General features: G+C 64.1%; 57 protein-coding genes and 1 pseudogene. 28 read left to right on the top strand and 30 right to left on the bottom strand.

The annotated features are described in order from the left end of the window. Positions 1–183: 183 nt before the first annotated feature. The 6 genes from AC0L30_RS11450 to AC0L30_RS11475 all read right to left on the bottom strand — a co-directional run bounded on the left by AC0L30_RS11450 (position 184) and on the right by AC0L30_RS11475 (position 5,014). Entirely contained in the window at positions 184–888 is a 705-nt protein-coding gene (locus AC0L30_RS11450; protein WP_219683546.1) for a hypothetical protein, read from the bottom strand. Positions 889–1,169: 281 nt separating this feature from the next. Then, positions 1,170–1,319, bottom strand: a complete 150-nt coding sequence (locus AC0L30_RS11455) for a hypothetical protein (protein WP_007591825.1) — start codon at positions 1,317–1,319, stop codon at positions 1,170–1,172. A gap of 208 nt (positions 1,320–1,527) precedes the next feature. Then, positions 1,528–2,349, bottom strand: coding sequence for a tetratricopeptide repeat protein (locus tag AC0L30_RS11460; protein ID WP_007591830.1), 822 nt, complete (start codon positions 2,347–2,349; stop codon positions 1,528–1,530). Positions 2,350–2,381: 32 nt separating this feature from the next. Further along, entirely contained in the window at positions 2,382–3,065 is a 684-nt protein-coding gene (locus tag AC0L30_RS11465) for a substrate-binding domain-containing protein (RefSeq protein WP_219683545.1), read from the bottom strand. A gap of 18 nt (positions 3,066–3,083) precedes the next feature. Continuing rightward, on the bottom strand, positions 3,084–3,785 hold the full coding sequence (locus AC0L30_RS11470; RefSeq protein WP_473404321.1) for a GrlR family regulatory protein: 702 nt from the start codon (positions 3,783–3,785) through the stop codon (positions 3,084–3,086). Positions 3,786–3,979: 194 nt separating this feature from the next. Continuing rightward, positions 3,980–5,014 (bottom strand): glutamine synthetase beta-grasp domain-containing protein, encoded by a 1,035-nt coding sequence (locus AC0L30_RS11475; RefSeq protein WP_007591833.1) that lies wholly within the window; start codon positions 5,012–5,014, stop codon positions 3,980–3,982. A 541-nt stretch (positions 5,015–5,555) separates the two neighbouring features. On the opposite strand from AC0L30_RS11475, the gene AC0L30_RS11480 reads away from it, so the two are divergent. The 7 genes from AC0L30_RS11480 to AC0L30_RS11510 all read left to right on the top strand — a co-directional run bounded on the left by AC0L30_RS11480 (position 5,556) and on the right by AC0L30_RS11510 (position 9,148). Further along, positions 5,556–5,756 (top strand): DUF2735 domain-containing protein, encoded by a 201-nt coding sequence (locus tag AC0L30_RS11480; protein ID WP_371261365.1) that lies wholly within the window; start codon positions 5,556–5,558, stop codon positions 5,754–5,756. 168 nt (positions 5,757–5,924) lie between these two features. Beyond that, positions 5,925–6,668, top strand: a complete 744-nt coding sequence (locus AC0L30_RS11485) for a tyrosine-protein phosphatase (protein ID WP_219683544.1) — start codon at positions 5,925–5,927, stop codon at positions 6,666–6,668. A gap of 40 nt (positions 6,669–6,708) precedes the next feature. Next, positions 6,709–7,389, top strand: coding sequence for an SDR family oxidoreductase (locus AC0L30_RS11490; RefSeq protein WP_219683543.1), 681 nt, complete (start codon positions 6,709–6,711; stop codon positions 7,387–7,389). A gap of 39 nt (positions 7,390–7,428) precedes the next feature. Beyond that, positions 7,429–7,626, top strand: a complete 198-nt coding sequence (locus tag AC0L30_RS11495) for a hypothetical protein (protein ID WP_007591840.1) — start codon at positions 7,429–7,431, stop codon at positions 7,624–7,626. After that, positions 7,623–7,877 (top strand): ParE family toxin-like protein, encoded by a 255-nt coding sequence (locus AC0L30_RS11500; protein ID WP_007591841.1) that lies wholly within the window; start codon positions 7,623–7,625, stop codon positions 7,875–7,877. The genes AC0L30_RS11495 and AC0L30_RS11500 overlap by 4 nt, the downstream gene beginning before the upstream one ends. A 183-nt stretch (positions 7,878–8,060) precedes the next feature. Continuing rightward, complete coding sequence (locus AC0L30_RS11505; protein WP_219683542.1) at positions 8,061–8,747, top strand: DUF2161 domain-containing phosphodiesterase; 687 nt, start codon at positions 8,061–8,063, stop codon at positions 8,745–8,747. Positions 8,748–8,842: 95 nt separating this feature from the next. Beyond that, complete coding sequence (locus tag AC0L30_RS11510) at positions 8,843–9,148, top strand: hypothetical protein (RefSeq protein WP_219683541.1); 306 nt, start codon at positions 8,843–8,845, stop codon at positions 9,146–9,148. Positions 9,149–9,229: 81 nt separating this feature from the next. Here the strand turns inward: AC0L30_RS11510 and AC0L30_RS11515 are convergent, their stop codons facing one another. From AC0L30_RS11515 to AC0L30_RS11545, 7 genes are all read right to left on the bottom strand, one after another. Beyond that, positions 9,230–9,859 carry a GNAT family N-acetyltransferase gene (locus AC0L30_RS11515; protein ID WP_007591845.1) on the bottom strand — a complete coding sequence of 210 codons (630 nt, stop codon included), beginning with the start codon at positions 9,857–9,859 and terminating at the stop codon, positions 9,230–9,232. 150 nt (positions 9,860–10,009) lie between these two features. After that, the gene (locus AC0L30_RS11520) at positions 10,010–10,411 is read right to left on the bottom strand and encodes a PaaI family thioesterase (protein ID WP_007591846.1); all 402 of its coding nucleotides are present in this window, start codon (positions 10,409–10,411) and stop codon (positions 10,010–10,012) included. Positions 10,412–10,582: 171 nt separating this feature from the next. Beyond that, a complete protein-coding gene (kynU, locus tag AC0L30_RS11525; protein ID WP_219683540.1) occupies positions 10,583–11,785 on the bottom strand; it encodes a kynureninase in 1,203 nt (400 codons plus the stop codon). A gap of 8 nt (positions 11,786–11,793) precedes the next feature. Beyond that, positions 11,794–12,633, bottom strand: coding sequence for a tryptophan 2,3-dioxygenase (gene kynA, locus AC0L30_RS11530; RefSeq protein WP_219683539.1), 840 nt, complete (start codon positions 12,631–12,633; stop codon positions 11,794–11,796). Between the two features lie 33 nt (positions 12,634–12,666). Next, the gene (locus AC0L30_RS11535) at positions 12,667–13,476 is read right to left on the bottom strand and encodes an alpha/beta hydrolase (protein WP_219683538.1); all 810 of its coding nucleotides are present in this window, start codon (positions 13,474–13,476) and stop codon (positions 12,667–12,669) included. A gap of 250 nt (positions 13,477–13,726) precedes the next feature. After that, on the bottom strand, positions 13,727–15,004 hold the full coding sequence (locus tag AC0L30_RS11540; RefSeq protein WP_219684783.1) for an ArgE/DapE family deacylase: 1,278 nt from the start codon (positions 15,002–15,004) through the stop codon (positions 13,727–13,729). 54 nt (positions 15,005–15,058) lie between these two features. Then, positions 15,059–15,784: a pyridoxamine 5'-phosphate oxidase family protein gene (locus tag AC0L30_RS11545; RefSeq protein ID WP_473404322.1), complete on the bottom strand. Its 726-nt coding sequence runs from the start codon at positions 15,782–15,784 to the stop codon at positions 15,059–15,061. 74 nt (positions 15,785–15,858) lie between these two features. On the opposite strand from AC0L30_RS11545, the gene pdxR reads away from it, so the two are divergent. Together pdxR and AC0L30_RS11555 are read left to right on the top strand one after the other, a co-directional pair. Continuing rightward, a complete protein-coding gene (gene pdxR / locus AC0L30_RS11550; protein ID WP_007591864.1) occupies positions 15,859–17,331 on the top strand; it encodes a MocR-like pyridoxine biosynthesis transcription factor PdxR in 1,473 nt (490 codons plus the stop codon). A gap of 67 nt (positions 17,332–17,398) precedes the next feature. Beyond that, a pseudogene (locus tag AC0L30_RS11555) lies at positions 17,399–17,647 on the top strand (DUF6719 family protein). Between the two features lie 3 nt (positions 17,648–17,650). On the opposite strand, the gene AC0L30_RS11560 reads toward AC0L30_RS11555, so the two are convergent. After that, the gene (locus AC0L30_RS11560; protein ID WP_219684781.1) at positions 17,651–18,013 is read right to left on the bottom strand and encodes a hypothetical protein; all 363 of its coding nucleotides are present in this window, start codon (positions 18,011–18,013) and stop codon (positions 17,651–17,653) included. A 35-nt stretch (positions 18,014–18,048) separates the two neighbouring features. After that, on the bottom strand, positions 18,049–18,213 hold the full coding sequence (locus AC0L30_RS11565; protein WP_007591870.1) for a hypothetical protein: 165 nt from the start codon (positions 18,211–18,213) through the stop codon (positions 18,049–18,051). Between the two features lie 418 nt (positions 18,214–18,631). Here AC0L30_RS11565 and AC0L30_RS11570 point away from each other — a divergent pair, with 418 nt between their 5' ends. After that, positions 18,632–18,841, top strand: coding sequence for a hypothetical protein (locus AC0L30_RS11570; RefSeq protein ID WP_219684780.1), 210 nt, complete (start codon positions 18,632–18,634; stop codon positions 18,839–18,841). A 53-nt stretch (positions 18,842–18,894) separates the two neighbouring features. On the opposite strand, the gene AC0L30_RS11575 is transcribed toward AC0L30_RS11570, so the two are convergent. Further along, positions 18,895–19,443: a CreA family protein gene (locus AC0L30_RS11575; protein ID WP_007591873.1), complete on the bottom strand. Its 549-nt coding sequence runs from the start codon at positions 19,441–19,443 to the stop codon at positions 18,895–18,897. A 208-nt stretch (positions 19,444–19,651) separates the two neighbouring features. Here AC0L30_RS11575 and AC0L30_RS11580 point away from each other — a divergent pair, with 208 nt between their 5' ends. From AC0L30_RS11580 to AC0L30_RS11595, 4 genes are all read left to right on the top strand, one after another. Beyond that, positions 19,652–21,265 carry a L,D-transpeptidase family protein gene (locus tag AC0L30_RS11580; RefSeq protein WP_219684779.1) on the top strand — a complete coding sequence of 538 codons (1,614 nt, stop codon included), beginning with the start codon at positions 19,652–19,654 and terminating at the stop codon, positions 21,263–21,265. Positions 21,266–21,355: 90 nt separating this feature from the next. Continuing rightward, positions 21,356–21,925, top strand: coding sequence for a glutathione peroxidase (locus AC0L30_RS11585; RefSeq protein ID WP_219684778.1), 570 nt, complete (start codon positions 21,356–21,358; stop codon positions 21,923–21,925). A 165-nt stretch (positions 21,926–22,090) separates the two neighbouring features. Next, a complete protein-coding gene (locus tag AC0L30_RS11590; protein WP_007591880.1) occupies positions 22,091–23,116 on the top strand; it encodes a polysaccharide deacetylase family protein in 1,026 nt (341 codons plus the stop codon). Between the two features lie 8 nt (positions 23,117–23,124). Continuing rightward, positions 23,125–23,676: a dihydrofolate reductase family protein gene (locus AC0L30_RS11595; RefSeq protein ID WP_219684777.1), complete on the top strand. Its 552-nt coding sequence runs from the start codon at positions 23,125–23,127 to the stop codon at positions 23,674–23,676. Between the two features lie 11 nt (positions 23,677–23,687). On the opposite strand, the gene AC0L30_RS11600 is transcribed toward AC0L30_RS11595, so the two are convergent. Together AC0L30_RS11600 and AC0L30_RS11605 are read right to left on the bottom strand one after the other, a co-directional pair. After that, entirely contained in the window at positions 23,688–24,140 is a 453-nt protein-coding gene (locus tag AC0L30_RS11600; RefSeq protein ID WP_219684776.1) for a DoxX family protein, read from the bottom strand. A gap of 321 nt (positions 24,141–24,461) precedes the next feature. Then, complete coding sequence (locus tag AC0L30_RS11605) at positions 24,462–26,771, bottom strand: NADP-dependent malic enzyme (RefSeq protein WP_007591886.1); 2,310 nt, start codon at positions 26,769–26,771, stop codon at positions 24,462–24,464. Between the two features lie 245 nt (positions 26,772–27,016). Here AC0L30_RS11605 and AC0L30_RS11610 point away from each other — a divergent pair, with 245 nt between their 5' ends. Next, complete coding sequence (locus tag AC0L30_RS11610; RefSeq protein WP_473404323.1) at positions 27,017–28,987, top strand: hypothetical protein; 1,971 nt, start codon at positions 27,017–27,019, stop codon at positions 28,985–28,987. 157 nt (positions 28,988–29,144) lie between these two features. On the opposite strand, the gene aspS is transcribed toward AC0L30_RS11610, so the two are convergent. Beyond that, complete coding sequence (gene aspS / locus AC0L30_RS11615) at positions 29,145–30,917, bottom strand: aspartate--tRNA ligase (RefSeq protein WP_354163435.1); 1,773 nt, start codon at positions 30,915–30,917, stop codon at positions 29,145–29,147. A gap of 194 nt (positions 30,918–31,111) precedes the next feature. Between aspS and AC0L30_RS11620 the strand changes: the two genes are divergently transcribed. From AC0L30_RS11620 to AC0L30_RS11640, 5 genes are all read left to right on the top strand, one after another. Next, the gene (locus tag AC0L30_RS11620; protein ID WP_473404324.1) at positions 31,112–32,590 is read left to right on the top strand and encodes a protein adenylyltransferase SelO; all 1,479 of its coding nucleotides are present in this window, start codon (positions 31,112–31,114) and stop codon (positions 32,588–32,590) included. 169 nt (positions 32,591–32,759) lie between these two features. Next, entirely contained in the window at positions 32,760–33,611 is an 852-nt protein-coding gene (locus AC0L30_RS11625; protein WP_007591896.1) for a phosphodiesterase, read from the top strand. Between the two features lies 1 nt (position 33,612). Then, complete coding sequence (locus AC0L30_RS11630) at positions 33,613–34,563, top strand: carbohydrate ABC transporter permease (protein WP_035992818.1); 951 nt, start codon at positions 33,613–33,615, stop codon at positions 34,561–34,563. Next, positions 34,560–35,429 carry a carbohydrate ABC transporter permease gene (locus AC0L30_RS11635; protein WP_473404325.1) on the top strand — a complete coding sequence of 290 codons (870 nt, stop codon included), beginning with the start codon at positions 34,560–34,562 and terminating at the stop codon, positions 35,427–35,429. The genes AC0L30_RS11630 and AC0L30_RS11635 overlap by 4 nt, the downstream gene beginning before the upstream one ends. 11 nt (positions 35,430–35,440) lie before the next feature. Beyond that, positions 35,441–36,772, top strand: coding sequence for an ABC transporter substrate-binding protein (locus AC0L30_RS11640; RefSeq protein WP_473404326.1), 1,332 nt, complete (start codon positions 35,441–35,443; stop codon positions 36,770–36,772). Between the two features lie 101 nt (positions 36,773–36,873). Here the strand turns inward: AC0L30_RS11640 and AC0L30_RS11645 are convergent, their stop codons facing one another. Then, the gene (locus AC0L30_RS11645) at positions 36,874–37,872 is read right to left on the bottom strand and encodes a zinc-dependent alcohol dehydrogenase family protein (protein WP_007591905.1); all 999 of its coding nucleotides are present in this window, start codon (positions 37,870–37,872) and stop codon (positions 36,874–36,876) included. Between the two features lie 103 nt (positions 37,873–37,975). Between AC0L30_RS11645 and AC0L30_RS11650 the strand changes: the two genes are divergently transcribed. Further along, on the top strand, positions 37,976–38,875 hold the full coding sequence (locus AC0L30_RS11650; RefSeq protein ID WP_473404327.1) for a LysR family transcriptional regulator: 900 nt from the start codon (positions 37,976–37,978) through the stop codon (positions 38,873–38,875). 373 nt (positions 38,876–39,248) lie between these two features. Next, the gene (rnd, locus tag AC0L30_RS11655) at positions 39,249–40,400 is read left to right on the top strand and encodes a ribonuclease D (RefSeq protein WP_007591909.1); all 1,152 of its coding nucleotides are present in this window, start codon (positions 39,249–39,251) and stop codon (positions 40,398–40,400) included. Between the two features lie 188 nt (positions 40,401–40,588). Here the strand turns inward: rnd and AC0L30_RS11660 are convergent, their stop codons facing one another. The 5 genes from AC0L30_RS11660 to AC0L30_RS11680 form a co-directional block, all read right to left on the bottom strand. Next, positions 40,589–41,971 carry an aspartate aminotransferase family protein gene (locus AC0L30_RS11660; protein ID WP_007591914.1) on the bottom strand — a complete coding sequence of 461 codons (1,383 nt, stop codon included), beginning with the start codon at positions 41,969–41,971 and terminating at the stop codon, positions 40,589–40,591. A 158-nt stretch (positions 41,972–42,129) separates the two neighbouring features. Next, entirely contained in the window at positions 42,130–42,300 is a 171-nt protein-coding gene (locus AC0L30_RS11665; RefSeq protein WP_007591915.1) for a hypothetical protein, read from the bottom strand. Positions 42,301–42,330: 30 nt separating this feature from the next. Next, the gene (locus AC0L30_RS11670) at positions 42,331–42,894 is read right to left on the bottom strand and encodes an isochorismatase family protein (RefSeq protein WP_473404328.1); all 564 of its coding nucleotides are present in this window, start codon (positions 42,892–42,894) and stop codon (positions 42,331–42,333) included. Between the two features lie 25 nt (positions 42,895–42,919). After that, on the bottom strand, positions 42,920–43,540 hold the full coding sequence (locus AC0L30_RS11675) for a GNAT family N-acetyltransferase (RefSeq protein WP_007591919.1): 621 nt from the start codon (positions 43,538–43,540) through the stop codon (positions 42,920–42,922). Then, positions 43,527–44,144: a hypothetical protein gene (locus AC0L30_RS11680; protein ID WP_219683172.1), complete on the bottom strand. Its 618-nt coding sequence runs from the start codon at positions 44,142–44,144 to the stop codon at positions 43,527–43,529. The genes AC0L30_RS11675 and AC0L30_RS11680 overlap by 14 nt, the downstream gene beginning before the upstream one ends. Positions 44,145–44,215: 71 nt before the next feature. On the opposite strand from AC0L30_RS11680, the gene AC0L30_RS11685 reads away from it, so the two are divergent. Next, a complete protein-coding gene (locus AC0L30_RS11685) occupies positions 44,216–45,256 on the top strand; it encodes a LysR family transcriptional regulator (protein ID WP_219683173.1) in 1,041 nt (346 codons plus the stop codon). A 79-nt stretch (positions 45,257–45,335) separates the two neighbouring features. Here the strand turns inward: AC0L30_RS11685 and AC0L30_RS11690 are convergent, their stop codons facing one another. Continuing rightward, the gene (locus AC0L30_RS11690) at positions 45,336–46,502 is read right to left on the bottom strand and encodes an autotransporter outer membrane beta-barrel domain-containing protein (protein ID WP_473404329.1); all 1,167 of its coding nucleotides are present in this window, start codon (positions 46,500–46,502) and stop codon (positions 45,336–45,338) included. Positions 46,503–46,880: 378 nt separating this feature from the next. Here AC0L30_RS11690 and AC0L30_RS11695 point away from each other — a divergent pair, with 378 nt between their 5' ends. Next, positions 46,881–47,087, top strand: coding sequence for a cold-shock protein (locus tag AC0L30_RS11695; RefSeq protein WP_007591938.1), 207 nt, complete (start codon positions 46,881–46,883; stop codon positions 47,085–47,087). 95 nt (positions 47,088–47,182) lie between these two features. Here the strand turns inward: AC0L30_RS11695 and purN are convergent, their stop codons facing one another. Both purN and purM read right to left on the bottom strand, forming a co-directional pair. Next, a complete protein-coding gene (gene purN / locus AC0L30_RS11700) occupies positions 47,183–47,836 on the bottom strand; it encodes a phosphoribosylglycinamide formyltransferase (protein WP_219683175.1) in 654 nt (217 codons plus the stop codon). After that, positions 47,836–48,909, bottom strand: a complete 1,074-nt coding sequence (purM, locus tag AC0L30_RS11705; protein ID WP_007591942.1) for a phosphoribosylformylglycinamidine cyclo-ligase — start codon at positions 48,907–48,909, stop codon at positions 47,836–47,838. The genes purN and purM overlap by 1 nt, the downstream gene beginning before the upstream one ends. A 155-nt stretch (positions 48,910–49,064) precedes the next feature. Here purM and AC0L30_RS11710 point away from each other — a divergent pair, with 155 nt between their 5' ends. The 4 genes from AC0L30_RS11710 to ppx all read left to right on the top strand — a co-directional run bounded on the left by AC0L30_RS11710 (position 49,065) and on the right by ppx (position 54,240). Further along, positions 49,065–49,607: a CDP-alcohol phosphatidyltransferase family protein gene (locus AC0L30_RS11710; protein ID WP_027517558.1), complete on the top strand. Its 543-nt coding sequence runs from the start codon at positions 49,065–49,067 to the stop codon at positions 49,605–49,607. 116 nt (positions 49,608–49,723) lie between these two features. Continuing rightward, positions 49,724–50,401: a P-loop NTPase family protein gene (locus tag AC0L30_RS11715; protein WP_354163462.1), complete on the top strand. Its 678-nt coding sequence runs from the start codon at positions 49,724–49,726 to the stop codon at positions 50,399–50,401. Between the two features lie 128 nt (positions 50,402–50,529). Next, the gene (locus tag AC0L30_RS11720; protein WP_007591948.1) at positions 50,530–52,722 is read left to right on the top strand and encodes an RNA degradosome polyphosphate kinase; all 2,193 of its coding nucleotides are present in this window, start codon (positions 50,530–50,532) and stop codon (positions 52,720–52,722) included. 15 nt (positions 52,723–52,737) lie between these two features. After that, complete coding sequence (ppx, locus tag AC0L30_RS11725) at positions 52,738–54,240, top strand: exopolyphosphatase (protein ID WP_007591950.1); 1,503 nt, start codon at positions 52,738–52,740, stop codon at positions 54,238–54,240. Positions 54,241–54,299: 59 nt separating this feature from the next. Here ppx and AC0L30_RS11730 read toward each other — a convergent pair whose 3' ends face one another. Both AC0L30_RS11730 and ndk read right to left on the bottom strand, forming a co-directional pair. Then, the gene (locus AC0L30_RS11730) at positions 54,300–55,160 is read right to left on the bottom strand and encodes a TerC family protein (RefSeq protein ID WP_473404330.1); all 861 of its coding nucleotides are present in this window, start codon (positions 55,158–55,160) and stop codon (positions 54,300–54,302) included. A gap of 44 nt (positions 55,161–55,204) precedes the next feature. After that, entirely contained in the window at positions 55,205–55,627 is a 423-nt protein-coding gene (ndk, locus tag AC0L30_RS11735) for a nucleoside-diphosphate kinase (RefSeq protein ID WP_007591953.1), read from the bottom strand. Between the last annotated feature and the right edge of the window lie 284 nt (positions 55,628–55,911).

Here is a 55,911-nt window from a genome sequence, read left to right on the forward strand (position 1 = left end):
AGCACAACACGCTCCAATCAGAGGCCGGATACATTGATGCAAGACCGCATCTGCCAGGTTGACGAAACCTCTTGCAATGCGCGGCCGGACCATACATCCGGGTCAACAGCCGACATCGCCGCGAGTTGGACGTCAGGCCTGCTTTACCCTCGAGCGGACATCCCAGATCTCTAAGTAACCGCCCTACGCTCGCCGCATCAGTTTAAGCGAGGCCGCCAGCCGCAGGCTGCGCTTGCCGGCCAGCGCGATGCCTTCGAGCTCACCGCTGTCCGCCGTGCAGGTTCCGGAGAAGCCGATGCCGACCTCGTAGCCGCCGAACACGGGGTTCTCGCCTTTCGCCGGCGTATGCTCCTGGTTGAGCATCTCGCCCTTCCAGCGGCCGTCGGCCGAGGAATAGGAGCCGAGATAGTAGAAGAACGCATCGCCGCCCAGGATGCGGCCGTCGATCAGCAGCATGACGCCGGAGAGCCCGGCGTCGACGCCGTCGAGCGCGCGCAGATGGATCGCATAGAGCCCGTTCACGACCCCGCCCGGACCGATCGTCCCCTGCGGCGGCAATCCCTCGTCATCGAGCCGCGTGAGATTGGCCCAGAAACCGGCGCCCGGCATCGTATCCGCGCTGCCCGCAAGACGGATCTGGTTGCCGACGAGCCGGCCGCGCGCGCCGATCACGGCGACATCAGCCCCCATCAGCGGCTTGTAGTTGGGATCGTCGTTATGCCGTTCGGTGATGACTTCGGCGATGATCTCGCCGTCGCGCTCGACATAGCTCCCGAGATGCGCGAAGGCCGAATTGCCGCCCAGCAGCTTGCCGTCATGCATGCACATGATGCTGCGGCCGAAGGCATCGTTGACGCCGTATTCAACCTTGTAGAGCCCGTCCAGCAACGCAATTGACCCGGAAATATCAGAAGGAAAGCACGCGCTACCTAGCACCGCCGTCGCACCAAGGCCATTGGGCTTTTTCGCGCAGGGCCATTCGCGGAGCCACACCTGCCATGATGCCATCATGCGCCTGTTTTGCCCGACGGCGCAATCGATTTCGGCGTTTCCGCAGATGGCGATTTCACACCATTTGCAGGCCTGTGATTTCAACCACTTGGCTACTGTGCATGGGGTTGTTTTTCGCCTTTTTTGTTTGGCCGGTGGTGAACGGCCTTCCTCAGGCGCTAGTGACGCTTGAAATACTGCACCTCGCGCTCATGCTTCTCGGCCGCCGCGCGGCTCCTGAACGTGCCGAGGTTGCGGCGCTTGCCGGTCTTGGGATTCACTTTGCGCGAATACAGCCGATATTCGCCGGATGCGAGCTTGCGGATCATGGTTGCGCCTCCTGCTGTCAAGGATTCAACGGACCGTGTCCAGGCTGGTTCCTGACGCATTCGAACCCGTCGACACAAGCACGCGACAAAGCGGGCATGGAGCAGTCACGGCCATCGGCGGCGGACGAAACATGATCCGGAAAGGTGCGCAGCGGTTTTCCGGAAAGATCATGCTCGCAAATAACTCTAAAGCGCGTTCACCGCGCTTTTAGAAGCACAGCGTGGTGACGAGCTTGCCCTGCTTGTCCTTGATCGCATAGGGACAGCGCAGCCGCTCCAACGCCTGCTTGGCATCCTCGTCGCCGAGCGCCGCGGCGCGCTCGTAATAGGATTTCGCGGCGTCCTTGTCCTTTGGACCGCCGCGGCCCTCCTGCGCGAAGGCCCCCATCCGCTCCAGCGCGCCGGGATGGTTTTGCGCCGCCGCCTTCTCGAACAGCGCGCGTGCCGCGGCGTCGTCCTTCGCCCCGCCCGTGCCTTCGGAGAGCATCATGCCGAGCTGGTACTGCGCTTCAGCGTTGGTCTCGGCGGCCTTGCCAAGCAATGCGCGCGCCTGTGCGGGATCGGCCGGCGTGGCACCGCCGGTGCCGCCGAGCGCGGCGAGATTGCTGATGCCGCGGGGATTGCCGGCCTGCGCCGCCTTCTCGAACAATTTGCGCGCCTGCGCTTCATCCCTGGCGACGCCGGAGCCGGTGCCGTAGGCCACACCGAGCTCGACCATCGCCGCACTCGATCCCTTGTCGGCGGCCTTGCGCCAGGCAGCCATCGCGTCCGCCGTCTGCCGGTTGGCCGCATAGGCGCGGCCGAGCGCGAACATCGCGCGCCGCGACGAGGGCGCAGCCTGCTTGCAGAACTTGATGGCGGTCGCAACGTCGGCGGCCGCAATCTCCGTCACGCCCCTCATATCGGCTGGCTTGTCGGGATCACTGGGATCGGCGGCGACGCGGTCGCACAGGACGAGATCGGCCGATTGCGCATGCGCAGATAACGGCGCCGCAAGCGTGAGAAGGATGGCAACGAGGAAAGTCCGCATGGACGCCAGGTTGCGTCGTCGTCCCGGCAAATTCAAGGCTCGAGTCCCGATTGGCGCAGCACGGGGACGACCTCGGGCGACGCCAGATAGCGCAGCAGCCGATCCGCGGCGTCGGCGTGCTCGGCGTTTGCCATCCGGCCGGCGGCGAACACGGCCGGCGTTTGCAGATCGTGCGGAATCGGGCCGACCACCTCGATGCCCTCGACCTGCTTCAGCTCGCTGATCTGCTGCACGGCGAGATCAGCCTCGCCGCTCACGAGCCGCTCTGCGGTAAAGCCCTGCTCGACGATGGTGGTCTTGGTTTTGATCTCTGCCGCGATCCCCATCTGCGCGATCAACCGGGCGAAATAGACCCCGCTCGCACCCAGCCGCGAATAGGCCAGGGACCGCGCCGCGAGCAGCGTGTTGCGCAGTGCGGTTTCCGTGGCGATGTCGGGATGTGCTTGCCCTGCCCGCACCGCGATGCCGACGAAGGAACGCGCGAGATCGGCCGCGCTCTCGGCGACGACGCGGCCCTCGCCGATCATCTCGTCGAGCCCCTCGCGGGTAAGGATCACGAGATCGGCGGCCTCGCCGTCGCGCAGTCGTTTGAGCAGCGCCAGAGTCGGCGCGAAATCGGCATCGATGTGGACGCCGGTCGCGGTCTCGTATGCGGAGGACAGGCTGCGCATCGCGCCCATCAGGCCGAGCGTCGAAAGCACGCGAATTTTTTCCATCAGCGATTCCCGTGGCGATCAGGCGCGATGCATCAGCTTGAGCGCGGCGGTCAGGCGCAGGCTGCGCTTGCCGGCAAGCGCCGTTGCCTCCAGCACCGCCTGCTCGGCGTCATAACTGCCGGAGAAGCCGATGCCGACCTCGTGGCCGCCGAAGATCGGATCGTCCTTAGCCGGCGTGTGCTCCTGGTTGAGGATCTGGCCCTTCCAGCGCCCGTTGGCGGCGGTGTAGCTGCCGAGATAATAGAACGATGCATCGCCGCCGAGGATGCGGCCCTTGTTGAGCAGCATCACGCCGGTGAGACCGCCGTCGACGCCGTCGAGCATGCGCAGATGCACCGAGTAGAGCCCGTCGGCGATGCCGGCCTCGCCGCCGCCGCCGGCGATCGGCATCTCGTCTTCGGTGATGGGTGTCATTAACGACTGAAAGGGTACGCCGGGCAGCTCCTTGAGCTCGCCCTTGCAGCGATAGAGATCGCCGTCGGCCCAGCCCTTGGCAAGCAGGGTCGCATCGTCAGTGCCGGCCATGGCGCGATAGTTCGGATCGGGGTTGTGGCGGACGGTGTTGATCACGATGTCGACCCCGGCTTCGGTCTTGGCGTAGGTGCCGATATGGGCGAAGGCCGAATTGCCGCCGAGCATCTTGCCGTTGCCGGCATGCATCACGCTCCGGCCAACGGCGTCGCCGAGCTGAAATCTCACCTTGTAGAAGCCTTCAAACACCAGCCGTCCCTGGCCCTGCGCGCATCCAGACGCACTCTATCCCGCTTTCGGCGGCGATGGACAAGTTTCGCGCCATGAGGTCCGAGGGGTCTCCGCACCGGCTGTCATCAGAATGAAAAATCCGCCGAAGCCTTTCGGCTTCGGCGGATCGAAGTCCAACCCGGGCCAGCCCCCCAGCCCGGGCCGGGAGGATCTTAGGCGGCGGCCTTCTTGTCGGCCGGCACGGAGGCGATCGTCTTCAGGATCTGCGAAGCGATCTGGTATGGGTCGCCCTGCGAATTCGGACGACGGTCTTCCAGATAGCCCTTGTAACCGTTGTTGACGAAGGAGTGCGGCACGCGGATCGAAGCACCGCGATCGGCAATGCCGTAGCTGAACTTGTTCCAGGGCGCGGTCTCGTGCTTGCCGGTTAGACGCTTGTCGTTGTCCGGGCCGTAGACGGCGATGTGGTCCATCAGGTTCTTGTCGAAGGCGGCCATCAGTGCCTCGAAGTACTCCTTGCCGCCGACCGTACGCATGTACTCGGTCGAGAAGTTGGCGTGCATGCCGGAGCCGTTCCAGTCGGTGTCGCCCAGCGGCTTGCAGTGGAACTCGATGTCGATGCCGTACTTCTCGGTCAGACGCAGCATCAGGTACCGGGCCATCCACATTTCGTCAGCGGCCTTCTTGGAGCCTTTGCCGAAGATCTGGAATTCCCACTGGCCCTTCGCGACTTCCGCGTTGATGCCTTCATGGTTGATGCCGGCTGCCAGGCAGAGGTCGAGATGCTCTTCGACGATCTTGCGGGCGACGTCGCCGACGTTCGAGAAGCCGACGCCGGTGTAGTACGGACCCTGCGGGGCCGGATAGCCCGAGGCCGGGAAGCCGAGCGGACGGCCGTCCTTGTAGAAGAAGTATTCCTGCTCGAAGCCGAACCAGGCACCGGAATCGTCGAGGATGGTGGCGCGCTTGTTGGTCGAATGCGGGGTCTTGCCGTCGGGCATCATGACTTCGCACATCACGAGCACGCCGTTGGTGCGGGCGCCATCCGGGAACACCGCGACCGGCTTCAGCACGCAATCGGAGCTGTGGCCTTCGGCCTGCTGGGTGGAGGAGCCATCGAAGCCCCAGAGCGGAAGCTGCTCGAGCGTCGGGAACGACGCGAATTCCTTGATCTGAGTTTTGCCGCGCAAGTTCGGAGTCGGCGTATATCCGTCGAGCCAGATGTACTCGAGCTTATACTTGGTCATTGAGCCTCTCTGTAGATGATGCGAAAGGTGGGGGCCGCAGGCCCCCGCACGATTGTTTACCCGGCCAACATCGGCCGACCCCTTCCAAGCATTTAACGTGCCAAAAGGCCGCAGCGCGGGAGGTTTTCCACCGCGGCCGGCCTCCTCTCCATCCCGGCGGATCGGCGAGTGAGCCGTGCGTCATAGCGGCGCACCTTTGCGTGAAGCTGCACCGCAAAAACCCCGCGGAAAACGCCCGATTCTGGAGCAGGCAGGCCCGGGCCTGAGGTTGCCGACTAAACGCGCATCAACGTCCGGCAATATTCGCCAAGTCTGCGCCCGCCGCCCGCAACCTTCGCAACGGCCCACGCGTTAGCCACCCGACCGCTGCCTTAGAGGAAGCAGAATGCAGTCTGCCTACAAAATAGGCCAAGGCTGATTTCCTTTTCAGCACTTTGCATTTCGGAATGCACGGCCGATATGGGGATTCCAGTAACCACAAGCCAACGAGTCGGGCGCACCATGGAGGCCCAGCGCTGCGATCTCGGGAGATACCGCAATGATGAACAATGGACTGAGTCACGGATCTGCACAGATCTACCAATTCCCTGTCGGGGGCCGCTCGGCTCTCGGGGGGCGCCGCAACGGTGAGACCCGCCTTCCCGCCAACCACGCCTCGCTCCCCGTGAACGAGACGATTTGCAGCGGCAGCTGGTACCATCAGGAAGCAGTCGATGAAGCCAAGCCGAAATGGGATCGCTGATGCCTGCGTTCGGTTCAGTACCGCCGCGCTCTCTCAAGCGTCCGGCGTCAGATTGAAAAAGGGTCGAAACAACGAAGTTTCGGCCCTTTTTGATTCCGGACTTGATTACAGGATCATATGGTCCCACAGCCGTCACCGACCGTTTCAGATGCCTGACAAGACACCTCCATGAAAGACTCCCCTGCCCGCCATCTCGCCCTGCAGGGCGCCAGTAATTTTCGCGACCTCGGCGGCTATCCGACCGCAGATGGCCGGACCACGCGCTGGCGGCACATCTTCCGCTCCAACCATCTCGGCCAGCTCACTGCCGCCGATGTCGAGATCGTCCGCGCGCTCGGCGTGCGCAGCGCCTTCGATTTTCGCGGCGTCGAGGAGCGCGCGGCGGGTGTCTGCGTGGTCAACGAGATCGCCGTGCATTCGTTGCCGATCGAGCCGACGGTCGTGGCTGCGCTGCGCGCCGAGCTCGCCAGGGGCAGGCTGACCGCGCCGGTCGCGCTCGAACTCATGCGCGAATCCTATCGCAACTATGTCCGCCACAACACGGCCAGTTTTCGCAAGCTGTTCGGGCATCTCCTGGAGGACCACGCGCCGCTCGTCATTCACTGCACCGCCGGCAAGGACCGCACCGGCTTTGCCAGCGCGCTGATCCTTCATGCGCTCGGCGTAGCCGACCACGTCATTGCCGAGGACTACCTGTTGACCAACCTGCACTACAAGCGCGACGCGTCAAGCGTCTCCGATCTTCCTGCCGACGTTCTCGACGCGATCGGCACCGTCGAGGCCTCGTATCTTGCCGCTGCTTTCGAGGCCGTCGGTAGCGAGTATGGCGATCTCGAAACCTACTTGCGCGACGGTCTCAAGCTCGGCACAGCGGAGCGGACCGCGCTGAAGGCGCGCTATCTGCAATCGTAAGCGGCCGTAAATCTTGAGCGGCCGCGCCGGGAGAACGATGATGCAAGGCAAGGTTCTGATCGTGACCGGAGCACTCGGCTCACTTGGAAAAGTCGTCGCCGAGACCGCACTGGCACGCGGCGCGCGCGTGGCCGGCATCGACCATGCGCCATCGCAAATCTCCGCGACGCCTGAGCGCATCGAGATCGGCGGCGTCGATCTGTCCGACGTAGCACAAGCAAAGACGGCGGTCGAGGCGGCGGCAAAACACTTTGGCAAGCTCGATGGGCTGATCAACATCGCCGGCGGATTCGCCTTCGAGACCGTCGGCGACGGCGACATCAAGACATGGCAGCGCATGCATGCGCTCAACTTGCTGACGGCGCTCAACGCCTCGCACGCGGCGCTGCCGCATCTGGCCGCGTCCAAGGCCGGCCGCATCGTCAATATCGGCGCCATGGGCGCGCTTCAGGCCGGCTCCGGCATGGGCCCCTATGCAGCGTCGAAAGCCGGCGTCCATCGCCTCACCGAGGCGCTGGCGAGCGAGTGGAAAGGCAAGGTGACCGTGAACGCAGTGCTGCCTTCGATCATCGATACCAAGGCCAACCGCGCCGACATGCCGAAGGCCGACTTTGCCAAATGGGTGACACCGCAGGAGCTCGCCGAAGTCATCCTGTTCCTCGCCAGCGATGCCGCCAGCGGCGTCACCGGCGCGCTGATCCCGGTCGGCGGGCGGGTGTAGCATCTTTTCCCGGGCCCATCGGGCTGCTATATTTGAACAATGACAACTGAAGATATCGAACGAGCGATCGAACGGCTTACGCCTGACGAATTGGTGCGGTTTCGCGCCTGGTTCGAGCAGTTCGATGCACAACGCTTCGATCATGTCCTGGAGCAGGACATCAAGGCGGGTAAGCTCGATCAATTTGCCGAGGAAGCGCTGAGCGATTATCGCGCCGCCCAAACGCGCGACTTGTGAAGCACACCGCTTCCACGAGATTCTGGAAGGCTTATGAGGCCTTGCCCGTCAATGTTCGGCGGCTCGCCGATGCCAATTTCAAGCTGCTGAAGAACGACCCCACTCATCCTTCGCTTCAGTTCAAACGGGTCGGTCGATTTTGGTCCGCCAGAGTCGGCCTACGTTACCGCGCCCTGGCTATCGAATCTGACGGCGCCTGCGTTTGGTTCTGGATCGGCTCGCACGCAGACTACGATCGTCTCATAGGCTAAAGGCGTCAATCCGGCACCAACAGCGGGAGATTGCCTCTGAAACGGATGCTCTGCTTGCCGGCGAGTGCGATGCCCCCGCCCAGGTCGTCTGTTCCCCGTCAAATGGCTCAGAGCCCTAAGTCCGTTCCGGGCTAAAGTGCCGAGACTGATTCTCCGATCGGACGTGACACTCGGAAGCTTCCTTTGGAAACCACGCTCTATTTGCCCGTAAAACGCTTCCTCGAAGAGCTCGGCTTCACGGTCAAGGGCGAAATCGGCGGCTGCGATCTCGTGGGCCTTAGCGCCGGCGATCCGCCGGTGGTGGTGATTGGCGAGCTCAAGCTGACCTTCAATCTCGAGCTGATCCTTCAGGCCGTTGATCGTGCACCGGCCGGCGACGAGGTCTGGATTGCCGCAAAGATGTCAGTGCGCGGCAAGGGACGCGAGACCGACGCACGCTACCGCAATCTCTGTCGCCGCCTCGGCTTCGGCATGCTCGGGGTGACCGACAGGGGCCAGGTCGAGGTGCTGGTGAAACCGCCGACGGCAGCGCCACGCCGCGAGCCGAAGGTCCGTTCCCGCTTGGTCGCAGAGCATCAGCGCCGCCAAGGCGATCCGGTGCTGGGCGGCAGCACGCGCGCGCCGATCATGACGGCCTATCGGCAGCAGGCGTTGGCCTGCGCCTCGGAGCTTGCAGCAGGCCCGCGGAAGGTGAGCGAATTGCGCCAACGCTGTCCCGATGCCGGCAAGATCATGCTTAACAATGTGTATGGCTGGTTCGAACGCACCGAGCGGGGAATCTACGGGCTGACGGAAGCGGGCCACGCGGCGCTGAAACGCTGGCCACAGCAGCGGGTTGCGGATGTTGCCGGTGTCGCGTCACCACCCTGACACCCAACCGGTGCATAGCTGAGATGCCGCACCGATTTCATATTGCAATGCAACATAGACGGCACTAGGTATCCCGGCATCGAAACGAGGCCGTTATGAACGCAGACTGGACTACCAAATATGGCACGCGGCGCGTGCGCCACGATCCGCCGACCCTGGACGAGGCGATCTTCGCTGCCGTCGGCATCACCGATGATCAGGAGCAGCAGGCCGAGATCGCCGCAGCCCTGATGGGTATGCCGCTCGATGTCGTCCAGGCCGAGGTCAAGAAACAGGTTCGCACCAACAGCCGCATCACCTCGACGCGCGTGATCGCCGGCGAACAGGGCGCGCAGCGCTCGGTGGTGGTCGAACGCCGTGTCGTGCGCCGCTTCGGCAACGACAAGCGCACCGGCACCTGAGCGCTTAGTTCCCTTATATCCAATACAAAAGCGGACCGGTTTTGCCGGTCCGCTTTTTTGATTCCAGTCGGCTTTTTCAGGTCAGGCGGCGCGATTACCGTAGATGCTGGAAATGATCTTCCAGCAGGTCGAGTTGAAGCTGATCAGAGCGCGGCCGGCTGTGAATGGCGAGGCCGCAAGATCAGCGAGCTCGTCCTCAGGCGCCTTGGCGAGATCGATCGTACCGGTCGATTCGCCGTGACGGAATTGCAGATGCGCCCCAAACTTCCTGGCGAGCGCGCGCATCGCGTGATTCTCGGCGCCGGTGGTAATGCGCAGGCGCTTGTAGCCTTTCCAGCGCGCTTCCGCGATCAGGCGGCTGAACAGCACAGTGCCGACGTTCTGGCGCCGCGCCGAGGCTTCGACGCTGAAGGCGACCTCGGGCAACGAATCGCCCTCGGGCGGATGCAGCTCGGCCGCCCCGCGGACCACGCCATCCACGATATAGGCGACGATCACGGTGCCGTCCTCGGCACAGCGGGCTGCGTAACGCTCGATAAAACTGTCGTCGAGAAAACCGTTGAAGCGATCGTGCCGGCTTTCGGCATCGAGCCTCAGCAGATGATCGCGCAAAAGCGGCAATTCTTCCTGCTGGCTCAAGGTGCGCACGTAGCCCTGAACGGACTTCGGGCGGCTGGTTACTTCAAGTCCAAAATCTGCTGCGAGTGACAAGTCAAAACTCCTCTTGGTGTCCCTCGAGGAGGCGTTCGAATCCCTAGGCCTCCAATATTGTGCATCGCAACAAACTTTTCAAGACGGGAACCTGCCCAAGTTTCGGGCATTGGAGGCGACTAATTCGTTAATAAAATCAAGCCCCCGTATTCATACGAGGACCAGTTGGGTCTGCGTCACCACCGCGACCAGCTTGCCGTCCTCGGTCTCCAGCCGGGTGGTCCAAACCTGGGTGCGCCGGCCTCTGTGGATTGGGGTGGCGGTCGCGACCACCGTGGTTCCCTCCTTGGCCCCGCCGATGAAATTGGTCTTGCTCTCGAGCGTGGTCGTGCCCTTTGCGTCCTCCGGCAGATTGATCACGGTGGCCGCCGCGCCGACGGAATCGGCCAGCGCCATCACCGCGCCGCCGTGAATGGTGTGATGAAGAGTGCAGAGATCGGGCCTGACCGTCATCCGCGCCACCACGCGATCTTTCCCGGCCTCGACGAACTCGACGCCCTTGAGTTCGGCAAACGGCATCTTCATCGCTTTAAGTTTTTCGAGCGGCGTCATCGGATCTCCTCCCAAATCATTCTGCTCACAGGGTGAATTGCTCTGCGCGACAAAGCAATGACGTCCGAGGTCATCAGTGCGAGCGCAGCGAAGCAATTCGAGAATCTTTCCGCTGATACATTTCTGGATTGCTTCGCCGCGCTCGCAATGACGGGAGACAGCCGTCGTATCTCACGTCACCGCATTCACCACCTGATACTCCGGCCGCCGCCAAATCTCGTCCGCGATCACCTCTTCGATGATCTCGGCCGCCCTCATCACTTCGCTCTCGCCGATATACAGCGGCGTGATGCCAAACCTCATGATGTCGGGCGCGCGGAAATCGCCGATGACGCCACGGGCGATCAGGGCCTGCATCGCGGCGTAGCCGCCTGCGAAGGCGAAGGAGACTTGCGAGCCGCGATGCTGATGGACGCGCGGAGTGACCAGCGTTAGCTGCGGGCAACGGCGCTCGACTTCGCTGATGAGCAGATCGCCGAGCGCCAGCGAGCGGGCCCGGACCTCCGCGATATCGACGCGGTCCCAGATGTCGAGCGAGGCCTCCAATGCCGCCATTGCCAGCACCGGCGGCGTTCCGACGCGCATGCGCTCGACGCCGCCGGCGGCCGCATAGGCAAGCTCGAACGCGAACGGCTTTGCGTGGCCCATCCACCCCGACAAAGCGGCCCGGACGCTGTCGGCGTGGCGGGGCGCGACGTAGAGGAAGGCCGGCGCGCCGGGGCCGGCGTTGATGTATTTGTAGGTGCATCCGGCGGCGAAATCAGCGCCGGTGCCTGCAAGGTCAACCGGCAGCGCCCCGGCCGAATGCGCGAGGTCCCAGACCGTAACGATGCCGAGCGCATGCGCTCTTGCCGTCAGCTTCGCCATGTCGTGGCGCCGTCCGGTGCGGTAATCGACCTCGGTGATGTAGAGCACCGCGATCTCCTCCGACAACGAAGCCTCGATCTCCTCCGGCGCCACCAGGCGCAATTGATGGCCACGTCCAAGCGTCGCGATCAGGCCTTCAGCCATGTAGAGGTCGGTCGGAAAGTTGCCGGTGTCCGACAGAACGATTTTGCGCGATGCGTTCATGTCCAGCGCGGCGGCGAGCGCCTGATAGACCTTGAGCGACAGCGTATCTCCGACCATGACAGAGCCGGCTTCCGCACCGATCAGTCGCGCGATGCGATCGCCGACATGGCGCGGCTGGGCATACCAGCCCGCCGTATTCCACGCGCGGATCAACTCATCGCCCCACTCGGCGATGATGACGCGGCTGACGCGCTCGGCAACGCCAAGCGGCAACGCCCCGAGCGAATTGCCGTCGAGATAGATCACACCGTCGGGCATATGGAACAGCGCTTTGGTGTCGTCGTAAACGCGAAGCTTGGTCATGAAAATCTCTACAGGATCGTGCGCACGCGCCAGAGCTCGGGAAACAGCTCGACCTCCAGCATCCGCTTGAGATAACTGACCCCGCCGGTGCCGCCAGTGCCGCGCTTGAAGCCGATGACGCGCTCGACCGTCGTCACATGGTTGAAGCGCCAGCGCCGGAAATAATCCTCGAAATCGACCAGCTTCTCGGCCAGTTCGTAGAGCATCCAGTGCGTTTCCGGCGCTTCGTAGACGATACGCCAGGCCTGCAACACACCTTCGTTGAAGCTATGAGTCTCGCGAACATCGCGCGCTAGCACGGCCGCAGGCATCTCGAGCCCGTTGCGGTCGGCGAGCCGCAGCACCTCGTCATAGAGGCTTGGCGTCGCGAGCTCGGCTTCGAGCAGCTGCGTGGTTTCCAGATCGTGCGCGTGCGGCTTGAGCATGGCGTGGTTGCGGTTGCCGAGCAGGAATTCGATCAGCCGGTATTGCCGCGACTGGAAGCCCGAGGACTGGCCAAGCTGCGAGCGGAAGCGCGTATACTCGCTGGGCGTCATGGTGCGCAGCACGTCCCATGCGCCGTTGAGCTGCTCGAAGATGCGCGACATCCGTGCCAGCATCTTCATCGCAGGCTGCACTTCATCCTTCGCGATCGAACGGCGTGCGGCGCTGAGCTCGTGGATGGCGAGCCGCATCCACAGCTCGGTCGTCTGATGCTGGATGATGAACAGCATCTCGTCATGCGCTTCCGACAGCGGATGCTGCGCGCCGAGGATCGCGTCCAGCGCCAGATAGCTGCCATAGGACATACGCCGGGCGAAATCGGTCTCAGCGCCTTCGCTTGCGGGATCGTATTGGCTGGACGTCATGGCAGGCCCTTTCGATCGATCTTCAAGGCCTGGTCAGTCGAGGCCGATCAGGCGCGCGGTGATTGGCGACGACGGGTCCTTGAGGGCGTCGATCACGGTGAAATGGTTCAGCCCGGGATCGACAACAAGACGCGTCGGCACGTCGAATCCAGTCCAGACATTGGCAATCAGATCAGACTGGCGGATGAATTCGGGCCGCTCGTTGCCACCGACCCATGCGGTCACGGGCGAAGGCCCGCGCGGCAGATGCAGCGCCGCGCTTTCCAGCGTCGCCTCCTCCATCGTCATGCACAGGGTGTCGTTCATCCTGGTCTTGAGCAGCGGACGCAGATCATGCAGGCCGCTGATCGAAAGCGTGCCGGCGACGCGGTTGTAGACGGCGGGCTCCAGCCGGCTGTCGTCGCACAGCATGCGCGTAACGAGATGCCCGCCCGCGGAATGGCCGGCGAGCCGGATCGGGCCCGCGACGAGGGAGGCCGCCTTGGCGATGGCTGTGGTGATTTCCGCCGTAATGTCGGAGATGCGCGCGGCCGGCGTCAGCGTGTAGCTTGGCATTGCCACCGCCCAGCCATGATGGCGCGCGCCTTCGGCGAGATCAGTCCATGTCGATTTGTCGAAGCGCATCCAGTAGCCGCCGTGGACGAACACGACGAGGCCTTTGCTGTCGCCGTCGGGCAAGATCAGATCGAGGCGCTGGCGTTCGCCGGCGCCATAGGCGATGTCGGCGCGAAACTCCTTCAGCCCGGCCCGGTAAGCCGCCGCCCGCTCCGCCCACAGCGCCGGTATCTTGTCCGAGCCCGGGATATGGGCCGAATTGGCGTAAGCGTCATCCCAATCGCGCATCGTGACTTCCTCGACGGACTCAAGGCCTTGTGGACCTGGCACCAGTCTGCCACCGGCGCGGGCGGCATCCTAGTCTTTAGTTTAAGCTTAAAGGATTTTGGAACGCCGGTGGATTGGGCAGCGGACCGGCAGGATATTTGTTTCGTCATTGCGAGGAGCGTAGCGACGAAGCAATCCAGACTGCCCCGGCGGGGGATACTGGATTGCTTCGCTGCGCTCGCAATGACGGCCGAGAGAGCCGAGCCTGTCGCTACCCCTTCTCGACCCCGCACCAATCCGCAATGAACAGCGCCATCGCCTTGGTCGTCTTCTTCAGCGAGTCCAGATCGACGTACTCATTGAAGCCGTGCATCTCGCCGCCACTCGCGCCGAAACACAGGCTCGGGATACCGTGATTGAGGCCGTAGAAGCGGGTGTCGGTGAGCGCGGTGAAGACGAGGTCTTCGATCTGGCCGCCATAAACGGTGCTGAAGGCCTTGCCGAACGCCGCCTCAGGCGCGGCGGCCTCGGTCAGCTCATAGCCTTCCGACAAAAAGCCCGACCATTCGACCTCCGGCGGATTGTTGGCGAGGAAGCGATGGTTGCGCGCGGCAGCAGCAACGCAGGCCATGATCTCCTTCTGGTGATCGGCGATCGACCAGCCCGGCAACACGGCAATCCGGCAATCGACGTCGCACCAGGCCGGCACGCTCGACGCCCAGTCGCCGCCCTTGATGATGCCGGGGTTGAAATTGATGGGATGGTTCAGCGTCTTGAAGTGACGATCGGCTTTCGCACGCTCGTTCCACTCGATCTCGAGTTTTTGCAGCGCCTGGATCAAATGATAGGCCGCCATGATTGCGTTCGCGCCGGAGCCGGCGAAGGCGACATGGGTCGGATGGCCCTTCACGCGCAGGCGGAACCAGATCACGCCAACCTGCGAGCGCACCATCTTGCCGCCGGTCGGCTCAGGAATGAAGCAAGCATCCGCACGATAACCGCGTTGAAGCGTCGAGAGCGCGCCGACGCCGGTGCTCTCCTCCTCGATCACGGACTGGAAGTGAATCCGCGCCGTAGGCTTGAGGCCCGCGGCCTTGATCGCATCGAGCGCGGAGAGCGCTGCGATGGTGCCCGACTTCATGTCGCAGGCACCGCGACCGAACATCTTGCCGTCCTTGATGACGGGCGAGAACGGCGGGGTGTCCCACAGTTCCAGCGGCCCGGCCGGCACGACGTCGCAGTGGCCCTGGAGGATCAGCGATTTGCCCGCCTCGGTTTTGGGCCGGTACGTGCCGACCACAGTGCGCGCCTTCGAAAAATCATGCTCGATGGGCCCGAAGCCGCGCAGATCCTTGAGGTCGTCGACATTGATGTGCCAGTCGTCGACCTCGTAGCCGCGCGCGCGCAGGAGGTCGCCGATCATGTCCTGGCATGGCCCCTCCGCACCGCGCGTCGAGGGGATCGCGACGAAATCGCGTGTGGTCGCGAGCTGGGCTTCGAAGCCGGCATCGACGGCATCAAGAATCCTCTGCTGCGTTTCGGCATTCATCAGGCAACTCCGATCGGGCGTTGAGATCATCGATGGAGCGCAAGCTAACCGATTTCAGCCGTTCGGGTACTCTGCAAAATAGGCATCCCGCAATGCATCTTCGAGCAGCCGGCCCTCCGAATAGCCATTCAGCGTCGCCGGCCTGCTCACGCCGTCGAGCAGCCGCGGGCAAGGCTCTGGCGCGCCAATCACCGTGCGCACCGGGATGCGCTCGGCATAGATCGGCAATTCATAGTCCTCCTCGTCGTCGGCGACACCCTTGGCGCGGATCTTCGCGGAGGCTTCCTCGATTTCCATCGCGATGAATGAGGTCGCCTTGATCTCCTGCGTGTTGCTCGCCCGCAGGCTCGCGGTGCGATCGGGGAAGAAGCGGTCGACCATCGCGATCACCGCGCGCTCCTTCTCCTCGAGATCGGTGACGAGATAGGCGGTGCCGAACGCCATCACGGCGCGGTAGTCGGCCGAGTGATTGAACCCACATCGCGCCAGCACCAGGCTGTCGAGATGGGCGACCGTCAGGCACACACGCTCGCCCCGGGTCTGGTTGCGCAGCATGCGGCTGGCGCTCGAGCCGTGCCAATACAGCTTCGTCCCTTCGCGCCAGAAAAAGGTCGGCGTGCAATAGGGTTGGCCGTCGATCGCGTAGGAGACGTGGCAGAGCATCGAGGAATCCAGGATGCGATGAACGGTGTCGTAATCGTAGAAGCCGCGATCGTGACGGCGCTTCACCTGGTTGCGCGCAGATGTCGGATAGGAATTTTGGTTCTCGGTCTGGCTCACGGCCGCTCCTGTCGGATTGGAACACTTCCAGGGCAGTTGTAGCCGCGGATTTGGTCTGCGATAGTGCCAATTCCATGCGAAAAATTCCGACCAATTCTGTCCCCTCGCCGGCCAAGGCCGAGCTGCCGCTCGACCTCGCGGGACCGCACATCACGGCTGGCGCCTCGTCGGCGCACCGGCTGTATCAGGCACTGTGCGAGATGATCGTCGGCGGTCTGGTGAAACCCGGCGAGCCGCTGCCGCCGTCGCGCACGCTGGCCAAACAGACCGGCTTTCGCCGCAATGCCGTCGTCACCGCCTATGAGCGGCTGATCGCCGACGGCTTTGCCGACGCAACCGTCGGCTCCGGCACGTTCGTCGCCGCGCGCATCCCCGCGCGCGCGGCCGAGCCGAAGCGGCCGAAGATCAGCGTCGAAACGCCGGGGCAAGGCGCGTTTTCGCTCGGCTGCACCCATATCGACGCGCGCGCCGTGCAGCGTTTCCGCGCCTTTGTCGGCCGTCGCATGCGCGCCTTCGGCGCGGAGCATCTGCACTATGGCGATCCCCGTGGCAGCCGCGAGCTGCGTGCGGCGATCGCCGATCATCTGTTGTCGGCGCGGGGCCTGCGCTGCGATCCCGATCAGATCATGCTGACGTCAGGCACGCTGCACGCGCTGCGCATCGTGCTGAGCGCGATCCTGAAGCCCAACGACCAGGTCTGGTGCGAGGATCCAGGCTACCCCGCTGCGCGCAGAACCATCGCGCATTGCGGCTATCGCGCCGTGTCCGTTCCCGTCGACGCGCACGGCATGCGGGTCGCCAGAGGCCGCGCAGCGGCGCCGTCCGCGCGCGCAGCCTATGTGACGCCGTCGCACCAGTTTCCGCTGGGTGTGCAGATGTCGATGCCGCGGCGGCTCGAGCTGCTGGACTGGGCCAGGCAAGCCGGCGCCTTCGTGCTGGAAGACGATTACGACAGCGAATTCCGCTACGACGGCGCTCCGCTGATGTCGCTGGCCGGCATCGATCACCTCCAGCGTGTGATCTACATGGGCACGTTCGCCAAGACGTTGTTTCCAGGTCTGCGCATTGGCTATTGCGCCCTGCCCGAGCGCTTGATCGCGGATGTCACCGCCGCGCGGGCCGCCCTCGACCGCTTTCCCGGCACGCTGATGGAGGGCGCGGTGGCCGACATGCTCAATTCCGGCGCCTTCGCAGCGAACCTGAAGCGCGTGCGCAAGCTTTACCGCGAGGCGCGCGACGCGCTGGCTGGGACGCTCGAAGCCGCATCCGACGGCGTGCTGTCGGTGCCGGTCCCATCGCAGGGTCTGCACCTTGTCGCCCGGTTCGATCCCTCGGTCGATCTGCTGGTGGCGGCAGACGCCAAGCAGGCCGCCGGCGCCGAAGGCTGGCTGTTGGCCGACACTTATTCACGCTCACGTCCACTGCCCGGTTTCGTGCTGGGATTTTCCGGCCACGCGATTCCGAATCTCGTGGCATCCGCCGAGCGGCTCGCGCGGGAATCGCGAGCGGCCTTGCGTGCGCGGCGCAAGCCGGCCCGGCGGGCATGACGAACGTTCACTATGAGAATCGGCAGCCGCTCCCTACATTGCGGCATCCATGCCGGGAGCTCACACCATGCTGCTACGCCGCGCGACTTGCCTCTCGCTCCTGATCTTTATCGCGCTCGCCGCGACGGCGCGCGCAGGCTCGGTCGGGCGCGAGCAGGACATCGTCGATCTCAAGCTCGGCCAGCGCGTGCAAGTCGACGACGGAACTTGTCCCGCCGGATAGGTCAAGGAAGTGCGCGGCGCCAAGATGACCGACAAGGGCGTCGCACGGACCAGCACCTGCGTGTCGCGGTTTGGCCCGAAATCGAAGCGATGAGCGCTATTTCGCCGGATCGAACATGCATTGCAGGGTCGGCTTGGCGATCTTGGTGAAGGTCGGGCCGATTTCGGTCTGCTTTGCGGCCGGCACCCAGTCGGTCTCGATCGTCGGCACCCCGGTCTCGCTGATGCCGCGCAGCAGGGCCTCGCGGAGATCGCGATCCTCGACGACGGCGGCAGCATGATCGTGCAGGCAGCCGCAAACCTCTTCCGGATGCTCCCACCGCCCGAGCATCCGCGGCGCGCATTGCCTCACGAACTCGGTACGGGGATCTGGTAATCTGGAGGGAGAGCGCACCTGCGCCTGAACGGCACTGCTCGTCAGAAGGGATATGAACGCCGCGGCGCAGATACGAGCAAGCATGATGGCCTTCATTGGCTGATTTTTCTTGTTGGCGATCAGAAGCGCGCGGCAACCACGATCGGCTGGGGCGCCGGGGTCATGATCGGCGAACCGCTATACTGGAAAGTGCCGATACCGGGGACATTTCCGTCCGGCGAGCCTGCGAACGAGGAGCCGGCGAGCACGAAAGCGAAAGCAAGGATGAGGCTGAGCGTGCGCATGGAGTTCTCTTCCGAATTCGGTGGCCGGCGTGCGCCGTCGTCGTTGTGAGGTTGATAACCATGGGCGGTTTCGCGCGTGATGCGCCAAAGCCGGAAAATGGTTTCATCTCCGTGAGAATTGTTTCGTCCGGTTCGGGGCGACGACATATTCGACGGAAAATCTCAATCTTTTCAGATAGGTCGTGCGCCTACCCAATGTGGCCTGGCAGGTTCCGGGCGAGTTCGGATGCGCGCCGGAACGTTGGCGCCGTCACGATCCCGCCTCACACCCTTCACATGCGTTTTACGTTTTTCTGCTGAAGAGAAGCCGAACGAAGGCTGGGTCCTGTCGAACCGAGGACGTTTCGACTGCGACCCAAGCTATCGAGACCGAGAGGCCCGGGCATCGCCGAGCGCGTTCATGTGAGGAACGGCCACCATGACGGCGCAGAATCGCGCAACGGCGCGCGATGCGGACCAACGAACGGACCGCCGGGAGCAACGGCCTGTTCGCAGCAGCGCCAATTCGCCCGGCGAAATGGCGCTGCAATCGAGCCGTGGCTTTGAGGCCACGCCGCAATCATTCGTGCGGCTGACCGGCTCGCATCTTGCAAAACCGCGCGCCAGCCGCGCTGACATCATCGAGTGAACGCAAGAGCGTCACTGTGAACGCAAACCCCTCACTGAGTGAACGCAAGCGCGTCACTGAGTGAAGAACTCTCCACACTTCTGGACGTTCGCGTCCGCCGGGCCCCACGGCATGACCGGCACGGTCGAGGTCGAGTTCTTCGGTGACCCCTCGATCAGCCTGTCCGAATAGACCATGTAGACCAGCACGTTGCGCTTGGCGTCACAGCCGCGCACGATCTGCATTTTCTTGAAGAACAGCGACCGTCGCTGGCGGAACATGTCGTCGCCCTGCTCCATCTTGTTCTTGAACTTGATCGGGCCGATCTGACGGCAGGCGAGCGAAATGTCCGAGACCTCCTCGGCAAGGCCCAGCCAGCCCTTGAAGCCGCCCTTCTCCGGCACCGTGAAATGACAGGCCACGCCCTCGACTTCAGGATCGTCGAGGCCGTAGGTCGCAAGCTTGTCGTTCGGGCTCATCCATTTGAACACGGTCGAGCGGCGGAAGATCAAATCCGGCTCGTCCGCGGCGAAGGCGGACGCTGCCGGCCCGGTCAGCGCTAGGAGGAATAAAGCGAGGCCTTTCAAGCGGATGCTGGAAAGACTGGGGAAACGAGATGACATGAAGTTCTCCGGTAACAAGTCCCAGCAATGTAGGCATCGGGCGACCGATCAGGAAGACGACCGGCAAGCTGACACGGCCGCCGTTTACCGCTCCGTGAGGCTTTTTTGCTACTCTTTGGACAAAATTAGCTGATCGCAGAACCGCCGTGCTGGTGAACGCGTATCCCCTCTGAGAGACTAACATCTGATTTGGATTATGGATTCGATGATGAACAGCGTGAACGGGTCTGGTTTTTCTGCCAAACCGGCGCGATTTTGGCAGGTCGCCGTTTTGACGGCGGCGGGTGCGATCGGCACGGCGAGCCAAGCGGACGCGGCGTTTTATTACTGGACGGATTATTCCGACGGGTCCTATGGCCGCCAGGAGCGCCATCCCGACGTCCCGCGCCAGAAGCCGCAGAAGCGCGCTACGGCCGGCAAGAAAGACCTTGTTGCCGAAAAGGAAGCCGGCACGAAACCGCAAGGTCCTCTCGTCATCGTCGTCTCGATCGACCGGCAGAAGGTCACGGTCTACGACACCAACGGCGTGTTCGCGGAATCCCCGGTGTCGACGGGCATGAAGGGCCATTCGACGCCGATGGGTGTGTTCAGCGTCATCCAGAAGCACAAATTTCACCACTCCAACATCTATAGCGGCGCGCCGATGCCGTACATGCAGCGGATCACCTGGTCGGGCGTTGCCATGCATGCCGGCGTGCTGCCGGGCTATCCGGCCTCGCATGGCTGCATCCGCATGCCGATGGCGTTCGCGGTGAAGATGTGGAACTGGACCAGGATGGGCGCGCGCGTGATCGTTTCGCCGGGCCAGATGTCGCCGCAGAACTTCTCACATCCGCTGCTTGCCTCGCTGCGCGTGCCGCTGCAACCCGCGGCCAGCCTCGAGCCGCAGACCAATGCCGGCGACAAGGCCGACAAAGGCGCGGCAAATACCACGGCCACCGAAGCAAAGCCTGTTGAAACGAAGACCGCCAGCGCGGACGGCGTGCTCGAGCTGCGCTCGTCGGTCGGCCACACCGTGATGTCGGATGTGACCACCGGATATGCCCCGGCCCGCGAGGAGGCCGCGGCATCGGACGACCAGACCGAGACAACGGCAAGGCCCGAGACCAAGACTGCTGAGGCGGCGGACGCGGCCAAGCCCCAGGCCGGAGACGCCGCGCAGCCCGCCAACACTGAAGCGAAGCCTGTCGAGGCCGCGGAGACGCCGAAGTCCGAACCCGCAAAGTCCGAAACCGTGAAGTCCGAGCCCGCGAAGACGTCCGATGCGCCGGCCATAGCGCAAGCGCAGGCGGCCACGCCCGACGTCAAGAAGGACGAAACCCGTATTGCCGATCCGGCGCCCGTGGCGAAACCTGAAGCGCTCAAGCGGGCGGGCCAGATCGCGGTCTTCATCAGCCGCAAGGATTCCAAGCTCTACGTGCGGCAGAACTTTGCGCCGCTGTTCGAGGTGCCTGTCACGATCGCCGCGAGCGAGCGGCCGCTCGGCACGCATGTCTTCACCGCCAAAGTCGACAAGGTCGATTCCAATGCGCTGCATTGGTCGGTGGTGTCCTTGCCAGTGTCCGTCCGCTCTGCCGCGCGGGAAGATGACGGCCGCATGACGGGCCGCCAGCGTGGCGCGGCCGTGATTCCCGTCGCCGCAAAGCCTGTGGTCACGCCGGATAGCCCGTCCGAGGCCCTCGACCGCGTCTCGATCCCGGCCGACACGATCGCGAAGATCAACGAAATGCTGACGTCAGGCGGCTCGATCATCGTCTCCGACCAGGGCATCAACCAGGGCGAGACTGGCGAAGGCACCGATTTCATCGTCCGTCTGTACTAACGCGCTTGATCGCGGCAGATAACGCGGTGTTGACGAGGCCGCTCACAGCGGCGGGGTAACATGCGCCCCGGATCATTTCGGGGGACCGTCATGATGAACCGCAGGAACATGCTCATCGCCGCCTTTGCAGGCACGCTGACACCGGCGACGCGTGCACTGGCGGATGGCGGCATGAGCCGAATCTCCGCCTACGCCTTCTCTTTCCCGGCCTTATCAGGCGAAGACATCCGCCTTGCGGCATTCACCGGCCGAGCGCTGCTGGTGGTCAACACCGCTTCGCTCTGCGGTTACACGCCGCAATATGCCGGTCTGCAAGAAATATGGGGTGAGTTTCGCGAACGCGGCCTCACCGTCATCGGCGTGCCCTCCAACGACTTCGGCGGACAGGAACCCGGCGGCACCGGCCAGATCTCGGAGACTGCCCACCACCAATACGGCGTTACCTTCCCTATTGCGGCCAAGGCCGTCGTGATCGGTGTGAAGGCGCATCCGTTCTACAAATGGGCGGCAGAGGCGCGGCCGAAGGAGGTCCCAAAATGGAACTTCCACAAATATCTGATCGGCCGTGACGGGTATATCGCCGACGTCTTTGCATCCACGGTCGAGCCGGCCGACACGCGGGTCAAGACGGCGATCGCGAAAGCACTGGCCGACACTTGACGCCACGCGTTCCCAACCCGGTTGGGCACAATTGGGCTAGCGCGCCAAACAGCCGTTGCAATGGCGAGGGCCCACCATCTAGGCTAGGATCGTTAGGGGCAGGATGGTTTTGCCGGGGGCGAAAAGCCGCGGCGGAACAACGGGATCAATCTCGAGGACAACACCATGCGTGTGGCGGCAGGACTGATATTGGCAAGCGCGATGTCTCTGGCGATGACGGGCGCGGCATGGTCGCAGGCCCCGGCTGCAAAGCCCGCTGCCGCGACGCAGGCCGCACCGGCGGCAACACCGGCTGCGGCTGCGCCCGCTGCAGCTCCCGCACCCGCTCCTGCAGCAGCCGCCGCGCCGGCAGGCTTCGTCAATCCTCCCCCGCCTAAACAGGCGCCGCAGCCCGCCCGCGCCGCCTGCAACACACCGGGCGCGCTCGGGGTCGCCCGCACCGTCGAGATCGACACCACGGGTGGTCCCGGCTTCGGCTTCGAGCATTTCAAGGAGCTCGACTTCCTGCGCGACCACGAGGTGGTGCTGACCTTCGACGACGGCCCCTGGCCCAAGAACACGCCCGCCGTGCTGAAGGCGCTCGCCGACGAGTGCACCACCGGCATCTTCTTCTCCATCGGCAAGCACGCGACCTACGAGCCGGAGATCCTCAAGCAGGTCTACGCGGCCGGCCATACCGTGGGCACCCACACCTGGTCGCACGCCAACCTCAACAACAAGAAGCTCACGGAAGCGCAGCGCAAGGAAGAGATCGAGAAGGGCCTTTCCGCGGTGAAATGGGCGCTCGGCGGCATTTCGCCCTCGCCTTTCTTCCGCTTCCCGGCGCTCCAGCATCCGCCGGAGATGGTCACCTATCTCGGCAACCGCAACACGGCGATCTTCTCCTGCGACATCGACTCCTTCGACTTCAAGGCCTCGAAGCCCGAGAAGGTGATCGAGACCGTCATGAAGAAGCTCGACAGCAAGGGCAAGGGCATCATCCTGATGCACGACTTCCAGAAGCACACTGCGGAAGCGCTGCCTGAATTGCTCAAGCGCCTGAAGGCCGGCGGTTACAAGGTGGTGGCGATGCGCGCCAAGTTCCCGGCCTCGACGCTGCCGGAATACGACCAGGAGCTGCTCAAGGACGTCAAGCTGCCGACGGTGAGCAACCGGCCGGTCAACAGCGTCGTGACGACGGTCTCCGAATAGCCGCGCCATTGTCCTTTCGGATCGAAGGCTACGTCATCGTCTCCGCGGACGGCATGCTCGCGGACGCCGACCATGTCATGCCCGACAGCCTGAAATTCGAAGGCGACAAGCTGTTCTTCGAGCAGGCGCTCGATCGCGCGGCACTGATCGTGCACGGCCGTCACTCGCACGAGCAGCAGCCGAATTCACCCAAGCGCAAGCGCCTGATTCTGACCCGCAAGATCGAGGCGCTGACCGTCGATCCCGAGATGCCGAACGCGACCTTGTGGAATCCGGATCACGCCAGCTTTGAGGACGCCTGCGCGTTCGCCGATGTCGCTTCCGGCACCGTCGCAATCATCGGCGGCCCCGTCGTGTTCGACATGTTCATGGATCGCTACGACACGTTCTGGCTGTCGGAAGCGCCGCATCTGCGGCTGCCCGGCGGCGAAGGCTGTTTTGTCGAAGTACCGGGGCGCACGCCTCAGGAGGTGCTGGCCTCACACGGGATGAAGCCGGGCGCGCCGTATCTGCTCGACGCCTCGTATGACGTGACTGTCACGCCGTGGCGCAGGACGTAGTGGTTTGACCGTCACACGTCCCCGTAGGCCGCCTCGGCCGGACGCGTAGCGCGGCCGTAGCCGATGATCATGAACAGCGCGCCGATGATCGACAGGTTCTTGAGCGCGTCGACCAGCATCTTGCCGTTGTCAGGGGGCACCTGGTTCCAGAAGTCGTAGAACAGGAAGGTCGCGACCGCGACATAGATGATCATCAACATCGCGAAGAAGCGCGCGCCGAAATTCAGCGCGATCATCACCCCCGCGATGATCTCGAGCACGCCAACCGCGATCGCCAGCAGCTGCGGCGTGGTCATGGCCGTCGCCGTCTCGATCTGCTTGGCGTAAGGCGCAATCATGTCGGGCACCACGACCTTGGCGGCGATGAAATCAACGGTCGCCTGCATGGCAAACAATCTTGCCGCACCCGTGTAGATGAACAGCACGGCGAACAGGATCCGCCCAAAAGTCACGAACGCTGGCATGATCGGCCTCTTTGCTCAGGCTTTTTGAAACCGGATTTTTGCGAAAGCATCGGGGGATTATGGAGAGTCGTGCACCGGTTTACAAACGGGGAAATGGACGAATGCGAGTAATTCAAAACTAGCGCCAAGAGCTTCTTCCCCTCTCCCCTTGCGGGAGAGGGCGGCTCCCCGCGAAGCGGCGAGACGGGTGAGGGGTTTCTATCGGCACGGACAACTCTCGATATTTCGTCTCGCGCAGAGAACCCCTCATCCGGCGCTTCGCGCCACCTTCTCCCGCAGGGGAGAAGTCATGGCACCTACCGCGCGGCTAGAGCCCCCGCCTTAGGTAAACAACGTTGGCTGCTGCCGCGACGCGCGCTCCTGCGCTTCCACCACAGCCACCGCGGTCATGTTGAGGATGCCTCGCGCCGTCACCGACGGGGTGAGGATGTGGGCCGGGCGCGCCGGGCCGATCAGGATCGGGCCGACAGGAAGCGCGTCCGCCAGCGACTTGATCATCTGGTAGGCGACGTTGGCGGTGTCGAGGCTTGGCATGATCATGATGTTGGCTTCGCCCTCGAGGTTCGAGTGCGGCAGCACCATTTTGCGCGCGGCGGCCGAGAGCGCGGTGTCGCCCTGCATCTCGCCGTCGGCCTCGAGTTCCGGATGCTTCTCTTTCAGGAGTTGGGTCGCCCGGCGCATCTTGCGCGAGGATTCCGTGTCGTAGCTGCCGAAATCCGAATGCGAGACGAAGGCGATCTTCGGCTTGATGTTGAAGCGTTGGACGTGGACCGCCGCGAGCGAGGCGATCTCGGCGAGCTCTTCGGCGCTCGGATTGGGCCGCACCTGGGTGTCGGCGATGAAGAAGGCGCCCTTGCTCGTGATCAGCAGCGCCAGCGCCGCATAGTCGCTGATCCCCGGCGTAAACCCGACGATCTCGCGGACATGGCGCAGATGGCTCATGTAGCGGCCCTCGACGCCGCAGAGCATGGCGTCCGCCTCTCCGCGCACCACCGCGAGCGCCGCGATGACGGTGTTGTTGGTGCGCACCACCGTGCGCGCCGCATCCGGCGTCACGCCGCGGCGGCCGGCGACCTCGACATAAGACTGCACGTAGGAGCGGTAGCGCGGATCGTCCTCGGGATTGACGAGGTCGAAGTCCTTGCCGGCCTTGATCGACAGGCCGAAGCGCTTGATGCGCGCCTCGACCACCGACGGGCGTCCGACCAGGATCGGCGTCGCCAGCTTTTCTTCCAGCACCACCTGGGTCGCGCGCAGCACGCGCTCATCCTCGCCTTCGGCGTAGATCACGCGCACCGGCTGGGTCTTGGCCTTCGCGAACATCGGCTTCATGACGAGGCCGGAGCGGAACGCGAAGCGCTCGAGCAGCGCAGTGTACTCGTCGAAATTGGTGATGGGCCGGGTCGCGACGCCCGATTCCATCGCGGCCTTCGCCACCGCCGGCGCGATGCGCAGGATCAACCTCGGATCAAAGGGACTCGGAATCAGTGAGCCCGGGCCAAACCCTTGCGTCTCCCCGGTATCGAAGCCTTGCGCGACCGCATCGGACGGCGCCTCGCGCGCGAGCTGCGCGATGGCCTCCACGGCGGCGTGCTTCATCTCCTCGTTGATGGCGCTGGCGCCGACATCGAGCGCGCCGCGGAAGATGAAGGGAAAGCACAGGACGTTGTTGACCTGGTTCGGATAATCGGAGCGGCCGGTGCAGATCATGGCGTCGGGACGCACCTTGCGCGCCTCCTCCGGCATGATCTCCGGCGTCGGATTCGCGAGCGCCATGATGAGCGGCTTGTCGCCCATCGCCTTGGCCATCTCGGGCTTGAGCACGCCCGGTGCGGAGAGGCCGATGAAGATGTCGGCGCCGCCGATCACGTCGGCCAGCGTGCGCTTGTCGGTCTTCTGCGCATAGACCGCCTTCCAACGGTCCATCGTGGTGTTGCGGCCTTCGTGAACAAGGCCGTCGATGTCGCAGACCCAGATATTCTTGCGCTGAGCGCCCATCGACACCAGCAGGTTCAGTGTCGCGAGCGCGGCGGCCCCTGCCCCCGATGCCACGATCTTGACGTCCGACAGGTTCTTGCCGTTCAGGCGCAGGCCGTTGGTGATCGCGGCGGCGACGATGATCGCGGTGCCATGCTGGTCGTCATGGAAGACCGGGATCTTCATGCGCTCCTTGAGCTGCGCCTCGATCTCGAAGCATTCCGGTCCGCGGATGTCCTCGAGATTGATGCCACCAAAGGTCGGCTCGAGCGCGGCCACGGTCTCAACCACGCGTTCGATGGTGTCGGCCGCGATCTCGATGTCGAACACGTCGATGCCGGCGAATTTCTTGAACAGGACCGCCTTGCCCTCCATCACCGGCTTCGAGGCCAGCGGGCCGATATTGCCGAGGCCGAGCACGGCGGTGCCGTTCGAAACCACGGCGACCAGATTGGAGCGGATCGTCAGCGTCGCCGCTTCCGCCGGGTTCTTGGCGATCTCCATGCAGGCGGCGGCGACGCCGGGCGAATAGGCCAGCGCGAGATCGCGCTGGTTGGCGAGCGGCTTGCTCGCCTGGATCTCGAGCTTTCCGGGGCGCGGCAGCCGATGATAGGCCAGCGCCGCCTGGTGGAGATCATCAGAATAGGACGACATGCGGTGTCTTGCCTCGCGTTACCGGCCTCAAACTACGTTGTCCTGACCGGCTTGCCTTGGGTTGGTATTTCCGGGTCATGGAAACGGGATGAAGCACGCCGGGCGCCCCGGTGGCAACATCCGATTGCGGCCCCATCAACAGGGCGCGCAGTCAAATATCTGATAGCGCTCACTTTCTCTGGACCGCGCGTTGCTTTGCGAATATGGCAGGTTGCGTCCTGCAACGCGAGCAACTGGAGCTGGGAATGAAGCGAATCCTGATCGGCCTGATCGTCGTGGCCGTGATGGCCGCGGGCGGATGGTTCGGCTTCAGCTTCTACGTTCAGCATCGCGTCGCCGCCGAGATCGAGGCGGCCTTCGAGCAGATCCGCGCCAGTGGCGGCAAGGCGAGCCACGGCAAGGTGGCGTTCGATCTCGTGACCCGGACGCTGACGATCGAGGATATCGCGGTTGAGCCTGCCAACCAGCCGCAGGCTCATGTCAAGATCGCCGCTATCAAGGGCGTCGGCATTCGCCAGGTCGAGGAGACACGCTTCGCGGCCGACAGCATCGATATCTCCGGCTTCGAGGTCGCGCTGGACGAGGTCGGCCCCGGCAAGCTGAAAGTCTCCTACAAGGTCCCGCAGTTGACCATGCGGGACTACGTCGGTCCCATTCATGCTCAGAACGCGCCGACGTCAGGCTCCCTGATCGACATGTACCGCTTCGCGCTCGATCAGTACGCAAATGTGACGGCTTCCTCCGTCATAGCGCCGACCCTCGCATTCGCCTTCGATGCGGGCAGAAGCGCCGGAGGTAGTGGCGAGGTCGCCTATTCGGGTCTCGCGATCCAGAAGCTCGCCCAAGGCAAGATCGCCGCGATCAAGGCGGAGCGCGCCAGCTTCACGATCAACGTGCCGCAGCCAGGCAAGGCGGACAAGCTGACTGGCGAGGTGTCCGACATCATCATCAATGATTTCGATTCGACCGCGATCGCCGCCGCGCTCGATCCCCAGAAGGCGAACGACGACAGCTATCATCGTGTCTACGGGCAGATGTCCACCGGCACTTATGTCGTGACGTCGACGCTCGGCATCCGGATGCAGGTCGACGGGATCGCCATCACCGACATCGCGGTGCAGCCATCGAAATTCCGGCCGGCCGAGATCCTGGCGCTGCTTCCGGCGGACAGCACGGTCCCGCCGACGCCGGCGCAATCGCGCAATCTGATGGAAAAGCTCGCCGGTTTCTATGAAGGCCTTCGCGTCGGCAAGCTCGAGATCGGCACCATGTCGATGACGACCCCGCAAGGGACGCCCCGGCTCAGGGCCATCAGATACCAAGAAGGCGGGTTCGCGCTCGAAGGCCTGGATGCGCCGACGCCGCAAGGGCAAATCAAGGTGGAGCGCTTCGCACTCAAATCGCTCAGCATCACGAACCTGATGCGGTGGGCAGCGAGCCTCACCCATCCCGGACAGCCGCCCTCGCCGGCTCAGATGCTGGGCCTGTTTAGCGTGCTCGCAGGCGCGGAGATCAAGGGCGTGTCCGCGCCGTACAAGAATACCAAGAAGCTGGTCACGATCGACACACTGAGTCTGGACTGGGGGCAGCTGGTCGGCTCGATCCCGAGCAAGGCGCATGTGGTTGCCAAATTTGTCACGCTGGCCGATCCATCCGATCCAAAACAGCTTCCATTGATTGCCAGCGGGATCGACAAGCTCGCGGTCGACCTCGATCTCGGCGCTGCCTGGACCGAACAGTCCAACAGCTTCGTTCTGACGCCCGCGACGCTCGACATCGGAGGCATCGCAAGAGCGCAATTGCGTATCGCGCTCGGCAACGTACCACGCGAGGTGTTTTCGGCCGATCCCGCCCAGCTCATGGGCCAGGCGGCCCGGATCGAGGCGGGCACGCTCGAATTCTCATTGCGCGACAGCGGCGTCGTCGATCTCGTCGCGGCACAGTTCGCGCGCATGCAGAAGGTCAGCCGCGATACCGCACGCCAGGCGCTCGTCGAGAGCATCAAGGCTAAACGCGAGCAAGTTGCTTCCGCCAATCCGGATGCGAACGCGGCCGTGGACGCGATCGCCCGCTTCGTCGAGACGCCGGGCCAGACGCTTTCCATTAAGCTGTCCCCGCGCGCGAAGGCACCGCTGATGCAATTGATGCAGCTCTTGCAAACCGACCCACAGAGCGCGCTTGCGCAGTTCAGGATCGAGACGTCGACGGGGCTGTAGTTGGATTTCGTGTCCCGGACGCGCTGCAGCGTGTAACGCTGCTGCGCAGAGCCGGGATCCAGAAGCCTGCTGCTCGCTCAGACATGGGCCCCGGCTCAGCTGCGCACCACTGCGTGCTGCGCTGCGTCCGGGGCACGGACATCTTCCCGCGCAAGCTTCACTTCTGCGGCAGATTCACCTTCACGTGCAGCTCGCGGAGCTGCTTGGGGCTGGGCTCCGACGGTGCGCCCATCAGGAGGTCCATGGCCTGCTGGTTCATCGGGAACAGCGAGATCTCGCGCAGATTGTTGGTGCCGCACAAGAGCATGACGATGCGGTCGACGCCGGCGGCCATGCCGCCATGCGGCGGCGCGCCGTACTGGAAGGCGCGGTACATGCCGCCGAAGCGGTCGACGACTTCCTGCTCGCCGTACCCTGCGATCTCGAACGCCTTCACCATCGCTTCCGGCACGTGGTTGCGGATTCCGCCCGAGGCGATCTCGTAACCGTTGCAGGTGATGTCGTATTGGAACGCCTTGATGGTCAGCGGATCCTGGCCCTTGAGCGCATCGAGACCGCCCTGCGGCATCGAGAACGGGTTGTGCGAGAAGTCGACCTTCTTGTCCTCCTCGTTGTATTCGTACATCGGGAAGTCGACGATCCAGGCCAGCTCGAACCGCTCCTTGTCGGTGAGGTTCAGCTCCTCGCCGACCTTGTTGCGGGCCAACCCTGAAAACTTCCAGAACTTGTCGGGATCGCCGGCGACAAAGAAGGCGGCATCGCCTTCCTTCACGCCGATCTGCGCGCGGATCGCGGCGGTGCGCTCAGCACCGATGTTGTTGGCGAGCGGACCGGCACCCTCGCCGCCCTCGCGCCACATGATGTAGCCAAGGCCCGGCTGTCCCTCGCCCTGCGCCCATGAATTCATGCGGTCGCAGAAGGCGCGCGAGCCGCCACCCGGCGCCGGGATCGCCCACACCTGGTTCTTGGGGTCCTCCAACATCCGCGCGAACACCTTGAAGCCGGAGCCGCGGAAGTGTTCGGAGACGTCCTGCATCTCAATCGGGTTGCGCAGGTCCGGCTTGTCGCTGCCGTATTTGCGCAGCGCCTCGGCGAAAGGAATCCGGCGCCAGCCCTTGGTCACCGGCTTGCCCTTGGCAAATTCCTCGAACACGCCCGTGATGACAGGCTCCATCGCGGCGAAGACATCTTCCTGCGTGACAAAGCTCATCTCGACGTCGAGCTGATAAAACTCGCCCGGCAGGCGGTCGGCGCGCGGGTCCTCGTCGCGGAAACAGGGCGCGATCTGAAAGTAGCGATCGAAGCCCGACATCATCAGGAGCTGCTTGTACTGCTGCGGCGCCTGCGGCAGCGCGTAGAACTTGCCGGGATGGATGCGCGAGGGCACCAGGAAGTCGCGCGCGCCCTCCGGTGAGGACGCGGTCAGGATCGGCGTGTTGAACTCGAAGAAGCCCTGCCCCTCCATCCGCCTGCGCATCGACTTGATGACTTCGACGCGCGTCATGATGTTCTGATGCAGCTTCTCGCGACGCAGGTCGAGGAAGCGGTACTTCAGGCGGATGTCCTCGGGATATTCCTGGTCGCCGAACACCGGCAGCGGCAGGTCGCCGGCCGGGCCCAGCACCTCGATCTCGCTGACATAGATCTCGATCTTGCCGGTCGGCAGATCGTCATTGTCGGTGCCTTCGGGGCGGCGGCGGACTTTGCCATCCATCTTGACCACGAATTCCGAACGCAGCTTCTCGGCCTGCGAGAACGCCGGCGAGTCCGGATCGACCACGCACTGGGTCAGGCCGTAATGGTCGCGCAGGTCGATGAACAGCACGCCGCCATGGTCGCGAACGCGATGGACCCAGCCCGAAAGGCGGACCGTCTCGCCGATGTTGCTCTCGCGGAGCGCGCCGCATGTATGTGACCGGTAGCGATGCATGGTCGTCCCAAAATGATGTCTGAGGATCGAATCGGACGGCCTGAAACGACCGGTCCGAAGTTGCGGCAGGGTTTAGCCGACGAGGCCCAAGGCGGCAACCAAGGGAACGCCCTGTTTTCGGCTGGAAGTGCCCATTTTTGCCCGATCGGGCCCCAAGCCTTTGCCATCCGGCGTTCCACGCCTATCTTGAGGCCATGACAGTCCATTTCCCGTTCCAGAACTCCTATTCGGCGCTGCCGGACAGCTTTTTCGCCCGGGTCGCACCGACGCCCGTGACAGCGCCCCGGCTGATCAAGCTGAACCGGCCGTTGGCGGTCCAACTCGGGCTCGATCCTGATGTGCTGGAGACCCCTGAGGGCGCCGAAATCCTGGCGGGTAAGACAGTTCCCGCCGGGGCCGATCCCATCGCCATGGCCTATGCCGGCCACCAGTTCGGGAATTTCGTGCCGAAGCTCGGCGATGGCCGCGCCATCCTGCTCGGCGAAGTCATCGACAAGAGCGGCGTCCGCCGCGACATCCAGCTCAAGGGCTCGGGCCCCACCCCGTTCTCCCGCCGCGGCGACGGCCGTGCCGCGCTCGGGCCGGTGCTGCGCGAATACATCGTCAGCGAGGCGATGTTCGCACTGGGCATTCCGACCACGCGCTCGCTCGCGGCCGTCGTCACGGGCGAACATGTGCTGCGCGAGACGGCGCTGCCGGGCGCGGTGCTGACGCGCGTCGCCTCGAGCCATATCCGCGTCGGCACCTTCCAATTCTTCGCTGCCCGCCGCGACACCGAGGCGGTCCGCCGGCTCGCCGACCACGTCATCACCCGCCATTATCCGGAGCTGCTTGGCGCCGAGCGGCCCTATCACGCGCTGCTGTCCGGCGTCGTCGCGCGCCAGGCCGAACTGGTCGCACGCTGGCTGCTTGTCGGCTTCATCCATGGCGTGATGAACACCGACAACTCTTCCATCTCCGGCGAGACGATCGATTACGGTCCGTGCGCCTTCATGGATTCCTACAATCCGTCGCAGGTGTTTTCCTCGATCGACGAGATGGGCCGCTATGCCTACGCCAACCAGCCGCGCATCGCGCTGTGGAATCTGACGCGGCTTGCCGAATGCCTGCTGCCGCTGTTCTCCGACGATCAGGAAAAGGCGGTTGCCGAGGCCCAGGACATTCTCGGCGCCTTCTCCGAGACGTTCAGCGACACCTATCAGGCGGGCCTGCGCAAGAAAATCGGCCTGTTCACGGACCGCGACGGCGACGACGCGCTGATCCAGGACCTGCTGGATGCCATGGCCAAGAACCAGGCCGACTTCACCCTCACCTTCCGCAAGCTTGGTGATGCTGCGGCTGACGAGACCGGCATCGCCGACGTCCGCGCGCAGTTCATGGACCCCGACGCGTTCGACGACTGGGCGGGACGTTGGCGCGAGCGCACGGTGCTGGAGCCGCAAACCGGAGCCGAACGGCAGGCCGCCATGCATGCCGTCAATCCCATGTTCATCCCGCGCAATCACCGCGTCGAGGCCGTAATTCAGGCGGCGGTAAATGATGACAATTACGCGCCGTTCGAGGAGTTGGTGAAGGTGCTGGCGAAGCCGTTCGAGGACCAGCCGGACTACGCCGCCTACGCCGATCCCCCGCTGCCGGACCAGCGGGTGCTGCAGACGTTTTGCGGGACGTAGCGACGAACTCGGTGCGTAGGGTGGATTAGCCGAAGGCGTACTAAGCCGAGCTTGTGGACGCCTCGCGCCACCGGAACCGCTGTCATCAAACTGAAACACTCGCACTCTAACGGCCTGTCAGGGTCGTCTTGCCGGAGGCGCCCACCCTCCAACGATCCTGACAAGTGCCATGCCTTTCAAGTTCATCCACATCACTGACACGCATCTCGCGAATCCCGGGCTGAAGCTCTATGGCCTCGACCCGCGCGCCCGACTGGATGCTGCGATTGCCGACATCAACAAGCATCACGCCGACGCGGCCTTCGCGGTCGTGACCGGCGACCTCACCCATTGGGGCGAGGCTGAATCCTACGCCAATTTCACCGACGCAATGGCGGCGCTGAAAATCCCCTACATCGCCATGGTCGGCAACCACGATCGCCGCGTCACCTGCCTCGATAGCCTGAAGGCGGCGCCGCGCGATCCCAACGGCTTCGTGCAGGGCACCCGCACCACTGAGCACGGGCTGTTCGTCTTCCTCGACACGCTGGACGAGACCAGCCATGCCGGCGAGATGTGCGCCAAGCGCCTCGGCTGGCTCGCGAGCACGCTCGCGGCCGCGCCGGCCGACATGCCGTTCGTCGTGTTCATGCACCATCCGCCGTTCACGGTCGGCGTCCATGCGATGGACGAAATCTCGCTGGCACAGAGCGCCGAATTCGCCGAGGTGATCGCACCCTATCGCTCGCGCATCCGCCACCTCTTCTTCGGCCACGTGCACCGGCCGATCTTCGGCAGCTACGGCAAGATCCCGTTCTCGACGCTTCGCGGCACAAACCACCAGGTCTGGTTCGAGCTCGACGCTGCCGCGGCCGAGCATCTCGCCAGCCACGAGCCGCCGGCCTACGGCGTGGTGCTGATCGACGGCGAGAACCTGGTCGTGCACAGCCACGACTTCCTCGACACCAGTCTGCGCTTTCCCTTCGAGCCACCGGCGGGAGTGGACGGCCGCGACTATGCGCTCAATTTCCCGGCGCGATGAGATGAGCTTCGCAGAACCCGCGGCTCTCCCGGTCGCGGCCTCGGCGCCGCCGCGCCTGCATATCCTGAATCGGTTTTCTCACCGCTTCAAAACCTCCCTGCCCGCCTATCTGCTGCTGCTGCCCTCGCTCGTCTTCCTCGCGCTGTTCACCTACGGTGCGATGGGCCGCGTCCTCGTCGACGCGCTCTATCAGCGCGCCACGCCCAGGGCGCCGGTTCGTTTCGTCGGTCTCGACAACATCGCAGCGGTGCTTGCTGACCCCGCCTTCACCGGCGCGGTCGTCAACAATCTCGTTTATGCCGTCGGCACGGCGATCCCGAGCATTGGCCTCGCGCTGCTGTTCGCGCTGGCGCTGTCGCGCACCAACGCGTTGACCAGTGCACTGCGCGCCGCGCTGTTCCTGCCGGTGCTGATCCCGATGGTCGCGGCCTCCGCGCTGTTCCTGTTCATCTTTCTGCCCAATGTCGGACTGCTCGACTATTACATCGGCCGTTTCCTGCCGGTGCTGCCGAACTGGCTCGGCGATTCCGACATCGCGCTCTATGCCATCATGGTCATCACGATCTGGAAGAACGCCGGCTATTACATGCTGTTCTTCCTGGCCGGCCTCCAGGCGGTGCCGGAAGATGTCATGGAAGCCGCCCATCTGGACGGCGCAGGGCCGTACCAGCGGCTGCGCCACATCATCCTGCCCGAGCTCAAGCCCACCTTCCTGTTCGTCACGGTCATCGCCACACTCAACGCGGTCACGCAGGTCGACCACGTCTTCGTCATGACCAAAGGCGGGCCGTCCAACGCGACCAATCTCGTGCTGTTCTACATCTACCAGCAGGCGGTCGAGCACTACGACATCGGCAAGGCCTCGGCAGCGACACTGCTGACGCTTGCGGCGCTGATGGGCCTCACCGCGCTCTCCTTCCGGACCATGGCGAACCGCGAGGGCGGGGCATGAAGCTGATCGGTAAGCTCTTCAAGGACGCCCCGCTCGCCACCCGCCGCGAGATCACGCCAAAGCTCGGCTTTGCGCTGACCGTGCTGCTCGCGGTCGTCTGGCTGATCCCGTTCCTGTGGATGGGCGTGGCGACGCTGCGCCCGGCATCCGACGGCATCAATCTGATGGCCGAGTTGATGCCGAGCCTGAAGCCGACGCTCGACAATGTCAGGGACGCCTGGGAGATCGGCGATTTCCCGCGCTACACCCTCAACACTATCATGATCTGCACCGGCATCCTGTTGGTGCAGGTCGTCACGATCACGCTGGCGGGCTTTGCCTTTGCCCGGCTCGACTTCACCGGAAAATCGCTGATCTTCTATCTGTTCCTGATGCAGCTGATGCTGGTGCCGGTGCTGCTGATCGTGCCCAATTTGAGCCTGGTGGCGCAGCTCGGCCTCTACGACACGCTCACCGGCGTGATGATGCCGTTCTTCGCTTCCGCCTTCGGCACCTTCCTGATGCGGCAAGCGTTTGAGGCTATCCCGACCGAGCTGGAAGACGCTGCCCTGATCGACGGCGCCAGCCTGCTCCAGCGCATCCGCCACATCTACGTGCCACTGTCGATGCCGAGCTTCTCGGCCTTCGCCATCATCTCCGTGACCAGCCACTGGAACGACTTCCTGTGGCCTCTGATGGTGATCAACTCGCCGGACAAGCGGCCGCTCACGGTGGGACTCTCGGTGTTCACCGCGACCGCGGAAGGCACGCAGGCCTGGGGCACCATCGCCGCCGGCACGCTGATGGTGATCGCACCGCTGCTCATCACCTTCCTGATCTTCCAGAAACGCTTCATCAGCTCTTTCGTCACCTCAGGCATCAAATAGGAGATTTCTCGATGCTGTTTTCCCGCAGGATCATGCTTGGCCTTGCCATTGCAGGCACTTTGGCAAGCGCCCTCACCTTCCCGGCGCTGGCCGAAGGCCCGACCGAGATCGACCTGTTCTTCCCCGTCCCCGTCGACGGCAAGCTCGCCCGCGACATGGGCACCTTGATCAAGGAGTTCAACGAGACCCATCCCGCGATCAAGGTGACAGCCGTCTACACCGGCTCTTATGACGACACGCTGATCAAGACGCGCGCCTCGATCAAGGCCGGCAAGCCGCCGGCTGCCGTGATCATGTCGGCGAACTTCCTGCTCGATATGCAGATCGAGAACGAGCTCACCAACCTCGATCCCTTGATCGCCGCCGACGGCACCACCAAGGAGCAGTTTCTGGGCCAGTTCTTTCCGGCGCTGCAGGGCAACGCGGTGATCAACCGCTCAGTCTACGGCGTGCCATTCCATAACTCGACGCCGCTGCTCTACATCAACGCCGACAAGGCCAAGGAAGCGGGCCTCGATCCGAGCAAGCCGCCGCAGACCTGGGCTGAATTGACCGACTGGGCCAAGAAGCTCACCAAGCGCGAGGGTGACAAGGTGACCCAATGGGGCATCGCGATCCCCTGCGCCTACGATTATTGCGGCTGGATGATGGAAACGCTCACCATGACCAATGGCGGGCGCTACTACAACGAGGAGTTCGGCGGCGAGGTCTACTACGACACGCCCTCGATGCTGGGCGCGCTGACCTGGTGGAACGACCTCGTCACCAAGCACAAGGTTCACCCGCCCGGCGCGACGCCTGGCCCGGCCGTCAGCACCTCCTTCATTTCCGGCAATGCCGCGATGATGATGCTCTCGACGGGCTCGCTGACCTATGTGCGTGACAACGCCAAGTTCGCCTACAAAGTCGCCTTCATCCCGCGCAACGTCCGCAACGCCGTGCCGATCGGCGGCGCCTCGCTGATCGTTCCGGCGGGCCAGGAAGCCGACAAGCAGAAGGCCGCATGGACGCTGATCAAGTGGATGACCTCGCCCGAGAAGAGCGGCTGGTGGAGCCGCGCCACCGGATATTTCGCCCCCAACATGGCCGCCTACAAGACGCCCGACATGGTCGAATTCCTGAACAAGAACCCGGACGCCAAGACCGCCGTCGAGCAGCTCGAGGTCGCAAAACCGTGGTTTGCGACCTACAAGACCGTACCCGTGCGCAAGACGCTGGAGGACGAGGTCATGCTCGTCCTCAACGGCAAGAAGCAGCCGAAGGAAGCGCTCGTGGCCGCCCAGAAGGCCGCGGACGAGACGCTCAAGCCGTACAACGCGGAGACGTCGCTGAAGCTGCCGTAAGGGCTTCGAAGCTTCGTAGGGTGGATTAGCCGAAGGCGTAATCCACCAAGGCAGTTCCGCGTGTGAGAAAAGTGGTGGGTTACGCCTTCGGCTAACCCACCCTACGGTCCTCCAATCGTTACCACGATCTTGCCGAACTGCTCGTTTGACTCCAGATAGCGATGCGCTTCGACGATCTCCTCAAACTGAAACGTTTTGGCGATGATCGGCTGCAATGCACCGTCCCGCAGCCCGTCGAGGATGAAGGTCTTCGCCTTAGCAAGCCGCGCGGGATCGCGGATGATCTCGTGCACGAGATAGCCGCGTAGCGTCAGGCTTTTGGTCAGGACGCTGAAAAGCGGAAATGGCGTCGGCTCGGGGCTCAGGCCGCCATATTCGATGAGAACGCCACCCGGCGACATCGCGGCGGTGAGCGGCTCAAATATGGGGCCGCCGACCGCATCGAACACCACGCGAACGCCGTTTGAGCCGACGATGTCCTCCAGGCGCGACCGGATGTCCTCTTCCACCGAGGCGATGACGTCGGCGGCGCCAGCATCGCGCAAGGCCTGCCGCTTGATCGAGGTTCGCGTCACTGCAATCGGGATCGCACCGATCCGGTTCGCGATCTGAATTGCTGCAAGCCCGACACTGCTCGACGCCGCCGTAATAACCACCGCCTCCCCTCGCTTTAGCCCAGCAATATCGACCAGAGCGCCGAACGCCGTTAGATATTGCATCCATACCGCGGCCGCCGCGTCGAAGCCGAGCTCGGGCGGGTGCTTCACGACGAACTCCGCCGGAAACGTGATGAGCTCGCCATAAGCGGGCCATCGCACCATCGACACGGGCGGCACGATGCTGACGGCCTCGCCCGGCAAAAAGCCGCTCACGGCTTCGCCGATCGCCTCGACGATGCCCGCGGCCTCGAGACCAAGGCCGGACGGAAACGTCGCGGTCTCGATATAGGTCCCCTTCCGCAAGAGCGCTTCCGCACGATTGAGCCCAAGGGCCTTGACCCTGATCTGCACCTCGCGCCTCCCTGGCGGCGCAACGTCGACGGTCTCGATGCGCAGCACCTCGGGGCCACCATGTCTGTGGAAGCGAACGACGCGCGCCATGAACACACTCCAAAACAATTGAATTGAATGGAGCTATGGCAACCGGGCGGCACTGGATAAAGGGTTCAGAGGGGCGAACAGTCGAAACCAGGAGTTTGCAATCATGGACCGCCTGACCAGCATGGCCGTCTTCGTCAAGGCGGTCGATGTGGGTTCGTTCGCCGCCGCCGCCGATGCGCTCGAAATGTCGGGGCCAATGGTCGGCAAGCACGTTCGTTTCCTCGAGGAGCGCCTGAGCGTCCGCCTCCTCAACCGCACCACACGGCGCCAGAGCTTGACCGAGACGGGCCAAGCCTATTACGAGCGCTGCCGCACTGTGCTCGCTGAAGCCGAGGCCGCCGACGCCGTCGCTTCCGACGAATTGTCCGAGCCGCGTGGCCGGCTCCGCGTGACCATGCCCGCCCTGCTCGGCCGGCACTGCATCGCCCCCTTGCTGATGAAGCTTGCGCGACGATATCCCGATCTGGAGCTCGATCTCTCGTTCGGCGACCCGATCGCTGACATCATCGAGGGCCGCTATGATCTTGCGATCCGGACCGGCGATCTGCACGATCAATCCGGCCTGAAGACGCGGCGCATCGCAAGCCAGCGCATGGTGGTGTGCGGCGCGCGCTCGTATTTGCGCGCCATCGGCAAGCCGAAATCGCTCGACGATCTTGCCCAGCATCAGGCGATCATCTATCGCCGCTCCGGACGCGTCCGGCCGTGGCTGTTTCCCCGCAAGGGCCAGCCTCCGAGCGAAATCATGCCGGCGGGAAGGCTCAGGTTCGACGATCTCGATGCGATTGCGGATGCCGCGACACAGGGGATGGGACTGGCCTGGCTGCCATACTGGCTGGTCCGCGAACGCCTACGCGCCGGTACACTCATCAATCTGTTGAGTGGTCAGCCGGGATTCCTCTACGACTGCCATGCGCTCTGGCCCCGCTCGCCCCGGATGCCGCCGAAAGTTCGCGCCGCCGTGGACGCCTTGGCGGCCGCCCTGCCGAAGCTCATGACCTGACGCCGGATGCCACGACGCTGCACGGCATGGCGCGCCCGTTAACCCCGCGTCCACCATCCGGCCCGGCCTTCCGCCGGTAACCACGAGAATTAACAGCCCCTCAATTCGCCCCAGACAAGTTTAGCAATGTTTCTGAGGGGTTTTGCCGTGGATCTGTTGGTTTTCGAGTTCCTGGGACTGGCCTTGGTCGCCATGTGCGTGGTTGTGGTGGCCCTGCCTTGTACGCGCAAACCCTCCCGGCGGGTCCGCTACGAATAGGATTTTCGTCGGTAAATGCGATTCCGGCCCAAATGCAAGGCTCGAATTCGCTTCGAGCCCCTTGACATCACAGCGCTTTCGGCAGAACGGCTGATGGACTTGTCATGGGCCGTTCATGGATCTGATTACCACCACCGCTGACCTTGCGGCTGCCTGCAGCCGGTTGGCCAAGCACCCCGTCATTACCGTCGATACCGAGTTCCTGCGCGAGACCACCTATTACCCGCTGCTGTGCGTGGTGCAGATGGCCAGCGCCGAGGAAGCGATCGTCATCGACACCCTGGCGGCGGGCATCGACCTCAAGCCGTTCTTCGAGCTGATGGCCAATGAGGCCGTGCTGAAGGTGTTCCACGCCGCCCGGCAGGACATCGAGATCATCTGGCATCAGGCGGGCATCATCCCGCATCCGGTGTTCGACACCCAGGTCGCGGCCATGGTGCTCGGCTACGGCGACAGCATCGCCTACGACGCGCTGGTCGAGAAGGTCACCGGACACCGCCCGGACAAGACTCACCGCTTCACCGACTGGTCGCGCCGGCCGCTGACCAAGGAGCAGATGCACTACGCCGTGTCCGACGTCACGCATCTGCGCGACGTGTTCGCAGCCCTCGATGCCGACCTCAAGAAGCGCCGCCGCAGCGAATGGGTCTCGATCGAGATGGAGGTCCTGACCTCGCCCAAGACCTACGACTTCCACCCCGAGCGCGCCTGGGAACGGCTCAAGACGCGGGTGCGCAAGCCCAAGGACCTCGCGGTCCTGATGGAGGTCGCCGCCTGGCGCGAGCAGGAGGCGCAGAGCCGCGACGTGCCGCGCGGCCGCGTGCTGCGCGACGAGGCCGTCAGCGACATCGCGACCCACGCGCCGAACACGATCGAGAAGCTCGCGAACCTGCGCTCCGTGCCGAAGGGTTTTGAGAAATCCAAATGGGGCGCCGACATCGTTGCCGCCGTCGAGCGCGGTCTGGCGCGCGATCACGCGACGCTGCCGAAGCTGGAAAAGCCGCGCAACAATAACAATGGCGCCGCGATCGTCGAGCTGTTGAAGGTGCTGTTGCGCATGACCGCGGAGCGCCATGCGGTCGCCAGCAAGGTGATTGCGACCGTCGACGATCTCGAGGAGATCGCGGCCGACGACGAGGCCGACGTGCCGGCATTACGCGGCTGGCGCCGCGAGCTGTTCGGCGAGGCCGCACTGAAACTGAAGCGCGGCGAGCTGGCGCTGGCGGTCGAGAAAGGCCGCGTGATCGGGGTTCAGCGGGCGGAATAGGCCGCCATCTCTCCCCAGCGTCGTCCTGGCGAAAGCCAGGACCCATCACCCCAGGGAAGAGTTTGGCGAAGACTCGTCGTTCGGGGCTCCTACCATCCCCATCGAGAGACCTCGCGGTATGGGTCCCGGCCTTCGCCGGGACAACAGGGTGGGTGCGGCGGAACGCTCCGCCTGCATTGACGCTTCCCTTACGCCGGCGTCAGCTTCGCCACTTCCGGCTTCATGTCATCAAGCACACCTGAAATCGCCGCGACCAGCTCGTCGATCTGAGCTTTGGTGACGATCAGCGGCGGGCAGATAGCGATGGCGTCGAGCATGTTGCGCGAGATCACGCCGCGCTCCTGCAGCATGCGGCTGGCCATGCCGCCGACGGCGCCCGGCGTTGCCGCCGCGGTCTTGCGCGCCTTATCCAGCACCAGTTCGATCGCTGCGATCATGCCGACACCGCGGACCTCGCCGACCAGCGGATGACTGGTGAGTTCACGCAGCTTGCCTTGCATGTAGCCACCGAGCTCGGCGGCGTGCGCAACCAGTCCCCGCTCCTCGATGATCTTCAAATTCTCCAGCGCAATCGCCGAGCCGACCGGATGGCCGCCCGCGGTGAAGCCGTGGCCGAGCACGCCGATCTTGTTGCTCTCATCGGCGATCGGCTCGAACATGCGATCGTTCATCATGATGGCCGACAGCGGGAAATAGCTCGAGGTGATCTGTTTGGAGACCACGATCGCGTCGGGCTTGATGCCGTAGGTTTCGCAGCCGAACATCTTGCCGGTGCGGCCGAAGCCGCAGATGACCTCGTCGGCAACCAACAGGATGTCGTATTTGTTCAGCACCTTCTGGATCTTGTCCCAATAGGTCGCCGGCGGCACGATGACGCCGCCCGCGCCCATCACCGGCTCGCCGAAGAACGCCGCGATCGTGTCCGGGCCTTCCTTCTGAATCAACGCATCGAGCTCCTCGGCTCGCCGCGTCGCGAAGGCTTCCTCGCTCTCCCCGGGCGCGCCGTCCTTGTAGAAATGCGGCGAGCCCGTGTGCAGGATGTTCGGGAGCGGCAAGTCGAAAGAGCGGTGGTTGTTCGGCAGGCCGGTGAGGCTGGCGGACGCAATGGTGACGCCGTGATAGGCGCGCATCCGGCTGATCACCTTCTTGCGCTGTGGCTGGCCGAGCGCATTGGAGCGATAGGCAATCAACTTCAGAACGGTGTCGTTGGCCTCCGAGCCGGAGTTGGTGAAGAACACCTTGCTCATCGGCACAGGCGCAAGTGCGACCAGCTTCTCGGCGAGATCGATCGAGGGCCCGTGCGATTTGGCGGAGAAGGTATGATAGAATGGCAGCGCCAGCATCTGCTTGTGCGCGGCGTCGACCAGCCGCTTCTCGTTGAAGCCGAGCCCGACGCTCCACAGGCCTGCCATCGCCTCGAAATAGCGCTTGCCCGACGCATCGAACACGTAGGGGCCCTCGCCGCGCTCGATCACCAGGGGACCGGCCTGCTGATGGGCGCGCGCGTTGGTGTAGGGATGGAGCTGATAGGCCACATCCCGGGCCTCTTGCGAATTGGGCAACATGGACATTTGCGGGCATCCTTGAAAGCGTCACGTCGCCGGCGCGGCCAGCGTCATCACTCGATGATCCAGCTCCTTGGCTATTGCCACCGCGCAAAACTTGCAACGTCAATTCGTCGGCAGCAAGCGCTCACCAGCGTTGCACAAAGCCGCACATCGGGCAGCTGTCACGCCGCGCCGTCGTCATTCCCATCGCCATCGGCCGCAGCGGCCTCCCGCACCTCCACCAGCGCCATCGAGAGCAGATACACCGTCGTGGGCAGACCAAGACGGCGCGCCGCCTCGGCGGCACGCGACAGGTCGCTTGCCAGCTCCTCGAGCTGATCTCCCCGTGACAATGTCCCACTCCATCCGTCGATCGCGGCCGCCTACACCGCAACGGCGCCGCCGGTTCTGATCAGCTCGGCGCTGGACTGGATTGTAGCAAAATTCCCGATCACATTCACTACTGCATGCTTATAGGCGGCAGCATCGCCTGTCCCCGGCTGCCGGCAGGCCACCGCGTCGGCCACCACCTGGAAGCGATGGCTGCGGTGAAACCCGTCGATAGCGGTGGCCAAGACAGTTTCGTCGAGGGAAAAGCCAGCGAGCACGCAACGGACATTGCGGATATTGGACATGTAGTCCACAAACCGCGACGAACTGTAGGCTGACGGCAGCGGGTGCTCGAACGTCATTTCTCCCGGCCGCGGCTTCGCCTCCGCGATCCAATCGGTCAGCCTGGATGCCGGATTGAACCAGGCCGCCTGCGCGATGCGCTTCAGATGCATCACCGGCCAGAGATTGTCGCGCCACAGCGTCAGCAGTTCCACGCAGCGCGCCGTGGCGGCATCGCCGTCGAGGATGACGTGGCGACGTCCGGGGGTCAGATATTCGACCTGGAGATCCGCGCAGACCAAGATCGGCGGATCGTCTGTGACGGAAACCAGCATGGGTTTGCGCGCAGCTGCAGCAGTTTCAACGGCCAGCGAGCGCGACGTCCCGCAGCGGCGACGTCACGGCCCGTCCTGCCGAGGCGTCGAGCACGCCCGGCCGGTCCCAATCGCCCTCGGGGCGGATGATCACGTACGGATCGCTGTCCAGCGTAATGGCATCCGGGCCCGGTTCGATCTCCAGCAGCATTTCCGTGTAGGAGAAGTCGGAAAAGGTGATCTTGCGATTGTGACCGAGCGGCTTGGCCCCGAAATGAGCCCAGAAATCGACCAGCCGGTCCTGCGCCTGGCCGTAGATCTTGCGAAAGCCCTTGCGCTTCACATAGTCGACGCTCGCCTGTACCAGCTTGAATGAGACCCGCGAGCGCCGATATTGGTGCCGCACCGCAAGCCGTTCCACCTTGGCGAAATCGCCGAAGAACCGCACCCGTAGACAGCCCGCAGGCTCGTTGCCGACATAGCCGATGAAATGCGCGGCGACCATGTCGTTCCCGTCGAACTCCTCGTCGAACGGGCAATCCTGCTCGGCGAGATAGACGGCTGAGCGGATCGAGGTGACCAGCATGAGATCGCTGAGATCGCGTGCGAGGCGAATGGTGATGGCGCGGGAATCGGGCTTCGCGAGAGGAATCCTAGTACCGTGCATCTGCAAAACTCCTTGCTTGGATGATCGCGCCCGGCATGCGCATCGGCTGCCGATGCCAGGGCCGCTCGTAGCACCAGAGGTCGGGTTGGAAGCTTGGAACAGGCTCGAAGCCTGTCGCCTTCATGATATCGCGTCCGGCCACGGTTGACGGCTGCGCATAGCAATCCGCGTTGCGAAACCTTAGCTGTCTAAGATGAGCCGCGGCCTTGCCGAGACCGGCGACGCCACGCCCCGTCGCCGCGATCGCCCAGATGTAGATGGCGGAAACGTCTTCCTTCGCGGACGCGAGATGGCACGTCTCGGGCGCGGTGAGGCAGATCTCGTCGAGCAGCAGCGCATCATGCCCGCGATCGTTGAGAAACAGGAAGGCCATGCCGCCGACGAGCTTGCCCTTCCGGCTGAAAGTCAGGATGCTCTCGGGATCGAAGGCGAAATATTTTGCAAGCTCAGTCGCCCCGATCCGAACGCCCGGCACCAGCCGGTGCGCCAGCTGCGAAAGCGCGGCGATTTCGGAAAATTGGGCACGACGGACGTCGACATCCGGACTGAGCGGCAGCGCGTCGAAATCATGCCTTGCGGCAAACGAGCCCCTTTCCATACCCATGTCACCCCTCTATCGTTCGCGGCTTTCGTGCCCCGCTATGACCAAGAGCTTAGCGGCTGGGGATCAGGCGTATGCAGCAGTTATTGCACCGGGGTGCTGCGATAATGCAGCACCGTGAAGAAGCCCTGGACATGTCCTGGGACGATTTGAAACTGTTTTTAGCTTGCGCAAAATATAAAAGTTTCCGCAACGCCGCCGAGGAGCTCGGGCTCACCTCCACCACCTTGATGCGCAGGATCGACCGGCTCGAAGAGAGCATCGACTGCAAGCTGTTCCTGCGCGACCAGAGCGGGCTCACGCTCAGCGACGAAGGCAGCGCGATGATCGCCGACGTGGCGCATATGGAGCGTCATGCCTTCAACGTGTTCCGGCGAGCCTCGCGATCGTCGAACGACATGTCAGGCACCGTGCGGGTCGCGGTGACCGAAGGTCCCGGCAATTTCTGGATCCTGCCGCGACTGATCGACTTCCAGAAGACCTATCGCAAGATCACCGTCGACCTGCGCTGCGCGATGGAACAGGCCGACGTCGCGCGGCTCGAATCCGATATTGCGATCCAGCTCGAGCCGCCGACCAATCCCGATCTGATCGTCGCCAAGCTCGGCCGGCTGCACATCTATCCCTTCGTGTCCAAAGAGTACGAAAACCTCTACGGCGTGCCGGCGAGCCTGGCCGAGCTGAAGAACCACCGCATCATCAAGCAGAGCGCTCCGCAGGTCGACGACGGCGCTTATGCCCGCGTGCTCGGACTTAAGTCGCTCGAGGGCATCGTCGGGATCAAGACCAATTCCTCGGTCGGCGTGCTCTACGCGGTGGAGCGCGGCGCCGGCATCGGATTCCTGCCGACGGTCTCGATCGCGCTCGGCGCCCCGCTCGTCGCCGTCGATCTCGGCGTCAGCCACCACGCCGATCTCTGGCTTACCTATCACAAGGAGTTCCGCGCCTCCGAGCGCCACAAGATCGTGGTCGATTGGCTGAAGAAAATCTTCGATCCCAAGGCCCACCCCTGTTTCCGCGACGAGTTCATCCACCCGAACGCGCTGGCGCCGATGATGACGGTCGCGCGCGAGGGTTTTGGATTGACGGGCTATGTCGCGGCAATGCCGACTTAAAGCTTGAGCATGATCTTTTCGGGAAACCGCTTCGCAGTTTTCCGGATCCTCCTCTGGGCCGACGCGGGCAGGCTTCGCCTCACCACCGATGTTCGAAGCCGACCGCGCCCTGGTGCGACGTCAGCTCCTTGCGGAACTTGCCGTCGTAATTGACGTAGAGCCGCGCCGTGTTGGTCAGGCTGAGCGAGGCCGAGGCGCCGGCATCCGTGCCGTAACGGCTCTCGCCGATGCCGGGCACGACGATGCTCTGACTCCCGAGGCTGACTTGCACCGATCCCAGGTTCTGATGGAAATTGTCGACGAACTTGCCGTAGGCGGACAGGTCCAGGATCTTCTGGTCGAAGATGAAGTAGCGCCCGATCTCGGCTCCGATCATGACGCGCGCGCGCGAGAGCGCCGTCGAGCCGACATTGAGTGGATCGAGGCCGCCAACCTCCTGGAACGCGACGCTGGTGGCGCGGACATATTCCAGTGCACCCTTGGGCACGATCCGCATCTGATCCTTGGTCCAGTAATAGCTGATCTCGGTCAGCGCGCCGTCGACTGCGGCGCGATAACCCGCGGTCGCAAGTCCCAGGCCGGTGTCCCGGCTGGAGCGGACCTTGCCGAAGCCGTGCACCACCGCGAACGCCCAGGTCCAGGGGCCCTTGTCGACGGAGCCGCTGAAGCCGAGTTGCGTCAGGTCCAGCGTGGCGGACTGAAGTGCGAGCGGCACATCGATGTCGGTGTGGCTCTGGTCGACGGAGAAGCCGAGATTGACACCCGGCGCGAGCCGCGCGCCAAGGCCTGCGACACCGCCAAACGTCTTCCGCTTGTCGCCGACAAAGTCTCCTTGTGCATCCGTCCGGACCGAGATGCCGTAACCCTCGAACCAGGTGCGGTAGCGCGGATCTTCCGCGCCCGCCGATGCGCCGCCGCCGCCGGGATTGGTCCGGAACGCCCGGTTGACGCCGCCAGAAGCCTGGCTGCCGAGCCGCTCCAGGAAATTCGAGCCGAGATTGAGCGCGCTGTTGCCGGCCGACTGGTCGTAATTGGTCACCGTCGGAATCGGAATCGGAATCGGAATCGGCGTCGGTGACGGCGTGGGCGTCGGGGTCGGCGTAGGCGTAGGCGTCGGACTTTGCGCAAAGCCTGATGTCGTCGACAGTAGCATGATGAGCGCAAACGCCACGGCAGCCGCGATCCAACGGACGCGGTTCAGCCTGATCGCCTGCCGTGTCTCTGAGGGCTGCGACGTGCAGCACATGGCGACAAATCCCGAAGCAAAGGGCGGCGCGCAAAAATGCAACAGGAGCGGCGCACGCGTGCCGCGATTTGTGCCGAACTGTTACTGAGGGTCAACCGGCTGGCGCGTCCGGGCAAAGGCATTGCTTCCGATTGTGGTTCCGCGGCCACAGGTCGCAAATTGCGGACGGGCACTCCGGTCGGGCTCTTGAAATTCGCGCGCGGCTTGCTAACGGGCGATTTTCATGTTGCAATATCGGACACAATCGGAATTGGCCGCTCGACTGTGCGTTTCGCGACATTGAAACTCAAGACTCGAACAGACTACCGGAGGCCCGTTTGTGGCGTGGCACGCGAAAAGCGGCCGCGTCGTTTTTGTATCTAGCGGAGGAGACTGAGGATGCCGCAAAAGGGCACCGTCAAATGGTTCAACCCGACCAAGGGCTATGGGTTCATCAAGCCGAACGGCAGTGACAAGGACGTCTTCGTCCACATCTCCGCCGTCGAGCGCGCCGGACTCTCGACCCTCAATGAAAATCAGGTGGTTGAATACGACCTCGTGGAGAACCGCGGCAAGGCATCCGCGGAGAACCTCAAGGTTTCCTGATTGCTCTCGCGGTCTGCGCAAGAGATCATGACGTTGCCCCCGGCTCTGCCGGGGGTTTTTGTTTGGGATGAAAGTATTCCGAGTGCGACGGCGCTTCACCGCACCAACGGCGCAACCAGAAAGTTCTCCGACGGCCCGCTGCCCGCGGTCTTGCACACATCGCCCTCGATCCGGACCTTGCCCGTCGCGAGCAGGCTCAGTGCTGCGGGATAGATGCGGTGCTCGACTTCGAGGATACGCTCCGACAGCGTGTCCGCCGTGTCGTGGTCGCTGACGGGAACGGCGCCCTGCATCACGATTGGACCGGCGTCGGTCTCGGGGATCACGAAGTGCACTGTCGCTCCGGACAGCTTGACGCCGGCGCGCAACGCCTGGCCGTGCGGGTCGAGACCGGGGAACGATGGCAGCAGCGAGGGATGGATGTTGAGCATCCGCCCGTACCAGGCCTCGGTGAATTCGGCCGTGAACAGGCGCATGAAGCCGCCGAGGCAAATCAGCTCGATGCCGTGCTGATCGAGCGCTGCTTGCAGCACCTTCTCGAAGCCGGCGCGGTCCTTGCCGAACGGCTTGCTTTCGATCACCAGCGTCTTCACGCCGCTCGCTTTGGCCCTTTCCAACCCCTGCGCATCGGCCTTGTTCGAGATGACGAGCGAAATCTCCGCCGGAAAATCCGGCGCGGCCGCGCCCTTGATCAGCGCAGCCATGTTGGAGCCACGGCCGGAAATCAGGATGGCGACGCGGCGTTTCATCACAGCGCCAGATCGAGATGGCCGTTATAGACGACGCGGTGCTCGCCCTCAGCCGGGATCACAGTGCCGAGCTGTGCCACGGTCTCACCGGCATCGGCGAAGACCTCGACGACCTCTTCGACCTTGTCCGGCTCGACGATTGCGATCATGCCGATCCCGCAATTGAAGGTCCGCAACATTTCGAGCTCGGCGATGCCGGCCTGCGCGGCCAGCCATTTGAACACCGGCAGCACTGGCAGGCGCGCCAGATCGATACCGACGCCGAGATGCTTCGGCAGTACGCGCGGAATGTTGTCGGTGAAGCCGCCTCCGGTGATGTGGGCAAGCCCCTTCACCGCGCCGGTCTCGCGGATCGCGCGCAGGCAGGATTTGACGTAGAGACGCGTCGGCGTCAGCAACGCGCCGCCGAGCGTCATGACGGGCGCAAACGGCGCCTGCGCCCCGAAGCCGAGGCCGGATTGTTCCACGATCTTGCGCACCAGCGAGAAACCGTTGGAGTGCACGCCCGACGAAGCGAGCCCGATCACGGCATCGCCGGCGGCGATGTCCTTGCGCGGCAGGAGCGTGCCCCGCTCGGCGGCGCCGACGGCAAAGCCGCCGAGGTCGTAGTCGCCGTCCTTGTAGAGGCCGGGCATCTCGGCCGTCTCGCCGCCGATCAGGGCGCAGCCGGATTCGCGGCAGCCTTCGGCGACGCCGGCGACAATCGACGCGGTCGCCTCCGGATCGAGCTTGCCGCAGGCAAAATAGTCCAGGAAGAACAGCGGCTCGGCGCCCTGCACCACGAGGTCGTTGACGCTCATGGCGACGAGGTCGATGCCGATCCCGCCATGCAGGCCGGTCTCGATCGCGATCTTGAGCTTGGTGCCGACGCCATCGGTCGCGGCCACCAGGATGGGATCCTTGAAACCGGCGGCCTTGAGATCGAATAGGCCGCCGAATCCCCCGATTTCGGCGTCGGCGCCGGGCCGTGCGGTGGCGCGCACCATCGGCTTGATCAGGTCGACCAAGCGGTTGCCCGCATCGATATCGACGCCTGAATCGGCGTAAGTGAGGCCGTTTTTGCGGTCGGTCATGCCCGATTTCCAGTGGGTTTGCGGCTGGTTACGTCGAATTCCGGGGACGCGCAATGGCTCGCATGGCGCGCCGCCGTATACTATGTAGAGATATCAACCGGTTCAGCCTGCAAAGGGCCGAATTCGAGGTCAGGCCGGGTGCCGGGAAGCGCCGTGTGAGTATACCGAACATCATTACTTTGGGCCGCATCATGCTGGTCCCGATCATCGTCTGGGCCATCGTGTCGAGCCAAATGGAGGTGGCGTTCGCCGTCTTCCTGATCGCCGGTATCAGCGACGCGGTCGACGGCTTCCTTGCCAAGCGCTTCAACATGACGAGCGAGCTCGGCGCCTTGCTCGACCCGCTCGCCGACAAGGCGCTGCTGGTCTCGATCTACATGGCCTTGGGCATCTGGGGCGCGATTCCGCGCTGGATCGTCATCCTGGTGGTCTCGCGCGACATCATGATCGTCGCCGCCGTGATCATATCGTGGCTGTTCGACCGCCCTGTGGAGATGAAGCCCTCGAAGGTATCCAAGCTCAACACTGTGGCCCAGGTGGCGTTCGCAGCGCTGGTACTGGCCGCCCTCGCCTTCGGCTTCAAAGCCGGTCCTTATGATATAATCCTGATGGGCCTCGTCACGATCTTCACGCTCTCCTCCGTGTCGCTCTATCTCGTCGAGTGGTTGCGGCACATGAGCACGATCGAGGCCAAGTAGCAGCACGATCGAGGCCAAATGAGTTGGGAAGCGGCCCCGCAAAGGCCAACTCCCGTTCGATTAAGTCGCATCTCTTCAAACCAAGCCGGCATATGCCGGCACGGAGCAAAGCAAGCGTGCCAGGCCGCGTTCATCCCCGACAATTGGCGTTTTCGCTACCGCATGCGGAGAGCCTGAGCCGGGACAATTTCCTTGAGGGCCCCGTCAACGCCGCCGGTCTTGCCCTCATCGACGCCTGGCCGGAATGGCCGAACCGGATCATGTGGCTGGCCGGCCCGGAAGGAAGCGGCAAGAGCCATCTCGCCGCGATCTGGGCCGAGGCCTCAGGCGCCCGCTCGACCACGGCCAATGGGCTGACCGCCGAAGCCGTCCCGGCTGCGCTCGCCACCGGCGCGCTGGTGGTCGAGGATCCCAAGGCGAGGGAATTCGATGAGCGCGCCCTGTTCCATCTGATGAATCTGGCCCGCGAGGACGGCGCCTACGTCCTCTTCACCGGACGCGAGGCGCCCGCCTCTCTCGAGATCGAGCTCGCCGACCTGCGCTCGCGGCTCCGCGCTGTCCCCGTTATCTCGCTGCTGCCGCCTGACGACCAGCTCTTCCGCGGCCTGATCGTCAAATTCTGCGCCGACCGCCAGCTCGCCATGGACGAGAGCGTGGTCAGCTACCTCGCCACTCGCCTGGAGCGGTCCTCGGCCGCCGCCCGACGGGCTGTGGACCTGCTGGACAGCGAGGCCCTGCGCCTCGGCCGCCCCGTCACCCGGGCCCTGGCGGCCGAGCTGCTCCGGGATGTCTGACCAAGGCGGCTTGACGCGGCCGGGCCGCGGAACATCAATGTCATCGAAACGTCATCGCTCTAACACATGCTCCCGCGGGTTTTGCGCGTAAGTCGCAAATTGGGGCGAACTGGATGGATCGACTTCTGATGGACTCTGCGCAAGCTGTTGAAGTTAAAGAAAAAGCCCCGGAAGCCGAAGGCCCGCCGGCGATCGCATCGAGCCCCGAGCGGTTCATCAATCGCGAGCTCTCCTGGCTGCACTTCAACCGCCGCGTCCTGGAGGAATCGGTCAATCCCAGCCACCCCATGCTGGAGCGGGTGCGATTCCTGTCGATTTCAGCGAATAACCTCGACGAGTTCTTCATGGTCCGCGTCGCCGGCATCAAGGCCCAGGTGCGCGAGGGCATTGCCGAGCGCAGCCCCGACGGTCTGACGCCGTCCGAGCAGCTCGCGCTCATCAACCGGACCGTTTCGCAGCTTGCCTCCGACCAGCAGGCAATCTGGCGCGACCTGCGCGGCACGCTCGCCGACGAGGGCATCGTGCTGGTCGAGGGCAAGGAAGTCACCAAAGCGGAACGAACCTGGGTCGAGGACTACTTCCTCAGTAACGTGTTCCCGCTGCTGACACCGCTCGCGATCGACCCGGCCCACCCCTTCCCGTTCATTCCGAGCCTCGGCTTCACCATCGCGCTCCAGCTCACGCGCGCCGCCGACGGCAAGCAGATGAACGCGCTGATCCGCATGCCCGGCAAGATCGACCGCTTCATCCGCCTGCCGGCCGAGGGCAAGATAGTCCGGCTGATCTCGCTGGAGCAGGCCACCGCGCTATTCATCAACCGCCTGTTCCCCGGCTACAATCTTCACGGCCAGGGCGCCTTCCGTGTCATCCGCGACTCCGAACTCGAAATCGAGGAAGAGGCCGAGGATCTCGTCCGCTTGTTCGAGACCGCGCTGAAGCGCCGCCGCCGCGGCTCGGTGATCCGGCTCGAGATCGATGCCAAGATGCCGGAGCAGCTGCGCAGCTTCGTACAGCACGCGCTGTCGACCGCCGACGACGAGGTGTTCCTGGTCGATGGCGTGCTCGCCATGAACGAGCTCTCGCAGCTCACCCGCCTCGACCGGCCCGATCTGGAATTCACCCCTTACGTGCCCCGCCATCCCGAGCGCGTGCGCGAGCAAGGCGGCGACATCTTCGCTGCGATCCGGCAGAAGGATCTCGTCGTTCATCACCCCTATGAATCCTTCGACGTCGTGGTGCAGTTTCTCCAGCAGGCGACGCGCGACCCCGACGTCGTCGCCATCAAGCAGACGCTCTACCGCACCTCGAGCAACTCGCCGATCGTGCGCGCGCTCGTGGAAGCTGCAGAAGCCGGCAAATCCGTCACCGCGCTGATCGAGCTGAAGGCCCGCTTCGACGAGGAGGCCAACATCCGCTGGGCACGCGACCTCGAGCGCGCCGGCGTGCAGGTCGTCTATGGCTTCCTCGAACTGAAGACCCACGCGAAATTGTCGATGGTGGTGCGCCGCGAGGGCGGCAGCCTCACGACTTACGTCCACACCGGCACCGGCAATTACCACCCGGTGACCGCGCGCATCTACACCGACCTCTCCTACTTCACCTCGGACCCGACCATCGGCCGCGATGCCGCCCGCGTGTTCAACTTCATCACCGGCTATGCCGCGCCGAGCGATCTTGAAAAGATGGCGGTCTCGCCGCTGACCTTGCGCAAGCGCATCATCGAGCACATCCAGGGCGAGACCGCGCATGCGCGCCACGGCCGGCCCGGTGCGGTCTGGATGAAGATGAACGCGCTGGTCGACCCCGACATTATCGACGCGCTCTACGAGGCCTCACAGGCCGGCGTGCAGGTCGAGCTTGTGGTGCGCGGTATCTGCTGCCTGCGGCCCGGCATTCCCGGCCTGTCGGAGAACATCCGCGTCAAGTCGATCATCGGACGATTCCTCGAACACGGCCGAATTTACTGCTTCGGCATGGGCCAGGGCCTGCCGAGCGCGAAAGCGGCTGTGTATATCTCCTCGGCCGACATGATGCCGCGCAATCTCGACCGCCGCGTCGAGGTGCTGTGTCCGCTGCAAAATCCCACGGTGCATCAGCAGGTTCTCGAACAGATCATGGTCGCCAATCTCAAGGACAATGAACAGAGCTGGCAATTGTTGCCGGACGGGTCCTCAACGCGTATGAAGACCGCGAAGGGCGAGGAGCCTTTCAACGTCCACAACTACTTCATGACCAATCCGAGTCTGTCTGGCCGTGGTAAGTCGCTCAAGGAATCCTCGCCGCGCCGCCTCACGCGCCGTAATGAACGTCATCAATCCTGATCCGGGATCGTCGACGTGAAGCGGCCGCGCAAGCGCGGCTCGAGCGTCGCGGTCATCGACATCGGCTCCAACTCGGTCCGTCTCGTCGTCTACGAGGGACTGACGCGGAGCCTGATTCCGATCTTCAACGAGAAGACGCTGTGCGGGCTCGGGCGCGAGGTGCAGAGCACGGGCCTGCTAGCGCCCGACGCCGTCGACAAGGCACTGACCTCGCTCAAGCGCTTCCGTGCGCTGTGCCGGGTGATGCAGGTCGGGCGGGTGTTTGCGATTGCGACCGCCGCTTGCCGCGACGCCTCCAACGGCCCCGACTTCATCGCGAAAGCCGAGCGCATCTGCGCGGTGAAGATCGAGATCCTGTCGGGCCCGCGCGAGGCGCGGCTGTCGGCGCTTGGCGTGATCTCCGGCATCCATCATCCCGACGGCATCGTCGGCGACCTCGGCGGCGGCTCGCTCGAACTGATCGACGTGCGCAAAAACACGGTGCGCAGCGGCGTGACGCTGCCACTCGGCGGCCTCGCGCTGCAGGACCTCGCGCATAAATCCCTGAAACGCGCCGACCGCATCGTGCGCGAAGCGCTCGACGGGGTGCCGCAGCTCAAGGCCGGGAGCGGCCGCAGCTTCTACGCCGTCGGCGGTACCTGGCGCGCGCTGGCGCGCATCCACATCATCCAGAGCGGCTACCCGCTCCAGGTGATGCACGGCTATTCGATTTCGGCTGCCGAGGCGCTCGATTTTTCCCGACGTCTCCGCCGGCTTGCGGCCGCCGGCATGCTTGCAGACATCGAGATCGTCGCCGACGCCCGGCGCCCGCTCCTCACCTATGCGGCACTGGTGCTCGAGCACATCATCCGGGTGGCGAAGCCGAAGACCATCGTGTTCTCGACCTTCGGCGTGCGCGAGGGCCTGCTGCACGAGAAGCTGCCGGAGTCCGAACGCAACAAGGACGGACTGATCTGCGCGGCCGAGGAGCTGAACCAGCTGCTGTCTCGTTCGGCAAAGCACGCGCGCGAGTTGATCGCCTGGACCGACCGCCTCGCGCGCGTGGTGAAGCTGCGCGAGACCGAGGAGGACCGCCGTCTGCGCCACGCCGCGTGCCTGTTGTCCGACATCGGCTGGCGGGTGCATCCCGATCATCGCGGCGAGCAGACGCTGAGCCTCGTCGTCAACGGCAATTTCGGCGCGATCACCCACACCGAGCGCGCCTTCGTCGGCCTGTCCGTGTTCTATCGCTATGCGGGGCTCAGCGAGGAGAACCAGCCGCCGGTCGCCATGCAGGAGCTGCTGACGCCGGCGCAACTCGAACGCGCCCGCCTACTCGGCGCGGCCTTCCGCGTTGCGCATCTGATCTCGGCGGCGCGTCCGGGCGTCTTGCCCGCGACGCATTTCCGCAGCGTGGGCCGCAAGCTGTTGCTGGTGTTCGAGCACCGCCTCGGCGATCTCGTCGCGGATCGCGTCGGCAGCCGCTTCCGCGCGCTCGCCCGCCTGATCAACCGCGCCGGCTCGATCGTGCGGCGCTAGCGCATGATCCGGAAAAGCCTGAAGCGCTTTTCCGAAAAGATTATGCTCGAAAGATAAGCCTATTCCGCCGAGGCCTTGGCGTGGCGCTCGGAGGACTCCAGCGCGGCCGCGCTCATGCTGCGCCGGCGCCAGATGGAGCCGACGGCCAGCACGACGACGACGCCGAGAGCTGCGCACAGATATTCGCCGCCTCCGCCGCCATGGGCGAATTGCGGCGGGATGCGCAAGGCGCTGAGCACGTTGTCGAGCGAGGCGCCGAACGGACCGTCGAACAGCGTGTGCAGCCTCGGCGCGATGCCGGGATCGGTAGCGATCACCTCGCCCGCAATCCAGCCGAGCAGCGCCGCGCCGGCCCACACCAGAACCGGCAGCTTTGCGAGCAGCGCCATGATCAGCGCCGCACCGGCGACGATCAAGGGCACGCTGATGGCAAGACCGAGCACCAGCAAGGGCGCGCTGCCATTGGCGGCCGCGGCCACCGCAATGACGTTGTCCAGGCTCATGACGATGTCGGCGACGACGACGATCTGCACGGCCTGCCACAGATGCGAAGCCGACTCCACGCCGTCCTCGTCGTCCTGTTCCGGCACCAGCAGCTTTGCCGCAATCACGATCAGCGCAAGACCGCCGACCAGCTTGAGGTACGGCAGCTCCATCAGGCTCGCGACGATGCCCGTGAAGATGATCCGCAGCACCACCGCGGCGCCGGCACCCAGGATCATGCCCCACAGCCGATGCCGCGGCTTGAGGCCGCGGCAGGCGAGCGCGATCACCAGCGCATTGTCGCCGGACAAGAGGATGTTGATCCAGATGATCTTGCCGACCGCGACCCAGAAGGTCGGTTCGGCCATCTCAACGCGGAACTGGGTGAAGAATGCCCCGATCGTAGCGGGATCGAAGATCTGCCAGAGCCAGTTCACACTACGTCCTTTCGCCGCGTCTCGTTACCTGATCGGCTGACGGATCAGCCGACGATCTCGTTGCCCGAGAAGAATTGCGCGATCTCGATCGCGGCGGTCTCCGGCGCATCCGAACCGTGCGCGGAGTTCTCACCGATCGACTTGGCGTAGAGCTTGCGGATGGTGCCGTCAGCCGCCTTGGACGGATCGGTCGCCCCCATCACGTCGCGATACTTGGAGACGGCACCCTCGCCTTCCAGCACCTGGACCACCACGGGGCCCGACGTCATGAAGTCCACGAGCTCACCGAAGAAGGGGCGCGCCTTGTGGACCGCATAGAAGGTCTCGGCCTGTTCCTTGGTCATGCGGATGCGCTTCTGCGCGACGATGCGCAGGCCCGCCTTCTCGATCACGGCGTTAACCGCACCGGTGAGGTTACGCGCTGTGGCGTCGGGCTTGATGATCGAGAAGGTGCGTTCGATGGCCATGATCTTGTCCTTGAAGAGAAAACGGTGGTTCGGAGTTGCCGGGCTTATATCGGCGCCTTCGCCATACGGCAAGCGACCGCCAAAACCGCCTCGCGGGCGCTTGGCCGCAGGCCAGGAGTCAGAATGCCAACATGGATTACGACGATTTCACCTAAATGAACCCAATCTGAAGGCCTCGTCAGGGTTTGGTTCAGCCTCGCTCGGATAACCTCAGGTCCATCGAAACCAAAGCCTCCTCCCGAGGCGGACCGTTTCGGCGGCCTTTCCATCGACGCGATAGCCCC

The organism is Bradyrhizobium sp. MI1.11 (genome assembly GCF_055811255.1).

Bases quoted from the DNA above. Each gene is read 5' to 3' on its own strand.
- AC0L30_RS11455 (WP_007591825.1), bottom strand. From the start codon at position 1,319: ATGATCCGCAAGCTCGCATCCGGCGAATATCGGCTGTATTCGCGCAAA.
- AC0L30_RS11460 (WP_007591830.1), bottom strand. From the start codon at position 2,349: ATGCGGACTTTCCTCGTTGCCATCCTTCTCACGCTTGCGGCGCCGTTA.
- AC0L30_RS11465 (WP_219683545.1), bottom strand. From the start codon at position 3,065: ATGGAAAAAATTCGCGTGCTTTCGACGCTCGGCCTGATGGGCGCGATG.
- AC0L30_RS11475 (WP_007591833.1), bottom strand. From the start codon at position 5,014: ATGACCAAGTATAAGCTCGAGTACATCTGGCTCGACGGATATACGCCG.
- AC0L30_RS11480 (WP_371261365.1), top strand. From the start codon at position 5,556: ATGAACAATGGACTGAGTCACGGATCTGCACAGATCTACCAATTCCCT.
- AC0L30_RS11485 (WP_219683544.1), top strand. From the start codon at position 5,925: ATGAAAGACTCCCCTGCCCGCCATCTCGCCCTGCAGGGCGCCAGTAAT.
- AC0L30_RS11490 (WP_219683543.1), top strand. From the start codon at position 6,709: ATGCAAGGCAAGGTTCTGATCGTGACCGGAGCACTCGGCTCACTTGGA.
- AC0L30_RS11495 (WP_007591840.1), top strand. From the start codon at position 7,429: ATGACAACTGAAGATATCGAACGAGCGATCGAACGGCTTACGCCTGAC.
- AC0L30_RS11510 (WP_219683541.1), top strand. From the start codon at position 8,843: ATGAACGCAGACTGGACTACCAAATATGGCACGCGGCGCGTGCGCCAC.
- AC0L30_RS11520 (WP_007591846.1), bottom strand. From the start codon at position 10,411: ATGACGCCGCTCGAAAAACTTAAAGCGATGAAGATGCCGTTTGCCGAA.
- kynU (WP_219683540.1), bottom strand. From the start codon at position 11,785: ATGACCAAGCTTCGCGTTTACGACGACACCAAAGCGCTGTTCCATATG.
- kynA (WP_219683539.1), bottom strand. From the start codon at position 12,633: ATGACGTCCAGCCAATACGATCCCGCAAGCGAAGGCGCTGAGACCGAT.
- AC0L30_RS11535 (WP_219683538.1), bottom strand. From the start codon at position 13,476: ATGCGCGATTGGGATGACGCTTACGCCAATTCGGCCCATATCCCGGGC.
- AC0L30_RS11540 (WP_219684783.1), bottom strand. From the start codon at position 15,004: ATGAATGCCGAAACGCAGCAGAGGATTCTTGATGCCGTCGATGCCGGC.
- pdxR (WP_007591864.1), top strand. From the start codon at position 15,859: ATGCGAAAAATTCCGACCAATTCTGTCCCCTCGCCGGCCAAGGCCGAG.
- AC0L30_RS11560 (WP_219684781.1), bottom strand. From the start codon at position 18,013: ATGCTTGCTCGTATCTGCGCCGCGGCGTTCATATCCCTTCTGACGAGC.
- AC0L30_RS11565 (WP_007591870.1), bottom strand. From the start codon at position 18,213: ATGCGCACGCTCAGCCTCATCCTTGCTTTCGCTTTCGTGCTCGCCGGC.
- AC0L30_RS11570 (WP_219684780.1), top strand. From the start codon at position 18,632: ATGACGGCGCAGAATCGCGCAACGGCGCGCGATGCGGACCAACGAACG.
- AC0L30_RS11575 (WP_007591873.1), bottom strand. From the start codon at position 19,443: ATGTCATCTCGTTTCCCCAGTCTTTCCAGCATCCGCTTGAAAGGCCTC.
- AC0L30_RS11580 (WP_219684779.1), top strand. From the start codon at position 19,652: ATGAACAGCGTGAACGGGTCTGGTTTTTCTGCCAAACCGGCGCGATTT.
- AC0L30_RS11585 (WP_219684778.1), top strand. From the start codon at position 21,356: ATGATGAACCGCAGGAACATGCTCATCGCCGCCTTTGCAGGCACGCTG.
- AC0L30_RS11590 (WP_007591880.1), top strand. From the start codon at position 22,091: ATGCGTGTGGCGGCAGGACTGATATTGGCAAGCGCGATGTCTCTGGCG.
- AC0L30_RS11600 (WP_219684776.1), bottom strand. From the start codon at position 24,140: ATGCCAGCGTTCGTGACTTTTGGGCGGATCCTGTTCGCCGTGCTGTTC.
- AC0L30_RS11605 (WP_007591886.1), bottom strand. From the start codon at position 26,771: ATGTCGTCCTATTCTGATGATCTCCACCAGGCGGCGCTGGCCTATCAT.
- AC0L30_RS11610 (WP_473404323.1), top strand. From the start codon at position 27,017: ATGAAGCGAATCCTGATCGGCCTGATCGTCGTGGCCGTGATGGCCGCG.
- aspS (WP_354163435.1), bottom strand. From the start codon at position 30,917: ATGCATCGCTACCGGTCACATACATGCGGCGCGCTCCGCGAGAGCAAC.
- AC0L30_RS11620 (WP_473404324.1), top strand. From the start codon at position 31,112: ATGACAGTCCATTTCCCGTTCCAGAACTCCTATTCGGCGCTGCCGGAC.
- AC0L30_RS11625 (WP_007591896.1), top strand. From the start codon at position 32,760: ATGCCTTTCAAGTTCATCCACATCACTGACACGCATCTCGCGAATCCC.
- AC0L30_RS11630 (WP_035992818.1), top strand. From the start codon at position 33,613: ATGAGCTTCGCAGAACCCGCGGCTCTCCCGGTCGCGGCCTCGGCGCCG.
- AC0L30_RS11635 (WP_473404325.1), top strand. From the start codon at position 34,560: ATGAAGCTGATCGGTAAGCTCTTCAAGGACGCCCCGCTCGCCACCCGC.
- AC0L30_RS11640 (WP_473404326.1), top strand. From the start codon at position 35,441: ATGCTGTTTTCCCGCAGGATCATGCTTGGCCTTGCCATTGCAGGCACT.
- AC0L30_RS11645 (WP_007591905.1), bottom strand. From the start codon at position 37,872: ATGGCGCGCGTCGTTCGCTTCCACAGACATGGTGGCCCCGAGGTGCTG.
- AC0L30_RS11650 (WP_473404327.1), top strand. From the start codon at position 37,976: ATGGACCGCCTGACCAGCATGGCCGTCTTCGTCAAGGCGGTCGATGTG.
- rnd (WP_007591909.1), top strand. From the start codon at position 39,249: ATGGATCTGATTACCACCACCGCTGACCTTGCGGCTGCCTGCAGCCGG.
- AC0L30_RS11660 (WP_007591914.1), bottom strand. From the start codon at position 41,971: ATGTCCATGTTGCCCAATTCGCAAGAGGCCCGGGATGTGGCCTATCAG.
- AC0L30_RS11670 (WP_473404328.1), bottom strand. From the start codon at position 42,894: ATGCTGGTTTCCGTCACAGACGATCCGCCGATCTTGGTCTGCGCGGAT.
- AC0L30_RS11675 (WP_007591919.1), bottom strand. From the start codon at position 43,540: ATGCACGGTACTAGGATTCCTCTCGCGAAGCCCGATTCCCGCGCCATC.
- AC0L30_RS11680 (WP_219683172.1), bottom strand. From the start codon at position 44,144: ATGGGTATGGAAAGGGGCTCGTTTGCCGCAAGGCATGATTTCGACGCG.
- AC0L30_RS11685 (WP_219683173.1), top strand. From the start codon at position 44,216: ATGCAGCAGTTATTGCACCGGGGTGCTGCGATAATGCAGCACCGTGAA.
- AC0L30_RS11690 (WP_473404329.1), bottom strand. From the start codon at position 46,502: ATGTGCTGCACGTCGCAGCCCTCAGAGACACGGCAGGCGATCAGGCTG.
- AC0L30_RS11695 (WP_007591938.1), top strand. From the start codon at position 46,881: ATGCCGCAAAAGGGCACCGTCAAATGGTTCAACCCGACCAAGGGCTAT.
- purN (WP_219683175.1), bottom strand. From the start codon at position 47,836: ATGAAACGCCGCGTCGCCATCCTGATTTCCGGCCGTGGCTCCAACATG.
- purM (WP_007591942.1), bottom strand. From the start codon at position 48,909: ATGACCGACCGCAAAAACGGCCTCACTTACGCCGATTCAGGCGTCGAT.
- AC0L30_RS11720 (WP_007591948.1), top strand. From the start codon at position 50,530: ATGGACTCTGCGCAAGCTGTTGAAGTTAAAGAAAAAGCCCCGGAAGCC.
- ndk (WP_007591953.1), bottom strand. From the start codon at position 55,627: ATGGCCATCGAACGCACCTTCTCGATCATCAAGCCCGACGCCACAGCG.